The following is a 57,671-nucleotide window of genomic DNA, read 5'->3' as shown; positions in this document are numbered from 1 at the left end:
TTCGGGCTGGCCGGGGCGGTGCAGGCGACCGTCGCCGCGGCGCTGGCGTACTGGGTCTTCGACCTGGACACCGCGGGCGGCAGCCAGCTCGTGATCATGATCGCCGCGCTGAACGCGGTGCTCGCGGTCGCGCTCGGCCTGTTCTGCAGCGCCTTCGCCCGCACCGAGTTCCAGGCCGTACAGTTCATGCCGGTCGTGGTCGCCCCCCAACTGCTGCTCTGCGGGCTCTTCGTGCCCCGCGACGAGATGGCCGGATGGCTCCAGGCGGTCAGCGACGTACTGCCACTGTCGTACGCCGTCGAGGCGTTGCAGGAGGTCGGCGCGCACGCCGACCCGACCGGCACGATGTGGCGTGACCTGGCGGTGGTCGTCGGCGCGACGGTGCTCGCGCTGGCGCTCGCCGCGGCCACGCTGCGGCGGCGCAGCGGCTGACCGACCGGTCCCACTCGCCGGGCCGGGGGCCACGGTGGCCCGGCGGGTGGGGCGCAAGCGAGGAACGGAGTGAATGGCGGCGATGGCACGACGGACCGGCCGGCGGCCCGGCAACCCGGACACCCGGGAGGCGATCCTCTCCTCGGCGCGGTCCGCGTTCGCTGAGCGGGGCTTCGCCGCGGCCTCCATCCGGACCATCGCCGCCGCGGCCGGGGTGGACCCGGCGCTGGTCCACCACTACTTCGGCAGCAAGGACCAGCTCTTCCTGGCCGCGATGCAGGCGCCGGTCGACCCCCGCGAGCTGCTCCCGGGGGTGCTCGCCGGTGACCGCGACGGCATCGGCGAGCGTCTGGTGCGCACGTTCCTCGGCGTCTGGGACTCCCCGGCCGGCACCGCCGGAGTGGCGCTGATGCGCTCGGCGGTGAGCAACGAGTGGACGGCCCGCCTGCTGCGCGAGTTCGTCGTCACCCAGGTACTGCGCCGGGTGTTGGAGCACCTCGACATCGACCCGGCCGAGCTGCCGCTGCGCGGGTCGCTGGTCGCCACCCAGCTGGTCGGGCTGGCGATGATGCGGTACGTGATCCGGCTGGACCCGGTCGCCTCCGCCGACCCGGCGACCCTGGTCGCCGCCGTCGGCCCGACCGTCCAGCGCTACCTGGTCGGCGAGCTGACCACCGGGTAGGCCCCGCCGCGCCGACGGGTGCGCCGGTCGCCGGAGCGACGACCGGCGCACCGGAACGTCAGCCGGCCGAGTTGTAGGCCCGCGCCGAGACCTGCACGCGACCCCGCAGGTCCAGCCGCGCCGGCCAGGAGACCTCCACCCGGCGCGACTCACCCGGCAGGAGCCAGAAGTAGTTCTCGTCGTACCGGGCCGGCAGCACCCGATCGCCACGGGAGTCACGCACGCTCAGCCGGACCAGCGCGGCCACCGTGTCGCCCTCGTTGCGCACCGTCGTGGTGACCGTGACGCGCCCCCCGGTGGCGCGTACGCCGCCGGTCTCCGTCGACAGGCGTGTGCGCGCCAGGTCGTTGAGCGCGCGCATCTCCTCGGCCGCGCCGTAGCGCCAGTAGGTGTTCTCGGAGAGCAGCCGGCCGTGGCTGTCGCGCAGCTCCAGCCGCACGAGGTGCAGCCCGGCGCCGTCCGGCGCGGGCACCGTGAACGCCGCCGAGGTGGCGGAGGCGGCGACGTCCACCCGCTGACTCTGCGGCGTACCCAGTGACCGGCCCCGCAGGTCGTAGCGGCGGGCGGTGACGGTGGCGCCGGTGAGGGCCGTGGTGGTGTGGTTGACGGCCCGGACCCGCCAGGTGCCGGGGTCCGCCTGTACGTGCAGCGGCTCGCAGCCCTTCCGGGTGCCGAAGTAGGCACCGTTGACGTCCAGGTCGTAGTCGTACGTCTGCCAGACCGTGCTGTGCCAGGCCGGATGCGACATCCACAGCAGCAGTCCGGTGGCGTCCTGCCACAGGTTCGCGTTCCACGCCTCGAACATGGCGCGGTGGCTCTCGTAGTTGACGAACTGCGCCCGGGTGGCGAACTCCTCGATGGAGCCGGACTCGCCGAGCCGCGCGTCGATCGCGTCCTGGTACGTGCCGACGCGCTGATTGCCGACGGTCGACCAGTCGTGGTGGTTCCAGACCACGCTCGGCGGCCACTCCGGCTCGTCGCCGACGAGGTTGCGCATGCTCTCGACGACCGAGACCACCGGCATGCCGATCTCGGTGTGGAAGCCGAAGGAGTCAGCCTCGTAGATCTTGTTGTCGACGTACGTCGCCGGGTCGACCCAGTGGTACGGCCCCCGCCCACTGACGATGCCGCTCGCGGAGTTGGGGATGTAGAGGATCTCCGGGTGCTCGGCGGCGACCGCCTGCTTGAGTCCCGCGTCGACGATCGGCGGCGGGTCGCCCTCGTTGGCGCCGCACCAGACGACGATGCTCGGATGGTGGCGGTACCGCCGGATCGTGTCGGCGGCGATGTCGACGTAGCCGGGCGGGTTGGGCAGGAACTGGCCGGCCTGCCAGAAGTCGTTCCACACGAGGATGCCCTGCTCGTCGCAGGCCTGGTAGAGCTCCTCACGGTTGCTGCTGCCCAGCCAGTTGCGGATCATCGTGAAGTTCATGTCGCGGTGCATCTCGACGGTGTCGGCGAGCCGGTCGGGCAGCACCCGGCGCAGCAGCTCGTCCCAGCCCCAGTTACCACCGCGGGCGAAGATCGGCACGCCGTTCACACTGATCTTGAGTTCGGTGATCTTGTTGCTGACCGACTTGACGTCGGTCCACCGCTGCCCGTCGTCGGAGACCTGGATGACGAAGTCGCGGGCGTACGCCTGCTCCCAGACGATGGTCACCTGGTCGAAGGTGACCGGCTGAGCGAAGTCGACCTCGATCCACTGGCCGTCCTCCGCCTTCGACGCCCAGCGGGTACGCGGATTGCCGTCGACGGCCTGCTCGGGACCGGTGGAGTCGCTGTCGGCGGAGGAGGCCCGCACGGCGGCGTGCAGGGCGAGGTCGACGTCCGGTTCCGCCTGCCGCCGCACGGAGAGCGTCCACATCGACACGCCCCACGAGGTGGCCCGCGTACCCGCCTGAATGCGTAGGTGCCGGGCGGTTTGTTCGGGGAACGTCTCGACCTGGGTGGCCCGGCTGCCCAGCGGAGTCTCGTTGCTGACCGCCTTCACATCGGTGAAGGACTCCCCGTCGGCGGAGACCTGGACGCGGTAGTCGAGGGCGTACGCCTGTTCCCAGACGATCGTGACCCGGTCGAAGTCGACCGCCGCGCCGAGGTCGACCTGGATGTACTGGTCGTCCTCGTACGTCGAGGCCCAGCGGGTGCGGGGATCGCCGTCGACGGCGTTGCCGGGCACGTTGGTGTCGTTCTCCGAGCCGGAGGCGGTGGCGGCCTTTCCTCGGGCCAGGTCGGGGCCGTCGCCGTCGGCCACCGACAGCGACCACATCGAGACGCCCCACCCGGTGGCGCGCCGACCCGCCTGGATGCGGACGTGCCGGGCGTGCCGGCGGTCGAAGGTGACGGTCTGCGTCGCCGCTCCGTCGACGAAGTCCAGCGGGGGCGTGGCGGCGGGTGAGATCTGGATCGGCTGGTGCCAGTCGTAGCCGAACTCGCGGATACCGAAGCGGACGGCACGGCGGTCGCTGACCTTCCGAGCGACGGTGGCGGTGAGCTTCAGGTCGTAGAGGTGTGGCTCGCCGTAGCCGTTGGGCCACCAGAGCTGGGGGTTGCGCAGCCGCAGCGCGTGGAAGCGCTCCGGAGTGAACTCGACGGTGGTGTCCCCGCCGGCGGGTACGGTCACCGTGGTCTCGACCTTGACCTTGTCGAACTCCGCGCGGACGGTCACGGTGGTGGCCGTGGCGGCCGCGTTGCGTACCGGTACGGCGATGGTGACCTCGGCGGTGCCGGTACCCGGCAGGTCCGGCAGCGTGGTCTTGACGTACGGGTCGCCGAGGACGGCCGCCCCGGTGCTGCGCAGCCGGACGTGGTTCCAGATGCCGGTGACCCGGTCACGGACCGCGGGCATCCAGTCCCAGCCGGAGACGGCGAGGTAGGTGGGCGCGTCGAGGTAGTGGTGGGCCGACTGGAGGAAGGTCCGCCCGTCGGCGCCCTTGTCGCCCGGAGTTCCCGGGTGCGGCATCGGGGTCACCTGGACGGCGACGACGTGCTCGGTGTGACCGGCGAGGGCGTGGGTGACGTCGAGGGCCACCCGGGCGAACGGGTGCTTGACGTCGCCCACCCGCTTCCCGTTGACCCAGACGACGGCCTCGTGGTTGACGCCGTCGAACTCGAGCCACACGTGGCGGCCGGCCGAGGTGTCCAGCCCTCGGGGCAGCCGCAGCGCCCGGCGGTACCACCACGCGTGCCGGGAGAGCGCCTCGGGGATGCGCATGTTGTTGAAGCCGGAGACCGGGTCGGGCAGGTGTCCCCGCTCGACGAGGGTGCCCAGCACGGTGCCGGGCACGGTGGCGGGCAACCAGTCCCGCACGTCGACCCCACCGGTGGACAGTTCCGCGCCGTCGGTGGTGCCGGCGAAGTCGTCCATCGTCAGCGACCAGCCGGACTCCACCGGCACGGTGCCGTCGGCGGCGACCTTCAGCTCGGGCGCGGGCCGGGTGTTGCCCCCCGCCCAGTCGGTCCAGCCCTCGACGGGCGGGCGGGCGGCGAGGGCGGTGCCGTAGACCTGGAACCCGTTGAGACCGACCGGGTTGCCGTTCGACCGCTTCGTAGCGGTCATCCGGATCCATCGCGCGGTGGCCGGCTCCGGAAGCCGGATCGCCTGGACCCCGCCCTGTCCCTCGGTGGTCTCGTACACGGTCCGCCAGGTCTGCCCGTCGGAGGAGACCTCGAGCCGGTAGGCCACCGCGACGCTGGAGAGGATCTCGTCGCCGTCGGTGTCGGTGTAGTTGCCGTCGAACGGTCCGTCGGCGAGCGTGGCCTCGAAGACCAGCGTCACCGCTTCGATCCGGCAGGGCGCCTCGAGGTCGACGGAGATCCACTGTGGGTCACCGGCGGCGGCCCGCCAGCCGCTGCCGCGTACCCCGACCTGCGGTAGTCCGTCCACGGCGAACGAACCCGGCGTGGGCGCGTAGTCGGTCGACGAGACGCGCACCGGCCGGTACCGGGCCAGGTCGGTGGTCTCGGTTCCGTGCGGCGGCCCGGCGGGCGCGGCGGAGGCGGCCTCGGGCAGCACGACGGCCACGCCGACCGAGGCGAGCAGCGTGGCGCCGGTGGACAGGAAGGTTCGCCGCGACATGGACGCGGACTCGGACATGACGCCTCCCAGGCTGACAACGTTGTCAGATCTTCGCGGTGAAAGATCAAACGTGTCAAGGAGTTGTTCCAGGCTTGATCCATCCGTCGCCCGGGGGCGGTAAGGTCTCGCAGGTGACCAGCGCTCCCAGCCGTACGAAGCGACCCACCATGGTGGACGTGGCCGCCCTCGCCGGCGTGAGCGTGAAGACGGTCTCCCGGGTCGTCAACAACGCGCCCTACGTGCAGCCGGAGGTGGCGCAGCGGGTCCTCGCCGCGGTCGCCGAGCTCGGTTTCCGTCGTAACCACCTGGCCAGCTCGCTCCGCTCCGGCCAGGCCACGGCGACGATCGGGCTGCTCATCGAGGAGATCGCCAACCCGTTCTACGCCACCATCGCCGGCGCCGTGGCCGAGGTCGCCTCGGAGCACGACACGATGCTGCTCATCGCCAGCTCGGAGGAGAACCCGGCCCGGGAGCAGCAGTTGCTGCGCGATCTGTGCGCCCGCCAGGTGGACGGCCTGCTCGTCGTACCCGCCGGCGAGGACCACGCGTTCCTGCGCAGCGAGGTGGAACGCGGCACCCCGGCGGTGTTCCTCGACCGACCGGCCGGCGGGTTGCCGGCCGACACGGTGCTGATCGACAACCGGGGCGGGGCCCACGCCGGCGTCCGGCAACTGGTCGAGCTCGGCCACCGCCGGGTCGGCATCCTGCTCGACTCGACCGCCATCTACACCATGCGGGAACGGCTGGCCGGCGCGCGGGACGCGCTCGCCGCGGCCGGGTTGGCGGACGACCGCCTGATCCGCTACGGCATCCGGGACCCGGAGACGGCCGCCAGCGTCGTCGGTGACCTGCTCGACGAGCCCGACCCGCCGACCGCCTTCTTCGCCCTCAACAACCGCATCTCGCTCGGCGCGGTCGAGGAGCTGCACCGCCGAGGCAGCGACGCCGCCCTGCTCGGGTTCGACGACTTCGACCTGTCCCGGCTGCTGCCCTACCCGTTCACCGTGGTCGCCTACGACACCCGCACGCTCGCGCGGACGGCCGCCGAGTTGCTGTTCCGCCGGATCAAGGGCGACCGCTCCGCACCTCGCGACCTGCTGATCCCCACCGAGCTCGTCAACCGGGGCCTGCCCCGGCACTGAGCCCCACGGCGGTTCTCCTTCGCACCGGCGGCCGGTGCTCGGCCCGCGACGGTTCCCCTCGGCGGCTGCGGCTCGGCGCGCGGGGCCGTGGTTCAGCCGGCGGCGGCGCGCGGGCAGATCATCGGGTGCAGCAGCCGGACCAACTCGGCGTGATCGGCCACCGGAGCCGGGAAGGCCAGCCGCACCCGCCGCCGGGCCCCCGGCCCGCCGAGGACCACGACGAGGCCGTACCGGTCCATCCGCACCACCCGCGGCGCGTCGGCCGGGTCGTCGGCGGTCAGCCCGAACTGCCGACGCAGGTACGCGGTCACCTCGGCGCCGTGATGGTCGGTCAGGTCGGCCAGCAACTCGGCCTCGACCGGGTGCAGCGGGTCGGGCTCGGCCTCGGCGTACACCTCCGGGTCGATACGCCGGACGCTGTCGTCGCGTTCCCAGCGGACCTCGGCCACCTCGAAGCGGAACAACCGGAACCGCCGGCCGAGATCGAGCAGGTCACCTGTCGGCTCCACGGCGGCGAAGTCCTGCGCCGCGGCGCGGGCCTGCCCGCCGTCGAGTTCGACCGCCCAGCCGGAGACCCAGGCCCGGCCGAGCGAGGGTGCGCCCGCGGCGGGCGGCAGGTCGAGCACGTCGAGCACGATCGCCACGTCCTGGTCGCCCTCGGCCGGCCGCAGCGCCGCGGCGAGGTCGCTGACCACCGGCACCAACAGCAACACGCGCCCCTCCGGGTCCGTCACGTGCCGCACGTGGTGCGGGCCGGGCCGGTGCGCCAGGTGGACGAGGCCGGGGAGCCGGCCCGCGACGAGGGTGCGGACGATCTCCGCGGGGCTGGGTCCCATGGCGCGACCTCCTTAGTAGGTTAGCCTTACCTAACTAGCACCATAGAGCACCTGATCGGAGACGTCCACGTGAACCAAGCCCGGCCCAAGGCCCGGCTCTCCCGCGCCCTCGGCATCCCCCTCACCACCAAGTGCGTCCGCTACGTCGAACGCCGCCCCTACCCGCCCGGCGTACACGGGCGGCAGCGCCGCAAGACGTCGGACTACCAGGTACGGCTGCTGGAGAAGCAGCGCCTGCGCCACCAGTACAACGTCAGCGAGACTCAGCTGCGCCGCACCTTCGACGAGGCCGCCCGGGGCACGGGCAAGACCGGCGAACGCCTGGTCGCGCTCCTGGAGCGCCGCCTCGACGCCGTGGTCCACCGCGCCGGCCTGGCCCGCACCATCTACCAGGCACGCCAGCTGGTCGCCCACGGCCACATCACCGTCGACGGGCAGAAGGTCGACCGCCCCTCCTACCGCCTGCGCCCCGGGCAGGTGGTGGGGGTCCGGGAGCGCAGCCGGGAGCGGTTGCCGTTCCAGGCCGCCGCCACCGGCGCGAACCGCGGGGACGGCCCGGGCCAGCCGTACCTGGACGTGGACCTGGCCGGCCTGCGGGCGACCCTGCTGCGCGAACCGACCCGCAACGAGGTGCCGGTGATCTGCGACGAGCAACTCATCGTGGAGTACTACTCCCGCTGACCCCACCGTCCCGGCACGATCGGCACCCGTGCCGGGATCAGCGGGTCTGCTCCAGCCAGGAGGCGTAGAGCAGGCCGTAGGTCGACTCGGGGTCGCGGACCAACTCGTCGTGCGGGCCACGCTGCACGATCCGGCCCCGGTCGACCACGATCACCTCGTCCGCGGCCTGCGCGGTCGAGAGCCGGTGCGCGATGGCGAGCGTGGTCCGGCCCCGGGTCACCGCGTCCAGGGTGCGTTGCAGGCGTACCTCGGTGGCCGGGTCGACGGCGCTGGTCGCCTCGTCGAGCACCAGCAGGTCCGGATCGGCCACGTAGGCGCGGGCCAGCGCCACCAACTGCCGCTCCCCCACACTCAGTGCCTCGCCGCGCTCGCCGACCGGCGTGTCCAGCCCGGCGGGCAGCCCGTCCAGCCAGTCCGCCAGGCCCAGTTCGGTGAAGGCCGCCGCGAGCTGCTCGTCGGTGAGCTCCGGACGGGCGAACCGGACGTTCTCCCCCACCGTGGCGTCGAAGAGGAACCCGTCCTGCGGCACCATCACCACCCGGGCCCGCAGCGAGGCGAACCGCACCTCGTTCAGCGGCACCCCGGAGAGCAGCACCGCGCCGTCGGTCGGGTCCATCAGCCGGGTGAGCAGCTTGGCGAACGTGGTCTTGCCGCTGCCGGTCTCGCCGACCACCGCCACCCGGCTCTTCGCCGGGATCTCCACGTCGATGTCGTGCAGCACCCGCGCGCCGCCCGGGTACGCGAAGCCCACCTCGGCGAAGCGGATGTCCAGCGGGCCCGACGGCAGTTCCCGCCCCTGCTCACCGGGGTCGGCCACGTCCGGCGCCACGTCGAGGACGTTCAGCACCCGCCGCCAGCCGGCGATGGCGTTCTGCGCCTCGTTGAGCACCTCGGTGGCGATCTGCACCGGCTGGATGAAGAGGGTGACCAGGAAGAGGAACGCGGTCAGCTGGCCGATGCTGAGCGTGCCCCCGACGCCGAGGACCACCCCGAGCGCCACCACGCCGGCCAGCGCCAGCCCGGCCGCCAACTCCCCGACCGAGCTGCCCATGATGCTGATCCGGATGGCCCGCTGCTGTGCCCGGCGCTGGCCGTCGATCGCCTCGTCGAGACGACGCGCGGTACGTCCCGCGATGCCGTACGCGCGGATCACCGGCGCGCCGACCACGCTCTCCCCGATCGCGCCCAGCAGCGCCCCGGTGCGCTGCCGGACGATGCCGTACGCGGAGCCGAGGCGACGCTGCAACGACCGGATCACGAAGATCGCGGGCAGGAAGGCGGCGAAGACCATCAACGTCAGCTGCCAGGAGTACGCCAGCATCACGATCGTGGTCACCACCAGCTGACCAAGGTTGACCAGCAGGATCACCCCGCCCCACTGGAGGAACTGGGTGATCTGGTCGACGTCGCTGGTGACCCGCGAGACCAGCGAGCCACGCCGTTCGGACTGCTGGTGCAGCATCGACAGGTCGTGCACGTGCCGGAACGCCCGGATCCGGACGTTCGCCAGCGCGGTCTCGCTGACCGTGAACAGGCGGCGCATCATCAGGTAGCCGCAGAGCGTGGTCACCACCAGGATGGCGGCGGCGACCGCCACCACCGTCCAGACCACGTCCAGGTCGAGCCCGCCGACGATGCCGTTGTCGATGCCCTGCTGCACGGCCACCGGCACGGCGACGCGGCCGACCATGTAGACCAGGGCGAGGGCGAGCGTGCCGAGCAGCCCGGTACGCAGCTCCGGGGAGAGCGCCAGGCCGCGCCGCAGAGTCTGCCAGGTCGTCTCGGTCGGCTCGGGCGCCTCCGCCTCCCGCTGCGCTGCACTCCTCGCGCTCACCGGTCCACCTCGATTTCCAGGCCCGAGTGCAGCGGATCCGCCTCGGGGTCGTACGGCTGCTCCTGGGTGCGTTCCACCTCGGCCTGCTCGTACGCGGTGACCAGGTCCGTGTAGCCGGGCACGGTGGCGAGCAGCTCGGTGTGGCTGCCCCGCGCCACCACGCGGCCCTGCTCGACGTAGATCACCTCATCGGCCAGCGCGATGGTCGCCCGCCGGTACGCGACCACGAGGATCGAGGCGGGAGCGCCCCCGGCCCGGTCGGCGGACCGCAACCCGGCCAGGATGGCGGCCTCCACTCGCGGGTCGACCGCGCTGGTGGCGTCGTCGAGCACGAGCAGCCGCGGCCGGCCCGCGAGGGCACGCGCCAGGGTGAGCCGCTGCCGCTGCCCACCGGAGAGCGAGGTGCCCCGCTCCCCGACCATGGTGTCCAGCCCGTCGGGCAGCGCGGCCACGAAACCGTCCGCCTCCGCCAGCCGCAGCGCGGCCCACACGTCGTCGTCGCTGACGCCCGCCCGGTCCAGCGCGATGTTGGCCCGGACGGTGTCGTCGAAGATGAACGGCACCTGGGCGACCAGCGCCGCGGTGCGGGCCAACGACGCGCCGGTCAGTTCGCGTACGTCCACACCGTCCAGGGTGACCGTGCCGGAGCGCGGATCCACCAGCCGTACGGCCAGCGAGGCGATCGTCGACTTGCCGGCACCCGTCGGCCCGACCAGGGCCACGGTCTTTCCGGGCGGCACGGTGAAGGAGACCTCGCCGAGCACCTCGGCGCCGGGCAGGTGCGCCTCGGCCGGCTCGTACGCGAAGGACACGTCGCGGAAGCTGAGTGTGGCGGGCGCCGGGTCGGCCGGATCGAGTTCGCGGTCGCCGTACGGCATCTCGCCGGTCGCGTCGAGCACCCGGCGCAGCCGGTCCCAGCCTGCGACGCTGCGCGGCAGTTCGGCGAGCACCCAGCCGATCGCCCGCACCGGAAAGGCCAGCACGGTGAAGAGGAACGCCACGCTGACCAGGTCGGCGACACCGATCGCGCCCTGCCGGAGCCGGAACGTGCCGACCACCAGGACGGCGAGGGTGCCGAGGCTGGGCAGGGTCTCCAGCATCGGGTCGAAGACGCCGCGCAGCCGGCCCACCGAGATGAGCGAGTCCCGCAGCTCGCCGGCCCGGCCGGCGAATCGGCTGGTCTCCTGCGCCTCCCGCCCCATCGTCTTCACCACGAGCGCGCCGTCGAAGCTCTCGTGCGCGATCCCGCTGACCTCGGCCCGCAGCCGCTGGGCGCGCGCCTGCCGGGGTGCCATCCGGCGGGAGTAGACCACGTTCAGCACGAACAGCGCCGGGAACACGGCGAGCCCGACCAGGGCGAGCGCCCAGTCGGTGACGAAGAGCGAGGCGACCGCGCCGACCAGCATGACCAGCGTGCCCACCGCGAACGGCAGGGGCGCGATCGGGTACCAGGCGGCCTCGACGTCGGAGTTCGCGTTCGAGAGCAGTGTGCCGGTGGAGTTGCGGTGGTGCCAGGCCAGCGGCAGCTCCAGGTAACGGCGGGTGACCCGGCGGCGGTACGCGGCCTGGAGCCGGTACTGCATGTAGCCGGCGCCGAGCCGGCGTCCGAAGATGCCCACCACCCGCAGCACGCTGATCCCGAACAGCGCCACCGCGGCCAGCGCCAGGGTGCCCCCGGCGACCGAACCGCGTTCGATCGACGGTACGACCACGTCCCCGACCACCGCGCCGACCACGTACGCGCTGGCGATCACCATGGATCCGAAGAGCACGCTGCCGGCGACCGCGACCGTGAAGATCCGTGGCTGCTCCCGGATCGCCCGCCCGAGAACCGCCAATCCCCGACCGACCACGTCCCGACTCGTACTGCTCGCCACGTTCTCCCCCGCCGTGAGCCGCAATTATCTCCCCCATCCTTACCGGTCCGGAGGTGGCCCCGCCGTCCGCCCGGATATGTCGACGGTCACGTGACGACCTCGTATCGGATCGTGCCGGGTCCGGCACGGTGCGCGATCCCGGCCCTCTTCGCCGACGTGCGCAGCTGCCGGCGGCGGGCGCGCCGGAGGCCGCGCGGCGGCTTACCATCTGGTCATGCCCCGGTACGCCCGGGCCGAGCGCGACGCGCTGGCCGATCTCATGCTGACCCTGGGGCCGGACGCGCCCACCGTGAACGAGGGCTGGTCGACCCGCGATCTGGCCGCGCACCTGGTCGTGCGGGAACGCCGGCCGGACGCCGCCGGCGGCATCATGCTCCCGCCGCTGCGCGACTACGGTGAACGGGTCCGCCGACGCGTCGCCGCGCGCCCCTTCGCCGAGCTGGTGGCCCAGGTGCGCAGGCCGCCGATCTGGAGCCCGGTCAGCAACCCGCTCACCGACGAGCTGGCCAACACGATGGAGTTCTTCATCCACCACGAGGACGTGCGGCGGGGCGGAGCAGACTGGTCGCCTCGCGACCTCCCCGCCGGGTTGCGGTCCGCGCTGTGGCGGCGGGCCGGGCCGCTGGCCCGGCTGGCGCTGCGCCGGTTTCCGGCGGACGTCTACGTGCAGGCGCCCGGTCACGGGCAACTCTCGGTCGGCCGGGGCGGCGAGCAGCTGCGGCTGGTCGCGGCGCCCGGCGAACTCACGCTGTTCCTTTCCGGACGGCAGCGGGTGGCCCGGGTGCAGTTGGACGGCCCGAGAGAGTTGGTGCAGCGGCTTCGCGGCGCCGACCTGGGGATATGACTGACTGCACATAATCGGTCACTCACAGACCGTCCCGCGATGTGCACCCAACGAACCGAACCGATCTCTGCTCCCGTACGCTTTCCCGCGTCGTTCGCTCCGCAACAGCGCGACTGGGGGCACCATGCGGACCTTTGCAGTCTCGGCGCTGCGGGAACCCCCCTTTCCCGCACGGCGCCATGACGCCACCGATCGGCTGGCCGGGGAGAGCACGACCTGGGCGCTGAGCTTCGGGCTGATCGATTCCGGACACCGGATGAGCCGGCTGCGCCGGGCCGACGCTGCCGGGCTGGCCGGGCGGGCGGCCCCCGACGGGCCGGTCGACGAGGTCCGCCTGCTGACCGACCTGATCTCCTGGTTGTTCGTCATGGACGACGCCTGCGACGAGGACGGCCTCGGCGCCGCACCGACCCGGCTCGCGCCGGTCGTGGCGGACCTGCTCGATGTGCTCGACCGGCACGGCGACGGTCCGGGCACGCCGGACGACGGCCCGCTCGGCGGCGCGCTGCACGACCTCTGCCGCCGGGTACGCGCCCGCGGACGCTCGGCCCTGCTGCTGCGCTTCGTGAGCCGGGTACGGGACTACCTGCTCGCGCTGCTGTGGGAAGCGAGCAACCGGGAGCACGGGCGGGCTCCCGGGGTGGCCGAGTACGTGCAGATGCGCCGGCACACCGGCGGGGTGCACCCCAGCTTCGCGCTGACCGACCTCGCCCTGGCCGGCCTGCCCGGCGCCGCGACGAGAACCGAGCCGACGGTGCTCGCCGTCGACACCCTCGCGGCGGACCTGGTCTGCTGGTGCAACGACGTCTTCTCCTACTCGAAGGAACGCACCGACCCGGACGGGCACAACCTGGTGACGGTGATCGCCCGCGAGTCCGGCCACGACGAGGCCGCGGCGCTACGGGCGGCCGCGGAGCGGTTCAACGACACGCTGTCGGCGTACCTGACGGCGGAGGCGAAGCTCCTCGCGGAGGGCGACCCGACGGTCCACCCGGTGCTCGCCGCGCGGCGCAACTGGATCCGCGCCACCTACGACTGGTCGCTCGTCGCCGCCCGGTACGCCTGAACGGCCGCTCCGGCTGCCCTGTCGGACGATCACCGGGGGTAGCCCCGGCCGGGGTGCCACGCATACCCTTCGGTAACCACCATGACGTGACGCCCGTCACGCCACACCCCCGAAGGCGGCACAGCGATGGCTCTCGATGTACCGTACCGCTCCATCCCCGACATGTTCCTCAAGCGCGTGGCGGCGACCCCCGACCGCCAGGCTTTCGCCCACCCCGCGGCCGACGACTCCGGCCCCGTCTGGCTGACCTGGGCCCAGGTGGGGCGGCGCGCCAAGGCGATCGCCGCTGGGCTGCACGGCCTCGGCGTCGGCTTGGAGAACCCGGTGGCGATCCTGGCCAACACCCGGATCGAGTGGGTGCTGGCGGATTTCGGGATCATGTGCGCCGGCGGTGCGACGACGACTGTCTATCCCACCACCGAGCCGGCGGACGCGACCTACATCGTCGCCGACTCGGGCTCGCGGGTGCTCTTCGCGGAGAACCCGGCGCAGGCCGCCAAGATCGCCGGGGCCGACCTGCCCGCGCTGACCCACGTGGTGCTCTTCGACGGCACGCCGGACCCGGCCGCCGCCCTCCCTCAGCTCACCCTCGCCGATCTGGAGGAGCGCGGCGAGCGAGCCCTCGCCGCCGAGCCGGACCTGATCGACATGATCGTCGCCGGCATCGGCCCGGACCACCTGGCCACCCTCATCTACACCTCGGGCACCACCGGTCGGCCGAAGGGCGTCGAGCTGCTGCACGGCGGCTGGTGCTGGGAGGGCGTGGCGCAGGCCAACCTGGGGCTGCTGCGCGAGGACGACCTCCAGTACCTCTGGCTGCCGCTGTCGCACTCGTTCGGCAAGACCCTGCTCTGCGGCGCCACCCACGTCGGCCTGCCGACGTACGTGGACGGTCGGGTGGACAAGCTGGTCGACCTGCTCGGCGTGATCCGGCCGTCGCTCATGTGCGGCGCACCGCGCGTCTTCGAGAAGGTCTACAACAAGTCGGTGACCACCGCGCAGAGCGGCGGCGGCGCGAAGGCGAAGATCTTCGCCTGGGCGGTCGAGGTCGGCAAGCGCAAGGTCGCCCTGGAGCAGGCCGGCAGCCCGGTTCCGGCCGGGCTGAAGCTGCGTTACCGGGTGGCCGAGAAGCTGGTGTTCAGCAAGCTCCAGGCCCGACTCGGTGGGCGGATCCGCGTACTGGTCTCCGGCGCCGCGCCGCTCAGCCCGGAGATCGCCACGTTCTTCGCCGCCGCCAACCTGCCGATCTCCGAGGGCTACGGTCTGACCGAGACCAGCGCGGGCAACTTCGTCAACCCGCCGGACGGGCTGCGCATCGGTACCGTCGGCAAGGCGATGGGCGACCTGGAGTGCCGGATCGACACCGACGGGGAGATCCTGGTGCGCGGCCGGCCGGTGATGCGCGGCTACCACAACCTGCCCGAGGAGACCGCGGCGGCGTTCACCGAGGACGGCTTCTTCCGCACCGGTGACATCGGCACCCTGGACGCCCAGGGCTACCTGCGGATCACCGACCGGAAGAAGGACCTGGTCAAGACCTCCGGCGGGAAGTACATCGCCCCCTCACACATCGAGGGGATGTTCAAGGCGATCTGCCCGTACACCTCGCAGGCGGTCGTGATCGGCCAGGCCCGCAACTACTGCACCATGTTGGTCACGCTGGACGCCGACGCGATCAAGGGTTGGGCGGCCGGCACCGAGCTGGCGGGACGCGACTACGCAGAGATCGTGGCCGCACCGCAGGCGCAGGCGATGGTCGAGGAGTACGTGGCCCAGCTCAACAGCAGGCTCAACCGCTGGGAGACCATCAAGAAGGTCAGCATCCTGCCGCGGGACCTGACCATCGAGGACGGCGAGATCACCCCGTCGCTGAAGATCAAGCGTCGCGGCGTGGAGACGAACTTCGCCGCCGAGATCGACAAGATGTACGCGGGTACGCTCGCCGAGCTTTGAACCGATCGCCGCCGGCCCTCCTTCCCGCACCTGCGGCCGGGGGGCCCGCGGCGGTTCAGGCGATGACCGCCGGCTCCCGCCACTGTGGACGGGCGGCGCGATCCAGGTCGTAGCGGACGGCGGCGATCCGGCCGACCGCGTCGACGAGCTCGGCCGCCGGCAGGGTGAACGGAAGCCGGAGGAACCGCTCCAGGGTGCCGTCCAGACCGAACCGGGGACCCGGCGCCAGCCGTACGCCGACCTCCTCAGCGGCCCGGGCCAGGGCGCTGGAGATCGGCCCGTCGAGCTCCGCCCAGAGCGTCACCCCGCCGCGCGGCACGGTGACCCGCCAGTCCGGCAACCGCTCGGCGAGCACGCCGAGGAGGGCGTCACGCTGGACGGTGAGCTGCGCCCGGCGTTCCGCGACGATCGCCGGCGCCTCGGCCAGCAGGTGCACCGCCACCAGTTGGTCCAGCACCGGGCTGGCCATGTCCACGCCGACGCGTGCCGCGGCCAGACGCTGCACCTGCGGGGCGGAGGCGCGCACCCAGCCGATCCGCAGACCACCCCAGTACGGCTTGCTCATCCCGCCGATCGAGATCACCCGGGAGTGCCGGTCGAACGTCGCCACCGGAGGCGGCAGCGGCGTGCCGTCCAGCGGCAGGTCCACGAAGGACTCGTCGACCACCAGGTCGGTGCCGGCGGCATGGGCGGCGGCCACCACCCGCTCCCGCAGGTCGGCCGCCATCAGGTGGCCGGTCGGGTTCTGAAACTCCGGGATGAGGTACGCCAGCTTCGGCCGGCCCTGGCGGATGCTGCCGAGCAGCAGGTCCGCGTCCCAGCCGGCGCCGTCCGAGGCGAGCCCGTGGGTGGCGATCCGGGCCCGGCGGGCGGCGAGCGCGGCCAGCGCGTTCGGGTAGGTGGGCGACTCGACCAGCACGCCGGCGCCGGGCGAGACGGCGAGCCGCAGCACCAGATCGAGGGCGTGCTGGGTGCCGCTGGTGACCATGATCTGGTCGGCCGAGGTCGGCAGGCCCCGATCGGTGTAGCCGCGGGCGACCGCCTCGCGCAGCTCGACGATCCCCGTCGGGTGGTACCCGGCCCCACCGAGGTAGCGGGGCAGGTCCTCGGCGGCGGCCCGGGCGGCCGGCACCAGCTCCGCCGGCGCGGCCAGCGCGGCGACCCCGAGGTCGATCATGTCGACGTCGTCCTGCGGCGTCCACAACCCGGTGCTGGTCACCCGGTGGTTGCCGGGAAGCATGGTCCAGCTGCCCGCCCCCCGCCGGCTGGCCAGGTGCCCGCTCTCCCGCAACTGCCGGTAGGCGGCGGTGACGGTGGTCCGGCTGATCCTCAGCGCCTGGGCCAACTCCCGTTCGGCGGGCAGGCGTACGCCCAGCGGCAGTCGGCCGTCGGCGAGCAGTCCGCGGACCGCACCGGCGAGCGCGGCGTAGTCGGGGCTGCGGCGACGACCGGGCAGCGAATGCCACTGCCCGAGCAGTCGGGCCAATTGGACTCCTCGAACCTGACTCGTCATGGCCACCTCCCCGAGATTGGCTCTATCCCTCGACGAATTGGCCCCTAGGGTGGCATGCATGGCAGCGATTGGCAATCTGCGGCACCGGCCGGTCCGCCGACTGACCCAGCTCTTCGTGGGGCTGGCCCTGTACGGGATCAGCATGGCGCTGATGATCCGGTCCGGGCTGGGCCTCAACCCCTGGGACGTGTTCCACCAGGGGCTCTCCGAGCGCACCGGGCTCTCCTTCGGCACCGTGACCATCGCCGTCGGCGCGGTCGTCCTGCTGCTCTGGATCCCGCTGCGGCAGCGCCCCGGCCTCGGCACCGTCAGCAACGTGGTGGTCATCGGGCTGGTCGTGGACGCGACGCTCGCGCTGCTGCCGGCGGGCGGGCCGCTCTGGATCCGAATTGGACTGCTGATCACCGGGATCGTGGCCAACGGCGCGGCCACCGGCCTCTACCTCGGCGCCCGCCTCGGCGCCGGCCCGCGCGACGGCCTGATGACCGGCTACGTGGCCCGTCGGCCGAACCGCTCCATCCGGCTGGTGCGCACGGTGATCGAGATCACGGTCCTGGCCCTGGGGTTCCTGCTCGGTGGCACGGTCGGCCTCGGCACGGTGGCGTACGCGCTCGCCATCGGGCCGCTCGCCCAGCTCTTCGTACCGATGTTCGCCGTCGCGCAGCCCGGGGACGTCGGCGCCGGACGGGTGGCCGCGCAGCCGGCGGGCTGACCGCCACCGCCGGTCGACCACCTGCCGGCAGCACAGTGTTCGCCGGCGGGATGTGCGGCCGACGATCAAGTGTTTCCTTCCGCGATCCGGACCGGCATCATCTCTGCATGGGGGAGAACGGATGGCGCTGGAGCGATGCCTGGATCTTCGTGTCGTTGGTCATCGCGAGCGGCGCCGGTCGGCACCGCCGGTCCGCGTCCAGCCGGCGCCCCGAGGGCGTACGCCTGGCCGACGTGCTCTCCACCGCCGACCACCTGAACCGGGCGATCCCGCAACGGGTCGAGGTCGAGACGGCGGTGCGCCGGCTGCTGGGCGCCGGTCTGGTCAGCGTCAGCGACGGCTGGTTCCGGATCACCGCCGACGGTGAGCGGCTCTGGCGCAGCCGGCCCAGCGCCGGAGTGGCGACCACTGTAGACACCGTGCAGGGCGTGCTGGACCGGCGGCACACGCCGGGCAGCGCCGACTGGACGCTGGACGAGGCCGACCACGCGGCGGCCGTGCAGGAATACCTGGTGCGTTCGATCCCGAGCCCGCGCCGCTCGCCGGAGGGGCACCCGGACCGCCACTGAGCGTCCGGCCGGAGCGTCCCGGGCCGGAGGTCAGCGGACCGGTTGCCCGTCTCGGCGCAGCGCGTCCTTCACGTCGGCGACGGTCAGCTCACCGAAGTGGAAGACGCTCGCGGCGAGCACCGCGTCCGCGCCGGCGCCGATCGCCGGGGGAAAGTGCGCCGCCTGTCCGGCGCCACCGCTCGCCACCACCGGCACGTCCACCACGTGCCGGACCGCCCGGATCAGCTCCAGGTCGAACCCGGCCTTGGTGCCGTCGGCGTCCATCGAGTTGACCAGCAGCTCCCCGGCGCCCAGCTCGGCAGCCCGGCGGGCCCAGTCGACCGCGTCGATGCCGGTGCCCCGGCGGCCGCCGTGCGTGGTCACCTCGAACCCGCTGGCGGTGGCACCGCCCGGCGCGCGGCGTACGTCCAGCGAGAGCACCAGCACCTGCCGGCCGAACCGGTCGGCGATCTCGGCGATCAGCTCGGGCCGGGCGATCGCGGCGGTGTTGACTCCGACCTTGTCCGCGCCGGCGCGCAACAGGGTGTCCACGTCGGCGACGCTACGTACGCCGCCGCCGACGGTGAGCGGGATGAAGACGGATTCGGCGGTGCGCCGCACCACGTCGAGCATGGTGCCGCGATCGCTGCTCGACGCGGTGACGTCGAGGAAGGTCAGCTCGTCCGCGCCGGCCCGGTCGTACGCCGAGGCCAGTTCGACCGGGTCGCCGGCGTCCCGCAGGTCGACGAAGTTGACGCCCTTGACCACCCGCCCGGCGTCCACGTCCAGGCAGGGGATGACCCGTACCGCCACCGTCATGCCGCCGAGCCTATCCTTCCGCACCGGGCCGACCAGGCGCCGAGCGCGTCGCGGCGGCCACCAGCGGTGTGAACCCCACCACCGGCTGCGCCGGGAGGGGCCCCTTCGCCACCGGAAACAGCGGGAAGGGGCCCTTTCCTCACAGACGGACCAGCATCTTGCCGAGGTTCTCGCCGCGCAGCAGACCGAGGAACGCCGACGGGGCGTTCTCGATACCGTCCACGATCGTCTCGTCGTACGAGACGCGCCCCTCCCGCAGCCAGCCGGCCATCTCCTGGACGAACTGGTCGCGCAGGCCCTGATGGTCACCGGCCAGGAAGCCGCGCAGGGTGAGGCGCTTACCGATCACCTGCGCCAGGTTGCGTGGCGCGGCCGGCGGCGCCGTGTCGTTGTACTGGGAGATCATGCCGCAGACGGCCACTCGACCGTGCGGTCGCAGCGCCGAGATCGCGGCCTCCAGGTGGTCGCCGCCCACGTTGTCGAAGTAGACGTCGATTCCCTGCGGCGCGGCCGCCTTCAGCGACTCCCGGACCGGGCGGTCGTGGTAGTCGAACGCCGCATCGAAGCCGAGCGCGGTCAGCCGCTCGACCTTCGCGGGCGAGCCGGCGCTGCCGACGACCCGGGCGGCGCCGCGGAGCTTGGCGATCTGCCCGACCAGGCTGCCCACGGCGCCGGCCGCGGCGGAGACGAAGACCGTCTCTCCCGGCCGCATCCCGGCCACCTCCAGCAGCCCGGCGTACGCCGTCAGCCCCACCATGCCGAGCACACCGAGGTAGGCGCTCACCGGCGCCAGGTCCGGCTCGACCTTCCGGGCGGAGCGCGCGTCGACCAGCGCGTACTCGCGCCAGCCGAGCCCGTGCAGCACGGTGTCGCCGGGGGCGAAGCCGTCGGCCTCGCCGGCCACCACCTCACCGACCGCGCCGCCGTCCAGGGGCGCGTCGAGCGCGTACGGCGGCACGTACGACTTCGCGTCGTTCATCCGGCCGCGCATGTACGGGTCGACGGACATGTACCGGTTACGGACCAGGAGTTGCCCCGGCCCGGCCTTCGGCACCTCGGTCTCGACCAGCCGGAAGTTCTCCGCCGTCGGCCAGCCCTGCGGGCGGGACGCCAGGTGGATCTCCCGGTTCACCGTCGCGGTCACGCCGTGGCCCGGAGCCGGAGCGCGACCTCGACGTTGCCGCGGGTGGCGTTGGAGTAGGGGCAGACCTGGTGCGCCTGCGCCATCAGCTCCTCGGCGGCCACCCGCTCGACGGCGGGCAGGTCGACGACGAGCGCGACGGTCAGTCCGTAGCCGCCTGCGCCGTCCGGGCCGATGCCCACCTCGGCCTCGACGGCGGAGCCGGTCACGTCCACCTTCGTCCCGCGGGCCACGGCCCGCAGCGCGGAGTGGAAACAGGCCGCGTAGCCGGCGGCGAAGAGCTGCTCGGGGTTGGCTCCGCCACCGGCGCCGCCCATCTCCTTCGGGGGCACGAGGTCGAGGTCGAGGATGCCGTCGGCGGTCCGGACGTGTCCGCTGCGGCCGTCACCGGTGGAGGTGGCGGACGCGGTGTAGAGCACCTGCATGAGGGGTCACTGCTCCTTCTGTCGGTGGACGGTCTCGGTGACCCGGGTGAGGGTGTCGCGGAGGGCGACCAGCTCGGCCTCGGTGAGCCCGGTGGCCCGGGCGATCCGGAGCGGCACGTCCGCCACCCGTTGCCGAAGCGCCCGGCCGGCGTCGGTCAGCTCCACCTCGACCCGCCGCTCGTCGCGGGTCGACCGCCGCCGGACCACCAGGCCCGCCTCCTGCAGCCGCTTGAGCAGCGGGGAGAGGGTGCCGGAGTCGAGCCGCAGCTCGGCGCCGAGATCGGAGACGGTGCGGGGGTCGCCGTCGTGCTCCCAGAGCACCAGCAGTACGAGGTACTGCGGGTAGGTAAGCCCGACAGCGTCGAGGATGGGCCGGTAGACGTCGGTCACGGCCCGCGACGCCGCGTAGAGCGCGAAGCACACCTGGCGGCGCAACACCAGGTCATCGGTCACCCCAGAAAAGTAGCGCGCAACTAAATTGCGCGCAACCTTTCTGCTCGATCGGCGGCCACCGACCTGCCCCCGGCCGCGCCGTGGGTGGAACCGCCGCGCTCGACCTGTCCGTCCGCCAGGTTCAGATCCGGCCGGCCACCGTGCGCGCGATCCCCTCCAGCGGCTCGCGGTTCTCCTCCGGGTCGTTCAGCCGGACCAGACGCACCGCCACCCACAGCCCCGAACGGTTGACGAAGGCCGCCTCGAGGCTCACGTACGTCTCGTCACCGACGCCGGCCAACGGTCGCAGCTCGTGGCCGAGCTCCCGTTCGATGTCGAGGTACTTCTTCGCGCCGTCACCGACGAAGACCTCCACCTGGGCGGTCGGCCCGGTGACCGGGGCCGTGTAGGTGCACGACTCGCGCACCGGCACGGCGTCGTCCAGTTTGGTCCCGGCGAGTTCCTCCGCCTCCTTCTTGGTCACCAGGGTGCACGCGTCGACGGCGGCCGGCGCCTGCGTGGTGGGCGAGGGCTCGTCACTGCTGGCCGGCGCCTCGGGCAGCGGCGCCTCGACCGCCGCCGGTGGCACGTCGTCCCCGCCGGAACCGCAGCCGGCCACCGAGCCGACCAGCAGGGGCAGCAGACCGGCCAGCAGCAGGGCGGCCAGCCGTGGGCGGAGCTGTCTCATCAGGACCTCCAAGACGGTTCAGGCGGTGACGCGACATCAGCGGACCGGCCGGTCACGACGGGTCACCCGGCGCTGCCGTGCCCTCCGGCGCGACGATCCACTCGGCCGTGCCCAACCGGTCCACCCGCCACCCGGCGGCGGCGGCCACCGCGGCCACCGTCTCGGCGTCGGGCCCCTCGACCAGGGCGAGCACCACGTCGTCGGCCGGGATCCGCACGGCGCCCCGAAGCCGGGTCGTGCCGGTGGTCAGCGCACCGACCGGCTCGTCGGCGGACTCTCCCGGAACGCGGTCGTAGCGCTCGAGGACGAAGAGTCGAGTGGACATGCGTCGACGCTAGGCCCGCGTGCGGGCCGGGTAATCGGGCGTTTCCCTATCCTTCGACGGCCGACCCGCGGCAACACCCGCCGGCCGGAGCGAGCCGCCCGCCGCGGCACCGCGATCCGACGGTCGCGGCCACGCCGCTCACCCGTCGGTGCCGGTACCGCGGGCCATCGTGGCGCCCAACTCGGCGCGGCTGGTCACGCCGAGCTTCCGGTAGATCCGGGCCAGGTTGGCCTCGACCGTCTTCGGGCTGATGAAGAGCGTGTCGGCGATGACCCGGTTGGTCCGGCCGGCGGCCGCGAGGCGAGCCACCTCCAGCTCGGTGCCGGTGAGCTGGCGCGGCGCGACCCGCCCGCCGGTGCGCTCCGCCTCGGCGCGGGCACGGGCGGCCAACGCCGCCGCGCCGAGCGCGTCGAACTCGGCCGCGGCTCCGGTCAGCGCGTCGCGTGCCTCCCGCCGCCGGCGCATCCGCCGGTACGCGACGCCGGCCGCCAGCAGGCAGCGAGCCCGGTCCAGCGGGAGCACGTCGGCGGGTACGGCCGCGCGGGCGGCATCCAGCTCCACCAGCGCGTCGGACGGGTCACGCCCGAGCGCACCGTCGAGCAGCACCCGGCTGCGGGCCAGCCCCAGGGTGGTCCACGGCCGGGGCAGCCGCCGGTGCCGTACCGCCAGCCGCTCGAGGACCGCCTCGGCGGTGGCCAGGTCACCGGCCCCGACGCAGGCCTCCAACCAGTCCGGTTCGAAACGCTGGGCCAACGGCTCGACCAGCCCCAACTCGTCCACGGTGGCCGCCAGCAGGCCGAAGTGCCGGGCAGCCTCCGGCAGCCGCCCCCCGGTCAGCGCGGCGTAGCCGGCGAGCTGGGTGTGGATCCGGAGCCGCCACCGGTCGCCCAGCTCGTCGGCGCGGCCCAAGCCCTCCACGGCGATCCGGGTGGCCTCCTCCAGCCGTCCCCGGTATGCCAGCAACAGACCTTCCAGCCACTCCACCCCCGCCGAGTCGGCACCGTACTGCTCGCCCAGTTCGCGGGCCTCGGCGATGTGGGCGGCGGCGTCCGCCCAGCGGCCGGCGAGCAACTCGGTCTCGCCGAGGTGACACAGCAGCTCGTGCTGGGACGGCTCGTCGCCACGCCCGACCGCGCGGTTCAGCAACCGGTGCAGCCGTTCGCGGGCCCGGTCGTGCTCGTCCAGCCCTCTCCACCAGATCGCCGGCACGGTCCCGGCCAGCCAGGACGGCTCCTCGCCTTCCACCGCCAACGCCTGCTCCAGCAGCTCCGTCCGCGCGGTGAGACCCGCCCGTACCTCGTTGAAGAACAGGAGCATCAACGCCGCGGCGTACACCGGGCGATCGTCGGGGCTGCCCGCCAGCAGCGCGGCGGCGTGTTCCGCGTGCCGCCGAGCCGGGTCCGGCGCGTCCTCGAACATGCCGAGGTGTGCGTGGATGCGCCCGGCCAGCGCCGTGTCGGGCGGGGCGGCGGCCAACGCGCGTTCGGCGATCGCCATGATCTTCTCGGGCGATTCGTCCGCACTCCAGCCGATCACGGCCCGCAGCAGCAGCGCCTCACCCCGCGCCGGCCCGGTCAGCTCCTCGGCCGCCTGTTCGGCCGCGACGCGGGCCGCGACGTAGTCGCCACTGTCGTACCTGCACTGCGCGGCGGCCAGTCGCCACCGGGCGTGCTCCGCGACGGTCTCCGGCGGGCCGAGACGCGCTGCCGTGTCGTACAACCCCGCGGCGATCTCCGGGGCGCCCCGAGCCTGCTGGCGGGCGGCGGCGGCGGCGATCTCCGCCGCCGCCTCCGGAGCCGGCGCGCTCGTGCACCGCGCCAGTTGCCGGGCTCGCTCGTCCGGGTCCCGCGCGGTGTCGGCGAGCAGCCGGTGCAGGCGTCGACGCACCCCCGTGGGCACGTCGGCGCGGACCGCGGCGGCGTAGACCGGGTGCGCGAAGCTCACCTCCTCCCCGGCCACGGCCACCAGCCCCGCCTCCTCCGCGGGATCGAAATCGGCGGCGGCCACCCCGGCCCGGGCCAGCCCGTCCAGAGTCGGTACGCCGGAGAGCGCGGCGAGCCGGATCGCGTGCCGGGTCGGCGGCGGCAGGGCGGCCAGCCGGTCGGCGATCAGGTGCCGCAGCGACGGCGCGGCCGGTAGGTCCGCACCCGGGGCCGGCTGTTGTGGCAGCCGCAGCACCGCCCGGGCCAACTCGATGGCGAGCAGTGGATTGCCGCCGGACTCCTCGGCGATGCGGACCAGCAGCGGCCGGGGCATGGCGGTGCCGGTCGCCGCGCGCAGCACGTGGTGGAGCGCGCCCACGCCGAGCGGTCCGACGGTGACCCGGTCCAGCAACGAGCCGGTGGCGCCGTGATCGAGGCCGAGCGGCGCGGGCGTGACCTGCGGTCGATCTGATCGCGCGGTGACCAGCACGGCGATCCTCGGCACCACGCGGCGCAACGCGAACCGCAGCGCCCGCTCGCTCGGCGGGTCCAGCCACGGCGCGTCGTCCACCGCCACCAGCACGCGGGGCCGTTCCGGCCCGGCGGCCACCTCGAGCAACGCCCGGGTGGCCGCGGCCACCGCCCGCTCGTCCACCGGCTCGGTCACCTCGCCGGAGAGCAGCACCCCGGCCAGGGCCGTGCGTTGCGGCGGCGGCAACTCCGCCGCGCGGTCGGCGAGGGGTGCGAGCACGTCGGCCAGCGCGGCGAAGGGCAGCGCGCGCTCCGCCTCCGTCGGCGCACAGCACAACAGCAGCCAGCCGTCCCCGGCGGCGGCGTCGAGCAGCGACCGGTGCACCGCCGTCTTGCCGATGCCGGCCGGTCCCTCCAGGAGCACCGGCCGGCCGTCGTCCAGGGACCGCCGGGCCTGGCCCAGCACCCCGTCCCGGCCGATGATCACCCCACCCACCCGGTCAGTCTCCCAGCCGGTGGGCGGGCCGGTCGAGCACCGCGCGGGTCGTGCGGTGTCGTCCGCACGGCTGTGCCCGCAGCGGACGCCGCAGGGTTACCCGACGGTCTCTCCGGCGGCGGCCAGCGTCTCCAACGCCTGCGCCACGGTGAACGCGCCCGCGTAGAGCGCCTTGCCGGCGATCACGCCCTCCACCCCGATCGGCTCGAGCACCGCCAGCGCGCGCAGATCGTCCAGCGTGGAGACACCACCGGAGGCGATCACCGGCGCGTCGGTTCGGGCACAGACCTCCCGCAGCAGCTCCAGGTTCGGCCCGCGCATCGTGCCGTCCTTGGTGATGTCGGTGACCACGTACCGCGCGGCACCTGCCTTGTCGAGCCGCTCCAGCACCTCGAAGAGGTCGCCGCCGTCACGGGTCCAGCCACGGGCGGAGAGCGTACGACCACGAACGTCCAACCCGATCGCGACCCGGTCGCCGTACTCGCCGACGATCCGGTCGCACCAGGCCGGATCCTCCAACGCGGCGGTGCCGATGTTGACCCGGGCCGCTCCGGTGCCCAGCGCGGCGAGCAGCGACTCGTCGTCGCGGATGCCGCCGGAGAGCTCGACCTTGACGTCGAGCTGGCGGACCACCTCGGCGAGCAGGTGGGCATTGGACCCGCGGCCGAACGCGGCGTCGAGGTCGACCAGGTGGATCCACTCCGCACCGTCGCGTTGCCAGGCCAGCGCCGCCTCCAGCGGGTCGCCGTAGCTGGTCTCGCTGCCGGCGGCCCCCTGCACGAGGCGGACGGCCCGACCGTCGGCGACGTCCACGGCGGGCAACAGGGTGAGGCTCAACGTCTTCTCCTAGCGTCAGGTACGACGGTCCAGGGCGATCACCACGATCGCCGGCAGTACGAGCAGCAGCAGCACGACCAGCGCGATGCGCAGCGCCAGGTCGTCCACGAGGGCCCAGATCAGGATCAGCGACGCCAGGGTGAGCAGCACGATCCCGGCGCGCTCGGTACGGCTGTGCCGGGCCAGGCGGCCGGCGCTTCGCCGACGCAACTGCGGCGTGAGCCGGCGTACCAGCATGCGCCGACGTTCCCGGCGGGCCACCCGACGCCGGCGTACCGCCCGTTCCCGGGCCAGCTCGGCCTCGCGCGCCTCCCGGCGGCGGGCACGTTCCTTGCTCACCCCGCACCCCGCCCGGCCGCGGCGGACGTCGGCTCGACCGCGCTCACAGCGTGGCCAGCCAGTTGCGCAGCAGCACGGCCCCGGTGTCGGCCGACTTCTCCGGGTGGAACTGGGCGGCGGAGAGCGGGCCCCGCTCGACGGCCGCCACGAAGTCGGTGCCGTGGTGGGCGGTGGTGACCGTGGCGCCGGCCGAGGCCAGCGCGCCCGGCTCGGTGACCGCGTACGAGTGGACGAAGTAGAACCGGCTCTCCGGCGGCAGGCCGGTGAAGAGCGCCGACGACGCGGCCGGACGGACGGTGTTCCAGCCCATGTGCGGCAGCCGGGTCGCCGGAAGCTTCGTCACTGCGCCGGGCAGCAGCCCGAGCCCCTTGGTGACCACGCCGTGCTCCTCGCCGTGCTCGAAGAGCACCTGCATCCCGACGCAGATGCCGAGCACCGGGCGGCCGGCGGCCACCCGGTCGGCGATGACCGGGCCGGCGCCGAGCCCCTCGATACCGGCCATGCACGCCGCGAACGCGCCGACGCCGGGGACCACCAATCCGGCCGCGGCCGAGGCGGCCGACAGGTCGTCGGTCACCCGTACCGTCGCCCCGGCGGCGGCCAGGGCGCGTTCGGCCGACCGGAGGTTGCCCGACCCGTAGTCGAGCACCACCACGTCCGGGCCACTCACTGGCCCGCCCCCGGCAGCAACCACAACACTCCGCCCGCCGTGGCGAGCACCGCGAGCACGGCGGTCAGCAGCACCGCGCTCCGCGGCGCGCCCTGCCGGTGCAGCGACCAGACGCCGCCCACCAGCACGCCGGCCAGCACCAGCATCAGGATCGGCAGGACCGCGTTCACCGCAGCCACCCGCCCGTACGCCGCCGCGCCACGTTCCGCACGCTCATCAGAGCGCCCCCTTCGTGCTCGGTACCGCCCCGGCCGACCGGGGGTCGATGGCCGTGGCCTCGCGCAACGCCCGCGCCACCGCCTTGAACTGCGCCTCCACCACGTGGTGCGCGTCCGGGTGTCCGCCGGGCCGGGCCGCGCGCAACACGTCCACGTGCAGCGTGATCCGCGCCGCCTGGCCGAAGGACTCCCAGATGTGCCGGGTCATGCTGGTCGGGTAGACCGGACCGATGTAGGGCGCGAGCGCCGGCTCGTCGTGCAGCACGTACGGCCGGCCGGAGAGGTCGACCGCGGCCCGGACCAGCACCTCGTCCATCGGCACGGTGGCTGAGCCGTACCGCCGGATGCCGGCCTTGTCGCCCAGCGCCCGGTCGAGTGCCGCGCCGAGAGCGAGCGCGGTGTCCTCCATGGTGTGGTGCGCGTCGATCTCGAGGTCACCGACCGTGTGCACGGTCAGGTCGAAGCCCCCGTGCCGGGCGATCTGGTTGAGCATGTGGTCGTAGAAGCCGACGCCGGTCTCGATGTCGGCCTTGCCGGTGCCGTCGAGCTCGATCTCGACGAGGACCTTGGTCTCCTTGGTGATCCGCTCGACCCGTGCGGTGCGGCTCATTGCTCGCCTCTCGGTCGCGGGGCTGACGCGCCCACTACAGCTTGTCCATGGCGGTGAGGAAGGCATCGGTCTCGCCGGGCGTGCCCGCGGTGACCCGCAGCCATCCGGGCAGCCCGACGTCCCGGACCAGCACGCCCTGGTCCAGCAGCGCACGCCAGGCCACGGTCTGGTCGCCGCCGACGGCGAAGAGCACGAAGTTGGCGTCGCTGTCGGCGACCCGCAGGCCGCGGGCGCGCAACTCGGCGACGATCCGGTCGCGCTGCTCCTTGATGGCCGTCACCGTGCCGAGCAGGGCGTCGCGGTGGGCCAGCGCCGCGCGAGCCGCCGCCTGGGTGAGCGCCGAGAGGTGGTACGGCAGCCGGACCAGCTGCACCGCCTGTACCACCGCCGGATCGGCGGCGAGGTAACCCAGCCGGCCGCCGGCGAACCCGAACGCCTTGCTCATCGTCCGGGTCACCACCAACCGGGGGTGGTCGGGCAGCACCGCGAGGGCGCTCACCGTGCCGGGGCGGGCGAACTCGGCGTACGCCTCGTCGACGATCACCATCCCCGGCGCCGCGTCGAGCACCGCGCCGATCACCGCCGGGTCGAGCGCTGTGCCGGTGGGGTTGTTCGGGGAGCAGAGGAAGACCACGTCCGGGGCGTGCTCGCGGATCTGCGCCACCGCGTCCTCGGCGGTCAGCCCGAAATCGGCGCCGCGCCGCGCGGGCACCCAGCGGGTGCCGGTGCCGAGCGCGAGCAGCGGATGCATCGAGTACGCCGGAACGAAGCCGAGCGCGCTGCGCCCCGGCCCGCCGAACGCCTGGAGCAGCTGCTGCTGGACCTCGTTGGAGCCGTTGGCCGCCCAGACCTGTTCGACGGTGAGCCCGTGACCCAGGTAGCCCGCCAGGTCGGCGCGGAGCGCCACCGCGTCGCGGTCCGGGTAGCGGTTGAGGTCGCGCAGCTCGGCGGCGAGCGCCTTGCCGATCGCCTCGACCACCGGCTCGGGCACCGGGTAGGAGTTCTCGTTGGTGTTCAGCCGCACCGGCACGTCCAGCTGCGGCGCTCCGTACGGCGTGCGTCCGCGCAGGTCGTCGCGGATCGGCAGGTCGTCGAGGGTGGTCACGCCACCACCCCGCGCCGCACGGCGGTCCGCGGCGGGGCGGCCGGCCGGCCGGTCACGACAGCGCCCCGGGGAAGCGGGCGCGGACCGCCTGGCCGTGCGCCGGCAGGTCCTCCACCGTCGCCAGGGTGACCACGTGCGGGGCGACCTCACGCAACGCGTCCTGCGAATACTCGACCAGGTGGATGCCGCGCAGGAAGGACTGCACCGACAGGCCGGAGGAGTGCCGGGCGCAGCCACCCGTGGGGAGCACGTGGTTGGAGCCGGCGCAGTAGTCGCCGAGCGACACCGGCGACCACGAGCCCACGAAGATCGCGCCGGCGTTGCGTACCCGCAGCGCCCACTCGCGGGCGTCCCGAGTCTGGATCTCCAGGTGCTCGGCGGCGTACGCGTCGACCACCCGCAGCCCGGCGTCGAGGTCGTCGACGAGCACCACGCCGCTCTGCTCGCCGGTCAGCGCGGTGGTGACCCGCTCCGCGTGCTTGGTCGCCGGCACCTGCCGGGCCAGTTCCCGCTCGACCGCCTCGACCAGCCCGACCGACGGCGTGACCAGGACGCTGGCCGCGAGGGGATCGTGCTCGGCCTGACTGATCAGGTCGGCGGCCACGTGCGCCGGGTCGGCGCTGTCGTCGGCCAGGATGGCGATCTCGGTCGGACCCGCCTCGGCGTCGATGCCGACCACGCCGCGCAGCAGCCGCTTGGCGGCGGTGACCCAGATGTTGCCCGGACCGGTGATCATGTCGACCGGCTCGCAGCGTGCGCTCCCCCCGGCGTCCACGCTCGCCCCGTACGCGAGCATCGCCACCGCCTGGGCGCCGCCGACGGCGTAGACCTCGTCCACGCCGAGCAGCGCGCACGCGGCGAGCACCCGCGGATCGGGCAGGCCGGCGTTGTCCTTCTGCGGGGGGCTCACCACCACCAGCGAGCGGACCCCGGCCTCCTGGGCGGGCACCACGTTCATGACGACCGTCGACGGATACATCGCGAGGCCGCCGGGGACGTAGAGGCCGACCCGCTCGACCGGCACCCAGCGCTCGGTCACCGTGCCGCCCGGCACCACCTGGGTGGTGTGGTCGGTACGCCGCTGGTCGGCGTGCACCCGGCGGGCGCGGCGGATCGACTCCAGCAGCGCGGCGCGTACCTCCGGATCGAGGCTGCCCTCCGCCGCGGCGATCACCTCGGCGGGCACCCGCAGCACCTCGGGGCTGATCCCGTCGAAGCGTTCGCTCGCCTCCCGGATCGCCGCGTAGCCATGCTCCCGGACCGCCTCCACGACCGGCCGGATCCGCTCGACGGCGACCGACACGTCGAGTTGGGCACGGGGCAGGAGGCGGCGCGGATCAGGGACGCCGCCGCGCAGGTCGATCCGATTCAACACCCTTGCGAGTCTAGGCGGCCGGTCAGCGGGTCGACCGGCAGCGCCCGTACGGCGGGACGGTGAGCCGGGACACGCCGCCGACGGCGGATCGGGCTAGGCTCGACGGCGTGACTGCGCGGTTGCCGGTGTTCCCGTTGGGGACGGTGCTCTTCCCCGGTCTGGTTCTTCCGCTGCACATCTTCGAGGAGCGCTACCGCGCCCTGGTCCGGCATCTGGTGGAGCTGCCCGAGGGCGCTCCGCGCGAGTTCGGCGTGGTGGCGATCCAGGCCGGCTGGGAGGTCGCCGCGACCGCGCCCGACGGCCGGCCGCTGCCCGGCGGCGGCGAGGTGACCCTGCACGAGGTGGGCTGCACCGCCGAGCTGCGGCAGGTCACCGAACTCCCCGACGGCGGCTTCGACATCGTCACGGTCGGCCGGCGCCGCTTCCGGATCGCGGAGGTGGACCGGGGTGCGGCCCCCTACCTGACCGCCGAGGTGGAGTGGCTCCCCGAGCCGGGCGGCGCCGACGAGGCCGCCGAGCTGCTGGCCGCCCGGGTGATCTCCGTGTTCCGGCAGTACCTCGGGTTGATCCGCCCAGACCAGCAGGACCTCTCCGAGCAGCTCCCGGAGGATCCGACGGTGCTGTCCCACCTGGTCGCCGCCACGGCCGCGCTCACCGTCGAGGATCGGCAGCGGCTGCTCGCCATCGACGACACCGCGGCCCGGCTCCGCGCCGAGCTGCGGCTGCTCAACCGCGAGGCGGCTCTGCTGCGCCAGGTGCGGGCGGTTCCGGTGCCGTTGGGGGAGCTGGCGTCGCCGCCGACACCCAACTGAGCGCGGCCGGGTCGGGCTGCGGCTCGGGGCGCAGCGACGGCCAGCGGGACCAGCCGGCGAGCAGGGTGTACGTGACGGCCGCGCCGAACGCGGGCAGCAGCAGGTTGCCGTGCGGCACGGGCAGCACGCCGAAGAGCCAGTCGATCCCGCCGGCTCGCAGGTCGGCCGGTTTGCTGAAGGCCTGCCCCTCCGGTGCGGTGGCCAGCAGCCGGTCGAACTCGGCCAGCCCGAAGCGCCGTCCCACCTGCCAGGCCACCACCGCGGCGGCGAAGGCGCCGAGCACGGCGCTGGCCAGCCCGACCGGCCCGCGCCGCCGGCGCAGTACGAACCAGAGCGCCACTGCGGCGAGCACACCGAAGCCGAGCCCGAGCAGGCTGAACCAGCCGTCCGCCGCGATCGGCTGCTCCGGCTGCGGCTCGGCGTAGACGGCGCCCAGCGTTGCCTTGATCACCGGGGTGCCCGGGGCGACCGCCGCCCAGAGCAGCCCGAGCGGCGCGCCGAGCACCGCCAGCGCCAGTCCCGCGCCGACGGCGCCCGCCCAGGCCCGCCGCGGCGTGTCGGTCACCGCGGCCGGATCGGACCCGGCGGCCGGACGGGCCGACGTGCCGCCGGTCGCCGGCACCGCCTGCCCGGTACCGGGCTGGGGGCCGATCGGGTCGGCCCCGGGGGTCGGCCGAGCGGCGGTCGACGCCGGGCCGCCACCGGTGGTGGGGTTGACGGCCGGCGCCTGTCGGGGGGTCTGCGCGGCGTGCGGGTCCGCGCCCGCGGGGTCTCCGGGGCGCGGGTCGGCTCCGGTTACGGCCGGGTCGGCGTGCTCGGGCTCGTCGGGGTGGACGACGGGACGTTCGGGGTCGGGGGTGTCCGGACTCACCCGATGATCCTCTCAGGCGGGCGAACCGGTGGGGGCGCCGGTGGCGGCAGTCCCCCTCACCGGGCGAACGGCTCCAGCATGACCGCGGCGGCGCGCAGCCAGGCCTGACGGGTCTCCGGTTGGAGCTGGGCGTACTCGATCGAGGATCCGGTCTCCAGCGCCGGGTCGTACGGCACCACGGCGACGGCGCGGGTCCGGCTGGCGAAGTGGCGCTCCAGGTCGTCCTGCAGCTGGGAGCGACCCGGGGTCGGGCAGGAGATGAGGGTGACCGCGTTCTCGGCCAGTTCACCCATGCCGACCTCGTGCAGCAGGTCGAGCATCCAGTCCGCGCTGAACGCCGCGTCCTCCCGCGGCACGGTGGTGACCACGAGCTGGTCGGCCGCCTGCATCACGGTGCGCCAGTTGGGACTTTCCACGTTGTTGCCGGTGTCCACACAGACCACCTCGTGGGTACGCCGCAGCAGCTCCAGCACCCGCCGCACGGTGAACTGGTCGAGCCGCTGGGCGAATCGCGGGCTCTCCTCCCCCGCCAGCACGTCGTACGAGCCGTCGGAGGCGTGCCGCAGGAAGTCGTCGAGGCGGTCGAGCAGCGTGTCCCCCTCGAGGATCTCGATCTGCGCGAGTTCCGTGATCAGGTGTCGGATGGTCCGGGCGTGGCGGGCGCTGCCGGCTCGCAGTCCCAGCGTGCCGCGCAGCTCGTTGTCGTCCCAGGCCAGTACGCCCCGCCCCCGCACGCTGCCGACGGTGGCCGCGGCGAGCACGGTGGCTGTCGTCTTGTGCACCCCGCCCTTCGGGTTGGCGAAGGCGATGACCCGTGGCGAGCCGAACTCGCGGCGCAGTACCGCTCTGGCCCGTTCCACCTCCGGGTCGGGTGCCGGTGGCCGCCACTCGGCCCGCGCCGTGTAGGCCCGATCGGCGACCGCCGGTGGCGGCGCGAGCGCCGAAGACACGGGTGGGGGCGGGACGGGGGCCGGCGGGGCGGGGGCCGGTGGGGCGGGGGCCAGCGGGGTCGCGTAACCCGCCTCCGGGCGGTAGCCGTTCTCGAGCAGGGCGTAACGGGATTCCGCCGGCCGCGGCTCGGACCGGTAGCCGTTGTCGAGCAGCGAGTATCGCGACTCGGGCGGTTCCGGTCGCCGCTGCTCCGGCACCCGGTGCGCCGGCTCGCCCGGATGTCCGGCGTCCGGCCGGTACGCCGGCTCCCCCGGATGTCCGGGATCCGGGCGGTACGCCGGCTCCGCCCGGTACGACGGATCGACGCGGTAGGTCCCCTCCGCCCGGTAGCCGGGATCCGCGCCGTACGTCCGCTCACCGGACTGGCCGCCGTACGTCCGCTCGGGCTGGCCCCCGGCGGGCGCCCGCCCGGCGTAGCCGCTCTGGGCGGCTCGTCGCGGCAACGGCTCCGGCGGGCCGAGCGGATCCGGCGGCGTGAGCGGCCTGGGCGGCGGCAGTGGGTCCTCGACCCGCCGGTCGGGCTCGGGCTGTTCAGCCCCTCTGCCGGCCAGGCGGGCGCGGTCGAGCAGCGCCCGCCACCGCGGCGCTGGTTCGGCCGGCCGGCCCCAGCCGGTCTCGCTGCCCTCCACGGCTCGCCCTCCCCAGCGCGATCGATCTCCGCCCGACAGGCTACGAACCAAACCCTATTCGGAACACACCGCCCCGCGCACGTTCCCGCGGCATGATCATGATTCGATCGGCCGCACCGTCTGCGCACCGGACTCGTCGGGCTGCTCAGCGGAGCCGTCGAGCTGCTCACCGGAGCCGTCGGGCTGCTCACCGGAGCCCTCGGGCGAGGTGGTGACCGTCGGCGGCGGAGCCGAGGACCGCTTCTGCTCCGGCGTGGGTGACGGTTCGGTGACGGTGGGCGTCGGCTCCGACGACTCGCGCGCCGTCGGGCCGGGCGACACCGCCGACGGGCTTTGCGGGGACGGGGTGGTCTGCTCGGGCAGCGCGGCGTCGGCCGGCGGACGGACCACGTCGCGCTGTTCGGGCAGCGGCGGAGTGAACACCGTCCGGTCCAGCCGACGCACCTCCGGCGCCGGATCGACCGCCCGGACGGCGCGTCGGGACGCCACGGCACGGAGCGTCGCCGGCTGTGCCCGCACCACCGCCGCGTACACGCAGGCGCACCCGGCGCGGTAGGCGTTCGCCTCCGCGGCGGCCACCTCGGCGCCGCTGACGTACACCTGGCGCAACTCGGCGTCGTCGGTCGTCGCGGCGGCCCGCGCCCGGTAGTCGGCGGCCTCGCGCTCCTTGCGGTCAGCCAGCTCGGTCATCGCGGCGACCACGTCGTCGGGGACTCGTTGCGCCGGTATCCGGACGATCTCGGTCTGCCGGCCGGGCAGCGGCACCCGCCCGAACACCGCCGAGACCGACACGTCGCGGAACACCGCGTCCAGGCCCTGCGGGGCCAGGTAGTTGTCCAGGGAGACCAACGCGTACGTGCCGTCGGCGGGAGCCGCGGAGGGTGAGGGCAGCGCGGCCAGGTCGGCGGCCGCCGCCCGCAGGTAGCCCGGCACGGAGTCGCCGTCGACCACGCCGACCCGGGTCACCTCGCCGACGGTCGAATCCCCGACCGGGCCGTCGTCGGCGGCCCAGACGGCGGCGAGCAGCACCGCCGTCACCGACAGCAGCGCCGTGCCGGTGAGCACCCGTGACCGGGACGAGGTCTCGCCGAGCCGTGCCACCATCCGGCCCAGCAGCGGCAGGAGTCGCTGGTCGATCTGGCGCAGCAGGTCGCCGGCACGCACGGGCGGGTTCCCCTCGTCGATCGGTGTCGGGCGGACCGCCGCTCAGTCGCGCAGGATCCGGAGCGCGCGTTCCAGGTCGTCAGGGTAGTCGCTGACGAAGCGAACCTCTTCCCCCGTACGGGGGTGCAGGAAGCTCAGTTCGCGGGCGTGCAGCCACTGCCGGTCGAGCCGGAGCCGGGCGGACAGGGTCGGGTCCGCGCCGTAGGTGAGGTCGCCCACGCACGGGTGACGCAGGGTGGAGAAGTGCACCCGGATCTGATGGGTACGACCGGTCTCCAGCCGGACGTCGACCAGGCTGGCGGCCGGGAACGCCTCAAGGGTGTCGTAGTGGGTGATGCTCGGCTTGCCGCCCGAGACCACGGCCCACCGGTAGTCGTGGGTGGGGTGCCGGTCGATCGGGGCGTCGATCGTGCCGCGCAGCGGATCCAGGTGCCCCTGTACCACGGCGTGGTAGCGCTTCTCCACGTCGCGGTACTTGAACGCCCGCTTCAACGCGGTGTACGCCTGCTCGCTCTTGGCGACCACCATGACTCCCGTGGTGCCCACGTCCAGGCGGTGCACCACGCCCTGCCGTTCGGCCGCGCCGCTGGTGGAGATGCGGTGGCCGATCGCGGCCAGCGCGCCGATCACGGTGGGACCGGTCCAGCCGGGGCTCGGGTGGGCGGCGACACCCACCGGCTTGTCCACCACCACGATGTCGTCGTCGGCGTAGATCACCCGCAGGCCGGGCACCGCCTGTGGCACCACGGTCGGCGGCGCGGGCGGGGCGGGCAGGGTCACCTCCAGCCACGAGCCGGCCTTGACCTTGTGCGAGTTGGGGCGGGTCACGCCGTCGACGAGCGCGTCCCCGGCGTCCACCAGGGCCGCGGCGGCGGTACGGGACAGGCCGAAGAGCCGGGACACCGCCTGGTCCAGTCGCATGCCGTCGAGGCCGTCCGGCACCGGCAGCGAACGCTGGCCGCCGCCTCCCACGAATGCCGAGGTCATGCTCGCTCCCGCTGCTCGGTGACGGTCGCCGGATCCGCGCTCGGGCGGCCGCCACGGCCGACCCGGCCGCCGTCGCGCTGGCGGCCGGTCAGTTCCAACAGCACGGCGAGCACGACGCCGCAGACCAGCGAGCTGTCGGCCAGGTTGAACACCGGGAAGTACTCGCCGAACGGCCCGAAGACGCTGATCATGTCGACGACGTGGCCGACGAAGTGACCGGGGGCGCGGAAGATCCGGTCCATCAGGTTGCCGAGGGCTCCGCCCAGCACCAGACCGAGCGAGATCGCCCAGGGAACGGAACGCAGCCGCAGCGCCATCCAGACGATCCAGCCGACCACCGCGATGGTGATCAGCGGGAAGACCCAGGTGTGGTCGGAGCCGATGCTCCAGGCGGCTCCGCTGTTGCGGATCAGGTTGAGGTAGATGAACCCGCCCAGCAGCCGCAGCGGCTCCCGGTCGGTGAGGTGCATCAACGCGAGGTGTTTGGTGAGCAGGTCGATCAGTAGGGCGACCAGCGCCGTGCCGACGAGGATGGCGACCGCTCCCGGCCGGGCCCGGCGGTGGGCCGGTTCGTCGCTGCCGGATCCGGCGGACGGTGCTGCGCTCATCTGCTCCCCATCGACTCGGCGGTGATCGCTCACCGTCTTCTTCGCCGCCGGGGAGCGGACCTCAGCGCCGCTCCTCCAGCTGCTTGCAGGTCACGCAGAGGGTCGCCGACGGGAAGGCGGCGAGCCGCTCCACCGGGATCGGGTTGCCGCACCGCTCGCACCAGCCGTAGCTGCCCTCGTCGAGCCGCTCCAGCGCCCGTTCGACCTGCGTGATCCGTTCCAGGATGCTGTTGGCGAGAGAGATCTCCTGCTCCCGCTCGAACGTCTTGGTGCCGGTGTCGGCCTGGTCGTCCCCGGCCGAGTCGGTCAGCCGGTCGCGCTGCAGCTCGGTGATCTCGCTCAGCGTCTGATCGTACTCGGCGCGGAGCTCGTCCCGCCGCGCCGCCAGAGCCGCCCGGATCTTCTCGGTCTCCGCGGCACTGCGGGTGGGCTTCGCCACCGCCTTGCGGCCGGCGGTCCTGGTCTCGGCTGGCTTCGCCATGGTCGCTCCCTAGGCCGCGGAACCGCGGCGATCCGCGGCACCTGGACAGGGGGCACCGATCCGGCGACCCCCAGTACGAAAAGGGGCGCGCAGCCATGTCCGCCGCGCACTCCAGAGGTTGGCAAGAATACGGAACGTACAGGCGTCCGACAACGTGCCGCACCGACGTACCGCTATTCAGCCCCAAGCCCCACCTAATGGGGACAAAAGGAACGCTAGCAGATCAATCGTCGGGGTCGTCGCCGTACTCGCCAAACCACCGGGCCAGCCGACCCCGCCGATCGACCGCACGCAACCGCCGCTCCGCCTCGTCCCGCGCGGCCGCGGTAGCGACGATCAACAGGCTGTCGCCGGACTTGAGCCGGGTGCCCGGATCTGGCACGAAACCCACCCCGTCGCGCAGCACCAGGGTCACCGAGGCCCCCTGCGGCAACCGCAGCTCGTCGACGTGCACGCCAGCCAGCCGCGACCCCTCCGGCACCTCCAGCTGCAACAGATCGGCCCGCATCCGTTCCAGCGGCGCCGTCTCGACGTGCACCTCCGCCGCCTCGGCCGGCGCGGTCACCCCGAGGCGGCGGGCCACCGGCGCCAACGTCGTGGTCTGCAACACGGTGAAGATCACCACCAGTACGAAGACCGCGTCGAAGAGCCCCTCCGCGCCGGGCACCCGCTCGGAGAGCGGAATGGTGGCCAGCACGATCGGCACCGCACCGCGCAGCCCCGCCCAGGACAGGAAGGCCTGCTCACGCAGCCCCACCCGGAACGGCAGCGCGGACACCGCCACCGACAGCGGCCGCGCCACCAGCACCAGGGCCAGCCCGGTCACCACCGCGGGGAGCACCGCTCCGTCGAGCCGATCCGGTGACGCCAACAGCCCCAGCAGCACGAACAGACCGATCTGGGCCAGCCAGGCCAGCCCGTCGGCGAAACCGAGGATCGCCTGCCGGTGCGGCAGGCGGGCGTTGCCGAGCAGCACACCGGCGACGTAGACGGCGAGGAAGCCCGAGGCGTGCAGCATCGCCCCGGCCGCGTACGCCAGCACGGTGAAACCGACCACGGCGATCGGGTACAACCCGGCCGACGGCAGCGCCTCCCGGCGCAGCGTCCAACGCCCGGCCAGGCCCGCCGCGACGCCGACCGCGGCGCCCACGATCAGCTCGTAGCCCACCAAGCCGACCTCGTACCACCACGGGTGCCCGGCGCTCTCCACGGAGAGCAGCACCACGAGCAGCACCACCGGCGCGTCGTTCATGCCGGACTCGGCCTCCAGCGAGGCCACCAGCCGGGGCGGCAGGCGCAGCCGGCGCAGCGTGGCGAACACGGCGGCCGCGTCGGTGGAGGAGAGCACCGCCCCGTAGAGCAGCGACAACCGCCAGTCCAGCCCGAGCAGGAAGTGGACGGCGACCCCGACCACCACGATGCTGACGAGCACGCCGACCGTCGCGAGCACCGCGGACAGCGCGAGCACCGGCCGCAGCGTGCTCCACCGGGCGGTGAGCCCACCCTCGGCGATGATCACGATGAGCGCGCAGAAGCCGAGGGTACGGGTAAGGGTCGCGTCTTCGAACTGGATGCCCAGCCCGGCCTCACCGATCGCGACGCCCAGAGCCAGGTAGACCAGAAGGCTGGGTACGCCGAGCCGGGTGGAGAGCCGGACGGCGCCGACCGCCACCAGCAGCACGGCGGCGCCGACGAGCAGCGCGAGATCCAGCCCGGGCGTCACGGTCGCACAGCCCGGGCGTTCCTCACTCGCCGGATCCGTCGCGCAGCCGGCGCAGCATCTCGGGCAGCTCCGGACCGGGCCGTTCGATGAGGAAGAGCTTGTCGCGGCTGGCCGCGCCCGCGCGCAGCGACACCGCCGCCGGCCGGACGTCGAGCGCGCTGGCGAGCGCCCGCCGGGCCGCCTCGGTGGCCCGGCCGTCGACAGCCGGCGCGTTCACGGCGATGATCAGCGCAGGCCCGTGCGGACCGTCGAACCGGCCGCCGACCCGGGCTCGGGCGGAGCCGGGCTTGACCCGGACCGCCACGGTCAGCGTGTCTCGCGCAGGCACGGGCATCCTCGCTCAGCTCGGCCGGACGTCGGCGAGCAGCGCGGTGGCCGGCTCGCACCGGGCGCACGGCGTGAAGCCGAGTTCCACGGCCTCCGCCACCGGCAGTGGCTCACACACCCGTCCGACCAGGTGCGCACAGTCGGCCAGGTGGTAACGGGGCCGACCGTCCACCACCCGCACCTCGTCGGAGAGCCGGGCCATCTGCGACACCTCGGCCGGCGTCACGGGCTGGGCGTCGGGCTCGTCGTCGTGCGCCCCCACCTGCCCGGTGGTCGACGGGGGCGGCCGGTCGCCGGCCGGCGGGACGGGTGTTTGCCGCCACCCGCCACCGCTGCCGACTGTCGGAGGAACGTGCTGAACCGGAATCTCCGGCTCGATCGGGCCGTACGCGACGCCCTGCCCTGCCGGGTCAGCCGCCCGGGACACGCCCGGCTCCCGCTGACCCGTGCGGGCCGGATCCGCAGTCGCGCGGGCGGCGGCGGCCTGGCGGGCACCCACCACCAACGCGACGGCGGCCAGCAGACTGGCCGCGATGGAGATGATCAACAAAAGACTGGAGCCACCGGCCAGACCCAGCACCAGCAGCGCCACAGCGACAAGGATGAGCACGAGGCTTGCGACAATCACGGGTCACCCCCGCCGCGTCGTACCGTCCAGGTGGTCGGCGACCGTCGCGCTGACGGCCGCCGACCGTAAATCAGCGACCGGCCTCGAGAGCGCCGGAGCGACCGCCACCGTAGGAGCCGGCAAGGCCGGCGGTGGCCAGACCGTTACCGCCCGAGACCCGTCCGCCCTCCGAGCGCGTCATCTCGGCCTCCAGGCCCTGCCCGCGACCGTCGAGGTCGCGCAGCTGGCTCTCCAGGTAGGCCTTGAGGCGGGTGCGGTACTCACGCTCGAACTGCTTGAGCTCCTCGATGTGCTTCTGCAGCGCGGTGCGCTTGGCGTCCAGGCCGCCCATGGCCTCCTGGTGCCGCTGGCGGGCGTCCCGCTCGAGCGCGTCGGCCTTCGCACGCGCCTCCCGGGTCACCTCCTCGGCCTTCGACCGGGCCTCGGCGAGCAGCTGGTCGGCCTCGCGCCGGGCGTCCGTGACGTGGTCGTCGGCCGTCCGCTGGGCCATCATCAGCACTCGCAGCGCCTGCTGCTCGCCGTCGCCCACGGCGGCGGCAGCAGCGGCGGCGCCGCCGGCGGAACGCACCTGCTCCAGCTCGGCCTGCATCGCGCGGGCGGCCTGCTCGGCCGCGGCCTTGTCGCGCTGCACCCGGTCGAGCTGGGCCTTGACGTCGTTGAGCTCCGCCGCGAGGCGGGCGTCACCGCCGGGGCCGGCGGGGGCGCCGCCACGGCCGCCGCGCTCCACCTGGGCGCGCAGCTCGTTGTTCTCCTCGATGAGACGGGCGAGCTCGCGCTCGACCTCGTCAAGGAAGGCGTCGACCTCCTCCTCGTCATACCCCCGCTTGCCGATCGGCGGCTTTTTGAAGGCGACGTTGTGAACGTCGGCCGGGGTCAGCGGCATCGAAACTCCTCGGGTCAGTTGCGGCCGCGAAAGCGCGTCGGTCATCCGGCGGTTGCCAGGATCGACGGCCTCAACACGAACTCCATCAGCACGAACAGGATAACCAGGAGCACAAGGGAGGCCAGGTCGATGCTCACGGTACCAATTCGCAGCGGAGGGATCACACGCCTCAACGCGCTGAGAGGGGGATCAGTGACGCTCCACACGGATTCCAGTCCCGCCGATGCGCCGCGACCAGGTTGCCAGCGGCGTCCGTACTGCAGCACGGCGCTCAGGACGAACCGGGACAGGAGAAGCAACAGGAAGACATACAGGACCAGGTACAGAACCTGGAGCACGATCGACAACACGACAGGCGACGTCCCTCGGCTCGGGGCGGGGGTCAACTCAGACTGAAAAAGCCGCCCTCAGCGATCTTGGCCTTGTCCTCCGCGGTGACCTGGACGTTGGCCGGTGAGAGCAGGAACACCCGATTGGTCACGCGCTCGATCGTACCGCGCAGCCCGAACGCCAGCCCGGCGGCGAAGTCCACCAGACGGCGGGCGTCCGCCTCGTCCATCTCGGTGAGGTTGATGATCACCGGCACTCCGTCCCGGAAGTGCTCACCGATGGTCCGCGCCTCCCGGTAGGTGGTCGGGTGCAGGGTGGTGATCTGGTAGCGCTGCTCCTCGTCGGCGGCGACCGTACGCTCCCGCGGCGCGGCCTGCGGAGCGAGGGCGAGATTGTCGCGGGTGTGGTAGGTCAGCGCACTCGCGGTCTCCCCCGTCGACCGGGTGATCGACCGGACGCTGGACCGCTCCGCGCGCTCCGGGCGCTCCGGCTCGTCGCGCTCGGTCTCCGTCGAGCGGCTGCTCGCCCGCTCGCTGAGCCGGCCACGCTCCCCCAGGCGGGGACGCGGCGCCGGCGGCTCCTCGGCGTCGTCCTCGTCGTCGGCGAACTCCTCGGCGTACCGGCTCTGCCGGTAGCGCGAGTCGCGGTAGCCACCCTTGTCGTAGCCACCGTCCTCGTAGGCCCGCTCGTCGTCCTCTTCGACCAGACCGAGCCAGACCCCCGCCTTGCGCAGTGCACCCATCCCGCGCCCTTCCATCCGCCGTGCGGCACGCGCCCCCGTGCCGTGTCGCCTGTCGCGAGTGGACTTCTAACTGCCCACCGGACCGGAACAGCAATCCACTGGCGCGCGATTCGCGTCGCGTGCCACGACCCCCCGACGACGGGATGCCGTCCCTGAAACAACACCGATGTAATTTGCTTCTTTCGCGGTCAGGCTACCGCAGCGTGGGGCGCATTCCGAGCAACGCACTACCGACGCGGACATGTGTCGCGCCGTATCTGATCGCGATTTCCAGGTCGCCACTCATACCGGCGGAGAGCGCCGTCGCCTCCGGGTGGACCGCACGCATCCACTCGGCCACCTCGGCCAGCCGGGCGAAGGCCCGCTCCGGCTCCCAGCCCAGCGGCGCCACCGCCATCAACCCCGCCAGCCGCAACGCCGGCACCGACGCCACGGCCTCGGCCACCGCGCCCAGCCCGACGTCCGGATCGCCGGACTCCGGCAGCGCCCCGCCACGCGACGGGTCACCGTCGACACTCACCTGCACCAGGGCCGCCAGCGGCCGATCCCGGCCGCTCGCGGCGACGTCCAGCGCCCGGGCCAGCCGGACGCTGTCCACCGAGTGCACCGCGTCGGCGTAGCGGACCACCGAGCGGGCCTTGTTGCGCTGCAACCGTCCGATGAAGTGCCAACGCGGCGCCGCCCCGGCCGCCGCGACCTCGGCGGCCTTGCCGGCCGCCTCCTGGTCACGATTCTCACCGACGTCGGTCACACCGAGTTCGGCGAGCGCCAGCACGTCGGCGGCCGGGTAGGTCTTGGTCACCGCGATCATCGTGACCTCGGCGCGGTCCCGTCCGGCGGCCGCGCAGGCGTCCGCGATCCGGGACCGCACCGAGGCCAGCGCGGCCGCCAGTTCGGCACGGCGATCCGGCCGTACCCTGGTCGAGCTGTCGGTCATGGGTGGCGCTCAGGATCCGTTCTTGAGGAAGTCGGGCACGTCGACGTCGTCGAAGAGCACGCGGCGAGGCGACTGCTGCGGCGCCGGCATGGTCGGTGGCGGTGCCACCGGCGGGTTCTGCGGCGCCGGCTGGTTCTGGTTGGTCTTCCGCCCCGGCTCGGCCGCCTTGTACGCCGGCGCCCCACCGTCGAAGCCCGCCGCGATCACGGTCACCCGCACCTCGTCGCCGAGCGCGTCGTCGATGACCGCACCGAAGATGATGTTCGCGTCCGGGTGAGCGGCGTCGGTGACCAGTTGCGCCGCGTCGTTGATCTCGAACAGGCCGAGATCGGAGCCGCCGGCGATGGAGAGCAGCACGCCGCGCGCACCGTCCATGCTCTGCTCCAGCAGCGGGCTGGAGATCGCCGCCTCGGCGGCCTCCACCGCGCGGTTCTCGCCGCGGGCGCTGCCGATGCCCATCAGCGCGCTGCCCGCGCCGCTCATGACGCTCTTCACGTCGGCGAAGTCCAGGTTGATCAGACCCGGCGTGGTGATCAGGTCGGTGATGCCCTGGACGCCGGAGAGGAGCACCTGGTCCGCGGTGCGGAACGCGTCCATCATGCTGATGTTGCGGTCACCGAGCGCCAGCAGTCGGTCGTTCGGGATGACGATCAGCGTGTCGCACTGGTTGCGCAGCTCGTCGATGCCGGCCTCGGCCTGCACCTGGCGGCGCTTGCCCTCGAACGAGAACGGCCGGGTCACGACGCCGATGGTCAGGGCGCCGAGCTTACGGGCGATGTTCGCCACCACGGGCGCGCCGCCGGTACCGGTGCCACCACCCTCACCACAGGTCACGAAGACCATGTCGGCGCCCTTGAGCACCTCCTCGATCTCGTCACGGTGGTCCTCGGCGGCGTTCTTGCCGACGTCCGGGTTGGCACCCGCGCCGAGCCCACGGGTCAGCTCGCGGCCGACGTCGAGCTTCACGTCGGCGTCGCTCATCAGCAGCGCCTGCGCGTCGGTGTTGATCGCGATGAACTCGACGCCCTTGAGCCCAACCTCGATCATTCGGTTGACGGCGTTCACGCCGCCGCCACCGATGCCGACGACCTTGATGACCGCCAGGTAGTTGTGCGGAGGTGTCATCTGAAGGTCCTTTCCCCCTCGAGATTGGCATGGGCCGGCCCCACACGGCTTGGCCAGGCCAGCAGTCGACGTCGGCAGTTCCTCATGAGGACCAGGGTCGAACCCTCACCCTCTACTAGAGGCTTACAGTTATGTCAACCACTGATCCTCTTCGGGGCAACGTAAGCGCCGCCGCCCCGTGAACCAAGGACCTGACCGGCGTGTCGCCGCCCGGAGCGGGACGGCTCACGTCAGGCGACGTGCCGTCAGCGGAAGGTGACCACGTCCGGCGCGCTCACGTCGATCGTCTTCGCCCGCTGGTCCAGCAGCGCGGTGGCCACCCGCGCCTTGTCCTCGTTCCGGGACGCGTCGCCCCAGACCACCGTCCGGCCGCCGTCCAGACGGAGCTTGATCAGCGCGAGACTCTCCACGCTCACGTCCAGCAGGGAGCCACGTAGCTCCGGGGAGAGCGCGCCGAGCACCTGCACCGCGGCCCGGGTACCCGGATCGTCCGCCCCCGGCCGGGAGACCCGCACCAGCGGCACGTCGCCGGGTCGCTCGTCCAGGCTGCGGAAGACCGTGCCGGTGCGGTCGATCAGGACGAACCGCTCCCCCTGCGGCACCGCGGCCACCGCAGTGCGCTCCACCACGCGTACCACCAGCGCGCCCGGCCAGTCCCGGGTCACCGTGGCCCGTTCCACCGGTGCCAGCTCGCCGATCCGCCGGGCCGTTCCGGCCAGGTCCACCCTGGCCAGCGGGATCCCGTCCGGCACGCCGGCGGCCTCGCGCACCTGCACCGGCGTCACGAGCCCGGCACCCTCCACCCGCACCTCGCGCACTCCGAACAGGCCGGTGCCGAGGACGATCCAGGCGATCAGCCCCGCCAGCACGAGCACCGCCGCGGCTACCGCCCACGGCAGCGCGGCGCGCATCCGACGCTGCCGGGCCCGGCGCATGAAACGCCGGGCCGAGGGCGGCACCGCGTCGCTGCCCGCCCGGACCAGCTGCCAACGCCGCACGACCGGCCCACGCCGGCCGGACGCCTCACCGGTGGTCCGCCCGCGAGCGGGCCCGGGGCTCATCCGGCGGCGGGCGCCGCGCCGTCCGGGGTGACGGCGTCACCGGCTGTCGGACCGCCGCCGGCGGCCGGCACCCCCGGAACGGTGCCCCCGATGGCCACGCCGCCGGACGCACCGCCCGGCGCCTGCGCGCCGGTGCCGGCGGCTCCCGCCGTACGGGTGAGCAGGGCGTCCAACAGCTGGTCGCCCATCAGCGAGATCGGCGGAGCGCCCATGGTCACCACCACGTCGCCGGGACGGGCCCGGCGGGCCACCTCCACCGGCGCCGTCTCCCAGGAGTCGACGAAGACCTTCCGCTCGGCCGGCAGCTGCACCGCCTCGATCAGCGCGGCCGAGCCCTCCCCGGGCTGGCGCAACTCACCGGGCCCGAAGACCTCCAACAGCACCAACTCGTCGGCGATCGCCAGCGCCTGGGCGATCTCCGCCTGCAGGTCCCGGGTGCGGTAGAGCCGGTAGGGCTGGAAGACGACGATCAGGCGGCCGTCCCCCGCCACCTCGCGCAGCGTCTGCAACGCCAAGGTCATCGAGGTGGGGTGGTAGGCGTACTCGTCGTAGACCAGCACGTCGTCGGCGACGCCCTTGCGCTCGAAGCGCCGGCGAACACCGGGAAACGCCGCCAGCGCGGCCTCCGCCGCCTCCAGCGGCAGCTCCAGCAGGTACGCGGCGAGCACCGCCGAAGCGCTGTTGAGGCCCATGTGCCGCCCGGGCACCGGCAGCCGGAACTCGCCCAGCGACCGGCCGTCGATCGCGGCGAGGTAACGCACCCCCTGCGCCGAGGAGGCCATCGAGGTCAGCCGCAGGTCCGCGTCCGGCGACTCGCCGTACGTGTACACGCGGCGCCCCTCGGCCCGCAACGTCGCCGCCAGCCGCCGCCCGCCCGGGTCGTCCGCGCAGGTGATGACGAACCCCTCCGGATCGGTGAGCCGGGCGAACTCGGCGAAGGCGGCCTCCAGGTTCGCCAGGTCGCCGTACGTGTTCAGGTGGTCGGCCTCGATGTTGGTGATGATCGAGACGTACGGGCGGTAGATGAGGAAGGAGCGGTCGCTCTCGTCGGCCTCCACCACGAAGTACTCGCCCGTGCCGTGGTGCGCGCCCGAGCCGACCTCGGAGATCTCCCCGCCGATCACGAAGGACGGATCCGTGCCCGCCTGCTGGAGCACCATGGTGACCATCGAGGTCGTGGTGGTCTTGCCGTGCGTGCCGGCGACCGCGACCGCGCGACGGCCGGTCATGGCCGCGGCGAGCGCCTCCGAGCGGTGCAGCACCCGCAGGCCGCGACGGCGCGCCTCCACCAGCTCCAGGTGGTCCTGTGGGATCGCCGAGGAGTAGATGACGGTGTCCACGCCGTCGAGGTTGGTCGCCTCGTGGCTCATGTGGATCGTGCCGCCCAGCGCGCGCAGCCCGGCCAACGACGGCCACTCCCGCAGCTCGCTGCCGGAGACCGGCAGGCCCCGGGTGAGGAAGAGCCGGGCCAGCCCGCTCATCCCGACGCCGCCCACCCCGATGAGGTGGATGGCGCCGAGGTCCTCGGCGGTGAGCGTGCCGGCCGGAGTGAACTGCGCGGTCATCGGGCCACCGCCTCGTAGACGAAGTTCAGCAGGGCGACGTCGCCGTCGCGCCGCCCGTACGCCGCCGCGGCCGTCCCCATCGCGGCGAGCCGCTGCGGGTCGCGGACCAGCGGGATCACCGTCCGCTCCAGCCAGGCCGGAATCATCTCGGTGTCGTCGACGAGCAGCCCGCCGCCGGCCTCCACCACGGGCAGCGCGTTGCGCCTCTGCTCCTGGTTGCTGTGCGGGTACGGCACGAAGATCGTGGGCAGGCCGATGGCCGCCACCTCGGCGACGGTCATCGCCCCGCCGCGGGCGAGCATGAGGTCGGCGGCGGCGTAGCCCAGCTCCATCTCGGACAGGTAGGGCAGCGTCACGTACGGCACCGGCAGGTCGGTGGGGATCGGCACCGGCTCGTTGCGGGCGCCCATCACGTGCAACACCTGCACGCCGTTGCGGGCGAGTTCCTTGGCCGCGCCGGCGACGGCGAGGTTGATCGAGCGAGCGCCCGACGAGCCGCCGGCGACGAAGAGCACCGGCAGGTCCGGGCGGAGCCCGAAGCGGGCCCGGGCGGCGTCGCGCAGGGCGGCCCGGTCGAGCCCCGCGATGCTGCGGCGCAGCGGCACACCGACCACCCGGGCGTCCCGCAACGACTCGGCCTGCTGGGGCTGGTGCGGGAAACCGACCGCGACGTTCTTGGTGAACTTCATGCCCAGCCGGTTCGCCACGCCCGGCGGCACGTTCACCTCGTGGATGACGATGGGCATCTCGCGACGCCACGCGGCGAGGTAGGCCGGCACCGAGACGTACCCGCCGAAGCCGATCACCGCGTCGGCCTGGACCTCGTCGATCACCTTGCCCGCGGCGCGGGCCGCGGTCCACATCCGGCCCGGCGTGCGGACCAGGTTCATGTTGATCGACCGGGGCAGCTGGTACGCGGGGATCGGCCGCAGGTCGTAGCCCTGCGGCGGGATCAGGTCGTTCTCCATCCCCCGGGGTGTGCCCAGGCAGGTGATCCTGACGCCGGGGTCGTGTCGGCGCAGGCAGTCGGCGAAGGCGAGCAACGGGTAGACGTGCCCCCCGGTGCCACCTCCCGCGAGCACCACCGAACGCAGCGGACCCATCAGCGTCTCCTCTCGCTCGCCGTCCCGCTCCGCGCCCTGGTCTGTCGGGCACCGCGGGGTACGGCCTCTTCGTCGGACCGCCGCTGCCGTGCCCGAGGCACCGGCCCACGGGCAGCCGGGGGCGACGCCGTCCGGCGACGCCGTCCGGGAAGCGGCGGCAACGGGGCCCAGAGTAGTCGGACCCACCGGGCCGGCGGACGGGCATGGAGGGCTCTGGCCGCATCGGGTTCGGCCCGGGCGAAAGAGGCGAGCATGCCGATCGCCGCGAGCGTGACGACCAGGGCGCTTCCACCGTCGGAGATGAACGGCAGCGGCAGACCCGTGATCGGCATCAGGCCGACCACCCCACCAACATTGATCACGGCCTGGCTCACCAGCCACGTCGTCACCGCGGCCGCGGCGAGCCGACGGAACGGGTCGTCGACGCGCCGGGCGATCCGCAGCCCGGTGTAGGCGAGCACCGCGAAGAGGGTGAGGATCACCGCGCAGCCGACCACCCCCAGTTCCTCGGCCACGACGGCGAAGATGAAGTCGTTGTGCGCCTCCGGCAGCCAGTCCCACTTCAGGCTGCCCTTGCCGAGCCCGACCCCGAACCAGCCCCCGTGCTCGATCGCCAACCGCCCCTGGAAGAGCTGGTAGCAGTCGGTGAGCTTGCACTCCTCCGGGTCCGGTGGGTTGAAGAAGGACATCAACCGGGCGAGGCGGTAGTTCTCCGCGCCCCGCTCGCCGGAGCCGGCGCCGAGCGAGGCGACCGCGATCAGCAGGCCGACCCCGATCAGACCGGCGACCGAGAGCGCGCCGAACACCCGCAGCCGGACCCCGGCCGCCCAGAGCAGCCCGACGACCAGCGCCAGCAGGCAGATCATGGTGCCCAGGTCGTTGTAGCCGACCAGCACGAAGAGCAGGCCGACCATCGGGGCGAGCGGGGTGACCAGCTCGCGCCACCAGCCGAGCGCGGCGCCCTTGCGGGCGACCACGTGCGCGCCCCAGAGCACCAGTGCGAACTTGGCCAGCTCGGAGGGCTGCACCTGGACGCCGCCGATGAACAGCCAGTTCAGGTACGCCTCGATCGGGCCGATCGAGGCCGAGTCCGTATTGCTCAGGCGGGCCCAGGCGACCAGCAGGTTGAGCACCAGCAGCAGCCCGATCGCGGTGAACAGCAGCGGCCGGCCGAGCGCCCGGTACGTCGTCGCGGGCAGCCGCTGGCAGGCCCAGAACGCGACCACGCCGATCACCGCGAAGATGGCCTGCTTGACCACCGAGGTCGTGGCGCTGCCCTCCTCGGCGTAGTCCTTCACGCTGGTCGCGGAGAAGACCATGGTCAGACCGATCAGCAGCAGCAGGCCGGCGCTGGAGATCAACAGGTAGTAGGAGGCCATCGGGCGGTCCAGCAGGCCGCGCAGCGCGGCCAGTCCGCCGGCCGCGTCCAGCCCGCGCAGCGGGCCCGCCGGTGGCGTGCCTCCGTCCGGCCCGCGGGCCGTCGCGCCCGCCTCCGGTGTACGCCCGCCGCCCGGCTCCCGCCGGGGCCGGGCCTGGCTCGTGCCGCCGGTGCCTCGTCCCTCCCCCACCCGGACATCATGGCGGCTACGCCGCCCGGCTGCCCTCGCAACCGCCCCCTCGGCGTGTCGGGATGGACGTCGGGCCCCCTGCCGGCGTGTTCCGCACAGCAGGGGGCCCGTCAACGCGTCGGACGACCCGACCGGTCGGCTCAGGTGACGTTGGCCAGGTACTCGCTGTAGAAGAGGCCCAGCGCGATGGCCACGCAGATGCCCGCGATGATCCAGAACCGGACCACGATGTTGACCTCGCTCCACCCCGCCAGTTCGAAGTGGTGCTGCAGGGGCGACATCCGGAACACGCGCTTGCCCGTGGTCTTGAACGAGATGATCTGGATCACGACGGACATCGTGATGATCACGAAGAGGCCGCCGATGATCGGCAGCAGCATGATGGTCCGGGTGGACATCGCCATGCCGGCGATCAGACCGCCGAGGCCCAGCGCCCCCGTGTCGCCCATGAAGATCCGGGCCGGCGAGGTGTTCCACCACAGGAAGCCGACGCAGGCCCCGGCCGCCGCCCCGGCGATCAGCGCGATCTCCAGCGGGTCACGGACCGTGTAGCAGTAGTCCCGGGTGTAGCTCGGGTCGGCACACCAGTGGCGGTACTGCCAGAACGCGATCAGCGCGTACGCGGCGAGGACCATCACCGAGGCGCCGGTGGCGAGACCGTCCAGGCCGTCGGTGAGGTTGACCCCGTTGGTCGCCGCCATCACCACGAAGATGAAGAGGATCACGGCGCCGACCTTCGTGAGTTCCAGCGCCGGGATGTCCCGGATGAAGCTCAACGTCGTACTGCCGACCGTCTCGGTGTTGGTCGCGGTGCCCTTCGCGTCGGTCATGGTGCTCGGGAAGTAGAGCGCCACGACGCCGAAGACGGCGCCGACCAGGATCTGGCCCAGCAGCTTGCCGCGCTTGTTGAGGCCGCCGCTGTGCCGCTTGCGCACCTTGAGGAAGTCGTCGATGAAGCCGACCGCGCCGGAGAACACCATCAGCCCCAGCAGCACCAGCGCCGTGATGGTCGGCTCGACCTGGGCGATCTGCAGATCGGGCAGCGTGGTCAGGGCGAGGTGCCCCGCTACGTACGCGATGACCGTGGCCAGGATGAAGACCACGCCGCCCATCGTCGGCGTGCCCTTCTTGCCCTGGTGCATGGCCGGGCCCTCGGCCCGGATCGGCTGACCGGCCTTGAGCCGCGTGAAGACCTTGATCGCGATCGGGGTGCAGAAGAGCGAGATCAGGAACGCCACGCCGACGGCGACGATTACCGCCCTCATGCGGTGGTCTCCCCACTGGCCGGCGCGCGTAGCGCGTCGGCCACCTCCCAGGTGCGGTACCGGGAGCCCTTGACCAGGACGACGTCGCCCGGCCGTAGCTCCCCCCGCAGCACCTCGACGGCTGCCGCCTGATCGGTGAGCAGCACCGACTCTCCTCCCCAGTTGCCTACCGCTGTCGCGCCTTCGTGGATCGGCGCGGCCGACTCGCCCACCACGAGCAGCCGGTCGACGCCCAGCTCGGCCGCGAGCCGGCCGACCTCCGCGTGACCGTCGTACTCGTACGGGCCGAGCTCGGCCATGTATCCGAGCACCGCGACGGTACGCCGCCCGCCGCCCAGGGCGGCCAGCGCCTTGAGCGCCGCCGACATCGAGGCCGGATTGGCGTTGTACGAGTCGTCGATGACGGTCACCCCGTCGGGACGGTCGAAGACGTCCATCCGCCGGGTCGACATCAGCCCCAGCTCGCCCAGCGCCTGCGCCAGCTCGGTGAGCGGCATGCCCAGCTCCCGGGCCACCGCCGCGGCGGCGAGCGTGTTGGAGACCTGGTGGCGGCCGGTCAGGCCGAGCCGCACCGGCGCGCGCCCCTCCGGGGTGACCAGGGTGTACGACCCACGTCCCCGCTCGTCCAGCACGACGTCCTCGGCCCGCACGTCGGCGTCCGCCGCCTCACCGTAGAAGACCACCCGGGCGTCGGTGCGGGACGCCATCGCGGCCACCAGCGGGTCGTCGGCGTTGAGCACCGCCAGGCCGTCGGCCGGCAGCGCCTCGACCAGCTCCCCCTTGGCCAGGGCGATGTTCGCCTGCGAGCCGAACCCGCCGATGTGCGACGTCCCGACGTTGAGCACCACGGAGATCCGGGGCGGCACCAGCTCGCAGAGGTAACGCACGTGCCCGATCCCGCGGGCGCCCTTCTCCATCACCAGGTAACGGGTATCCGGCCCGGCCTTCAGCGCCGTGTACGGGTGCCCCAGCTCGTTGTTGAACGAGCCGGGAGGCGCGACCGTGGCACCGAGGCGGGCGGTGAGCTGGGCGATGAGGTCCTTGGTGGTGGTCTTGCCGGAGGAACCGGTCAGCCCGACCACTGTCAGTTGCGGCAGCCGGTCGACCACCGCGCGGGCCAGCCGGCCCATTGCGTCCCGCGCGTCGTCGACCAGCACCATCGGCACACCGGGCACCTCCCGGGTGCCGAGAACGGCCACCACGCCGGCCTCGACGGCCCCCTCGGCGAAGTCGTGCCCGTCGACCTTCTCACCGGGGAAGGCGACGAAGATCCCGCCGGCGTTCACCTTGCGCGAGTCGAACTCGACCGAGCCGGTGACCCGGACGTCCGGGTCGGCGCCGACGAGCCGGCCGTCGACCGCGGTGGCCACCTCGGCCAGCGTCAGCGGGATCACCGGTGACCCGCCACATCGCCGAAGCGGGCGCGCAGCGCGTCGGCCAGCTCCGTGTGGTCGACGAACGGCAACACCTCGCCGGCCACCTCCTGCCCGCGCTCGTGGCCCTTGCCGAGCAGCGCGATCACGTCGCCCGGGTCGGCCAGCCGTACCGCCTCGTCGATCGCCGCCCGGCGGCCGGCCACCTCGGCGATCCGGGCCGTGGTGCCGGCCTGCCGGGCACCGGCGAGGACCTCGGCGCGGATGGCGGCCGGATCCTCGGTCCTCGGGTTGTCATCGGTCACCAGCACCACGTCGGCCCCCTCCGCGGCGGCAGCGCCCATCACCGGCCGCTTGCCCCGATCCCGGTCCCCACCGGCGCCGATCACGCAGATCAGCCGACCGGTGCTCAGTTCACGCAGCGCGGCCAGAGCGGCCACGATCGCGTCCGGTTTGTGCGCGTAGTCGACCACCCCGCGGACGGGCGCGTCAGCGGGGGTGACCAGTTCCAGCCGGCCCGGTACGCCGCCGCACGCGGCCACCCCGGCGATCGCCGTGCCCGCTTCCACCCCGACCGCCGTCAGCGCGGCGATGGCGAGCAGAGCGTTGGCCACGTTGTGCCGGCCCGGCAGCGCCACGCTTCCGGGCAGGGTGAGCCCGTCCGGACCGTGCACGGTGAAACGCTGTGCGTAGCCCTCGCCACCGATCCCGTCGGCCCACCAGGTCGCGTCCCGGTCACCGGAGGCCGAGTAGCTGACCGTGGCGGGTTTGAACAGCGATCGCAGCGCCGGGTCGTCGTGGTTGAGCACCTCGACCCCGCAGCGTCCGTCGAACAGCTGCGCCTTGGCGGCGAAGTAGTCCGCCGAGTCGGCGTGGAAGTCGAGGTGGTCGGAGCCGAAGTTGGTGTAACCGCCGACGGCGAAGCTGACCCCACCGACGCGGCCCATGGCCAGCGCGTGGCTGGACACCTCCATCACCACGGCGGTCACCCCGCGCTCGCGCGCGGCGGCCAGCATGGCGTGCAGGTCCGTCGCCTCCGGGGTGGTCCGCACACTGTCGATCACCAGGTCGCCGAGGCGGGTCTCCACCGTCCCGATCAAGCCGGTGGTGTGCCCCGCGGCGCGTAGCCCGGACTCGATCAGGTAGGCCGTCGAGGTCTTGCCGGCGGTGCCGGTCACCCCGATCACGGCCAGCCCGGCGGTCGGGTCGCCGTAGACGGCGGCGGCGAGCGCGCCGAGCACCGCTCGGGGGTCGGGCACCACGAGGGCCGGCAGGCCGGCCGCCGCGACCGCGGCCGCACCGGCCGGGTCGGTCAGCGCGGCCACCGCGCCGGCGGCGGCCGCACCGGCGGCGAACTCGGCGCCGTGCCGGCGGGCGCCGGGCAGCGCCGCGTACAGGTCGCCGGGGCGGACCTCCTGGCTGGCGTGTGTGATGCCGGTCACCACCACGTCGGCGGTATCGGCCGGCGGCTCGACTGTGAGCCGGGCTGCGAGGTCGCCGAGCCGGGTGCCGGTGACCGTACGGGGGCGAGGATTGCCGGACACGGCGTCAGACCCTACCCGGTCGTCCGGCGCCGGCCGCACAGCCGCCCCGGTGGTTCGTCCCCACTCACCGATGATGTCCCGCCGTGCCTGCTCAGCGCGGATAGACCACGAACTCGGGCGACTTGCTCGTCGTCGAGGGTGGCACCTTGTAGTGACGGAGAGTGAACTGCATCATCTCCTTGAACGCCGGCCCGGCGATCGCGGCGCCCCCGCCGGCCGGGACGTACGCGAACACGGCGATCACGTAGCGGGGCTTCTCGGCCGGCGCCATGCCGATGAACGAGGAGACCTCGCCGGGCTGCTTCTTCCCGTCCACCAGCCGCCAGCCGGTGCCGGTCTTGCCGGCCACCCGGAATCCCGGCACCGCGGCCGCCAGGCCGGTCGCCCCGTCGACGGTGGTGACCGCCTCCAGCAGGGTGCGCAGCGCCTGAGCGTTCCGCGGGCTCAGCACCGGGCGGGTGACCGGCGCCTTGGCCGGCGTCCGCTGGCCGTCCGGCCCGATGACCTCCTTGATGAGGTGCGGCTGGATGTACGTGCCGTCGTTGGCGATGGCGGCGTACGCGGCGGCCATCTGCAACGGGGTGGCGTCCACGCTGTGCCCGATCGGCACCGAGCCGTACGACGACTCGCTCCACTCGTCCGCGGGCAGCAGCCGGCCGCTCGCCTCCCCCGGCATGCCCTCTCCGGTCGGCTGTCCCAGGCCGAACCGGCGTTGGTAGTCGATGAGCCGTTCCCGGCCCAGCTTGTCGGCGATCTTGATAGTGCCGACGTTCGACGAGTACGCGAGCATCCCGGCGAGGCTCATCCGCCGTCCGTTCGCCGGGTGGGTGTCGGAGAACGGGGTGTCGCCCTTCTCGATGCTGTTCTCGATCGGCAGCGTGGTGTCCGGGGTGATCACCCCCTCCTGGAGCGCCGCGCCGAAGGTGATCGCCTTGTGCACCGAGCCGGGTTCGACCACGAAGCTGCTCGCCACGTCCTCGCGGGCGACCGGGCTGCTCGCCCCCGGCTTGGCCGCGTTGTACGTGGGATCGCTCGCCTGGGCCAGCACGTCGCCGGTGGCCACGTCGATCACCACTGCCGCGCCGGTGGCGTTGCGCGCCTGCGCCATGTGCCGGCTGAGGATCACCTGCGTCATGTACTGCAGGTCGCGTTGGATGGTGAGTTGCAGAGAACTGCCCGGCTTGGGCGGAGTCGTCTCGCTGTACCCACCGGGGATCGGGGCGGCCAGGTCGCGGCGGCCGGCCTCGTAGACGCGCTTGCCGTCCTCGCCCCGCAGCAGGTCGTCGTAGCGGGCCTCCAGACCCTCGAGTCCGACCATGTCCTGGCTGGTGAAGCCGAGGAGGTTGGCGGCCAGGTCGCCGCCGGGCACCTCACGCCGCTCGTCACGGTGCACGCCGATACCGGGCAGCTCCAGCGCCTGCACCTGCTTGGCGACGCCGATCTCGACTCCCCGGGCCAGGTACTCGAAGCTCGAGTCGTTGCCGTTCTCCAGCTTGCGCGGCTGCATGAGTTCGGTCAGCTTGGAGACCGAGATGCCCAGCAGCGGTGAGAGGGCCTTCGCGGTGCCCGCCGGATCCTCGATCATCGTCGGGTCGGCGAACACGTACCGGGCCTCCACGCTGTGCGCGAGCATCGCGCCGTCGCGGTCGTAGATCGCCCCGCGCGGTGCCGGTAGGTCCACCGTCCGGGTCCGGTCCGCGACGCCGCCGCCGGCGTACGCGGGTGCGTCCACCGCCTGCAGGACGACCAGCCGGATTCCGATGACCACGAAGAGCGCCAGGGTGAGCACGGTGCCCAGGCGCAGTCGCAGCCGCGAATCGGCGAGCTTCGGCGGCCTCGGCGGCTTGCGCGACGGGCGGCGCCCGGCGGGCCGGTCCGGGCGGCGTTGCGGGCGGGGCGCGGTGCGGCGGCGGGGCGCCGACGGCTCGTGGGTCGGGTTGCCCGGAATGCGGGCCTGCACGGTGCGGACCACGCCGGAGCGACCGGCGGCCGCCGCGTCGCGCCGGGCCGCCCGGGCGGCTCCGGCGCGGCCGCCGTCGAGCACCTGCAGGGCCGGCCGGAACGGATCGCCCGACCGGGTGCCGCGCGGGGTGCGCCGCTGTTCCGCCCCGCCACCGCGCGGTGCCCGGTCGTGCTCCTCCCGGATGGTGCGCCCCCGAGGGGTGTACGCCCGAGCCCCGGAGATTCCTCCGCCCGGCTCACCGGCGCCCCGGCCCACGCCCTCCCGGGACGATCCGCGCCGGTCGTCGCGGCGCGGATCGTCCGACCTCGGCGGCACCGGTCAGCGCCCCGCGCCCTGCTGGCTGGTCACCGACGGCGAGCCGGTGGCCGGCTGCGGCACGCCGATGGTCCGGCCGTCCGGCAGGCGGATGTACGCCGGCTCGCCCGACTCGACCAGCCCGAGCCTGCGCGCCTGGGCGACCAGGTTGCCCGGCGCCTCGGCGTCGGCGATCTGCTTCTTGAGCTGCTCCTGCTCCAGGTCCAGCCGGGCCTGCTGCTGCTGCAGCTTCTCCAACTTGAACGCATTCTCATTGATCTTGGTGTTGACCAGCAGGATGCCGAGCACCCCACCGACCACCAGCACCACGATCAGCGCCGCGAACGGCGCCCGCGGCACCGACATCGGCGGTGGCGGCGCCACCCGCAGCCGCGGCGGGCGAGCGGCACTCGGGCCACTCCCCTGCTCCGGCCGCAGCGCGGCACTGCCCTGGGTCGGGAACTCGCGCGCCCCCCGCGCCCGAGACTCCCCCTGCCGGTTCACCCGGTCCGTGCGAGACGTACCGTTTCCGACGCGGCCGACCCGCTCCGCCGCGATCCGGCCCCCCGACCGCGGTGCGCGCTGTCCGACGCCGGTGAAGTCCCGGCGCTCGCGCCCGTCAACGTTCATGTCCCCTCCCCCTCTACGTCCGTCCCTGTCCCGTCCCCCGGCGCCCGCCGGCGATCCCCCACGGATCGCACGGACCCCGTTCCCGGTTGGTTCATCGCCTTGACGCGCCGGCGGGACCGTTCGCGGTCGGTCCGCTCCTGCTGCTGCGCGTCCGGGTCGATGCGCTCCGCGGCCCGCAGCCGCACCGAGGCGGCGCGCGGGTTCGCGGCGACCTCGAGCTCCCCGGGCAGCTCGGCGCCCCGGCTCAGCAGCCGGAACGTCGGGCCGGTCCCCGGCAGCTCGACCGGGAGGTCGATCGGGCCCGTGCTGCGGACCCGATCGGCGAGCGCCGCCTTGGTGAGCCGGTCCTCCAGCGAGTGGTAGGACAGGACCACCATGCGACCGCCCACGTTGAGCGCGTCGAGTGCGGCCGGCAGCGCCGTCTCCAGCGCCGCCAGCTCCCTGTTTACCTCGATCCTCAAAGCCTGAAACGTTCTCTTTGCCGGGTGTCCACCGGTTCGTCGGGCTGGTGCCGGAATGGCATCCCGGATCAGCTCCGCGAGCCGGGCCGACGAGGTGATCCGTGCGCGTTCCCGTTCCCGGATGATCGCCGAGGCGATCCGCCCGGCGAACTTCTCCTCGCCGTACACCCGCAGCACCCGTGCCAGCTCGGGGTGGCCGTACGTGTTGACCACCTCTTCGGCGGTCACCCCCCGGGTCTGGTCCATCCGCATGTCCAGCGGCGCGTCCTGCGCGTACGCGAACCCGCGGTCGGGCGCGTCCAGTTGCAGCGACGAGACCCCCAGGTCGAACAGGACCCCGTCGACCCCCGGGTAACCCAACCGGTCGAGCACATCGGGCAACTCGTCGTAGACCGCGTGCTCGAGGTGGATCCGGTCGGCGAAGCGCGCCAGCCGTACGCGTGCGTGAGCCAGCGCCTCGGTGTCCCGGTCCAGTCCGATCAGAATCGTCTGCGGATGCGCCTCGAGCACCGCCTCGGCGTGCCCGCCCAGCCCCAGAGTGGCGTCGACGTGGACCGTCCGGTCACCCCGACCCAGCGCGGGGGCCAGCAGCTCGAGACACCTCTCGAGCAGCACCGGCACGTGCGTGCCGCGTAGCTCCCCCATGTTGACCCCCACCGCTGGTTACCGTGCTTTCTTCTCGCGCCCGCGTCGGCCGGCGCCTTGCCGTCGTACCGCCAGATCCCCATCCGCTCCCCCGCCCGTCGCGAGGCCGCGGGCCCCCCGAGAGATCGTGCGCCTGGCACCGGGGAAGGGGTGCCAGGAACTCGAAAGCGGCTGGAGATCTCGCAGTACGCCGGGCGCCGTCCGCCCTACAGACCGCCGGGCAGCACCCCCTCCTCGATGTCGGCGAACTCGTCTTCGCTCTCAGCGAGGTAGCTCTCCCAGGCGGCCTTGTCCCAGATCTCCACCCGGGTGCTCGCGCCGATCACGACCAGGTCCCGGTCGAGCGCCGCGTATTCCCGTAGGTGGGACGGGATGGTCACCCGGCCCTGCTTGTCCGGAACCTCGTCGTGCGCGCTGGCGAAGAAGACCCGGCTGTAGGCCCGGGCCGCCTTGCTCGTCATCGGTTGAGCGCGCAACTGCTCCGCGATCCGCTGGAACTCGGGCATCGGGAACACGTAGAGGCAGCGCTCCTGCCCTTTTGTGATCACGACACCCCCCGCCAGCTCATCCCGGAACTTCGCCGGAAGGATCAACCGGCCTTTGTCGTCCAGGCGCGGAGTGTGGGTGCCGAGAAACACGGCCCAACCCCCTCGCCCCTGAGCGGCGTTCGCGGCGCCGCTGACCCCCCGGGCCGGTGGGCCCTCCCGGCCTCACCATTGGGCCCCACTCTACTCCACTTCCCTCCACCTGCAACCAGAATCGCCCGCGTGGCGCGGCCGATCCACGCCTAAAACCGCACGTCACAACGGGTGGGGCGGAGTGGAGGGCCGGAGCGGCCCACCGGCCGCGTCCGCTTTCCGACATTGATCGACTCCGTCCGGCGGAGGCAGAATCATCCGGCCGCGACAGCTCCCCGGCCGAACGGTTCGCCCT

At 73.3% G+C, this 57,671-nt stretch carries 54 protein-coding genes (1 of these 54 running past the window's edge); 10 read left to right on the top strand and 44 right to left on the bottom strand.

The genetic code is table 11. The features are described from left to right. Positions 1-432 carry the 3' portion of an ABC transporter permease gene (locus AB0F98_RS14265; protein WP_357734094.1) on the top strand. 324 nt of this gene lie to the left of the window's left edge, so 432 of the gene's 756 nt are visible here — the last part of the coding sequence; its start codon lies beyond the left edge, outside the window; its stop codon occupies positions 430-432. A gap of 82 nt (positions 433-514) precedes the next feature. Then, positions 515-1,114 carry a TetR family transcriptional regulator gene (locus AB0F98_RS14260; RefSeq protein WP_357734091.1) on the top strand — a complete coding sequence of 200 codons (600 nt, stop codon included), beginning with the start codon at positions 515-517 and terminating at the stop codon, positions 1,112-1,114. A 58-nt stretch (positions 1,115-1,172) separates the two neighbouring features. On the opposite strand, the gene AB0F98_RS14255 is transcribed toward AB0F98_RS14260, so the two are convergent. Beyond that, entirely contained in the window at positions 1,173-5,207 is a 4,035-nt protein-coding gene (locus AB0F98_RS14255) for a discoidin domain-containing protein (protein ID WP_357734087.1), read from the bottom strand. Between the two features lie 149 nt (positions 5,208-5,356). Between AB0F98_RS14255 and AB0F98_RS14250 the strand changes: the two genes are divergently transcribed. After that, positions 5,357-6,331, top strand: a complete 975-nt coding sequence (locus AB0F98_RS14250; protein WP_357734720.1) for a LacI family DNA-binding transcriptional regulator — start codon at positions 5,357-5,359, stop codon at positions 6,329-6,331. Between the two features lie 92 nt (positions 6,332-6,423). Here the strand turns inward: AB0F98_RS14250 and AB0F98_RS14245 are convergent, their stop codons facing one another. Next, positions 6,424-7,167 carry a DUF2470 domain-containing protein gene (locus tag AB0F98_RS14245; protein WP_357734084.1) on the bottom strand — a complete coding sequence of 248 codons (744 nt, stop codon included), beginning with the start codon at positions 7,165-7,167 and terminating at the stop codon, positions 6,424-6,426. 69 nt (positions 7,168-7,236) lie between these two features. On the opposite strand from AB0F98_RS14245, the gene rpsD reads away from it, so the two are divergent. After that, a complete protein-coding gene (gene rpsD, locus AB0F98_RS14240) occupies positions 7,237-7,848 on the top strand; it encodes a 30S ribosomal protein S4 (RefSeq protein ID WP_357734081.1) in 612 nt (203 codons plus the stop codon). Between the two features lie 37 nt (positions 7,849-7,885). On the opposite strand, the gene AB0F98_RS14235 is transcribed toward rpsD, so the two are convergent. Next, positions 7,886-9,682 (bottom strand): ABC transporter ATP-binding protein, encoded by a 1,797-nt coding sequence (locus AB0F98_RS14235; protein ID WP_357734078.1) that lies wholly within the window; start codon positions 9,680-9,682, stop codon positions 7,886-7,888. After that, positions 9,679-11,559, bottom strand: a complete 1,881-nt coding sequence (locus tag AB0F98_RS14230) for an ABC transporter ATP-binding protein (protein ID WP_357734717.1) — start codon at positions 11,557-11,559, stop codon at positions 9,679-9,681. The genes AB0F98_RS14235 and AB0F98_RS14230 overlap by 4 nt, the downstream gene beginning before the upstream one ends. A 214-nt stretch (positions 11,560-11,773) precedes the next feature. On the opposite strand from AB0F98_RS14230, the gene AB0F98_RS14225 reads away from it, so the two are divergent. The 3 genes from AB0F98_RS14225 to AB0F98_RS14215 all read left to right on the top strand — a co-directional run bounded on the left by AB0F98_RS14225 (position 11,774) and on the right by AB0F98_RS14215 (position 15,422). Continuing rightward, positions 11,774-12,403, top strand: coding sequence for a TIGR03085 family metal-binding protein (locus tag AB0F98_RS14225; protein WP_357734075.1), 630 nt, complete (start codon positions 11,774-11,776; stop codon positions 12,401-12,403). Positions 12,404-12,527: 124 nt separating this feature from the next. Beyond that, positions 12,528-13,469: a terpene synthase gene (locus tag AB0F98_RS14220; RefSeq protein WP_357734072.1), complete on the top strand. Its 942-nt coding sequence runs from the start codon at positions 12,528-12,530 to the stop codon at positions 13,467-13,469. A 126-nt stretch (positions 13,470-13,595) separates the two neighbouring features. Continuing rightward, complete coding sequence (locus tag AB0F98_RS14215; protein WP_357734069.1) at positions 13,596-15,422, top strand: long-chain fatty acid--CoA ligase; 1,827 nt, start codon at positions 13,596-13,598, stop codon at positions 15,420-15,422. 55 nt (positions 15,423-15,477) lie between these two features. Here AB0F98_RS14215 and AB0F98_RS14210 read toward each other — a convergent pair whose 3' ends face one another. Further along, positions 15,478-16,935 (bottom strand): PLP-dependent aminotransferase family protein, encoded by a 1,458-nt coding sequence (locus AB0F98_RS14210; RefSeq protein WP_357734067.1) that lies wholly within the window; start codon positions 16,933-16,935, stop codon positions 15,478-15,480. 58 nt (positions 16,936-16,993) lie between these two features. Between AB0F98_RS14210 and AB0F98_RS14205 the strand changes: the two genes are divergently transcribed. Together AB0F98_RS14205 and AB0F98_RS14200 are read left to right on the top strand one after the other, a co-directional pair. After that, positions 16,994-17,647, top strand: coding sequence for a hypothetical protein (locus tag AB0F98_RS14205; RefSeq protein WP_357734064.1), 654 nt, complete (start codon positions 16,994-16,996; stop codon positions 17,645-17,647). A 107-nt stretch (positions 17,648-17,754) separates the two neighbouring features. Continuing rightward, on the top strand, positions 17,755-18,216 hold the full coding sequence (locus AB0F98_RS14200) for a hypothetical protein (RefSeq protein WP_357734061.1): 462 nt from the start codon (positions 17,755-17,757) through the stop codon (positions 18,214-18,216). 30 nt (positions 18,217-18,246) lie between these two features. On the opposite strand, the gene hisF is transcribed toward AB0F98_RS14200, so the two are convergent. From hisF to hisD, 14 genes are all read right to left on the bottom strand, one after another. Then, on the bottom strand, positions 18,247-19,014 hold the full coding sequence (gene hisF, locus AB0F98_RS14195) for an imidazole glycerol phosphate synthase subunit HisF (RefSeq protein ID WP_357734058.1): 768 nt from the start codon (positions 19,012-19,014) through the stop codon (positions 18,247-18,249). Positions 19,015-19,153: 139 nt separating this feature from the next. Then, positions 19,154-20,158 carry an NADP-dependent oxidoreductase gene (locus tag AB0F98_RS14190; protein WP_357734055.1) on the bottom strand — a complete coding sequence of 335 codons (1,005 nt, stop codon included), beginning with the start codon at positions 20,156-20,158 and terminating at the stop codon, positions 19,154-19,156. Next, positions 20,155-20,580: an organic hydroperoxide resistance protein gene (locus AB0F98_RS14185; RefSeq protein ID WP_357734052.1), complete on the bottom strand. Its 426-nt coding sequence runs from the start codon at positions 20,578-20,580 to the stop codon at positions 20,155-20,157. Before AB0F98_RS14185 ends, AB0F98_RS14190 begins: the two co-directional genes overlap by 4 nt. 6 nt (positions 20,581-20,586) lie before the next feature. Then, positions 20,587-21,033, bottom strand: a complete 447-nt coding sequence (locus tag AB0F98_RS14180; protein ID WP_357734048.1) for a MarR family transcriptional regulator — start codon at positions 21,031-21,033, stop codon at positions 20,587-20,589. A 121-nt stretch (positions 21,034-21,154) separates the two neighbouring features. After that, positions 21,155-21,700, bottom strand: coding sequence for a hypothetical protein (locus tag AB0F98_RS14175; protein WP_357734044.1), 546 nt, complete (start codon positions 21,698-21,700; stop codon positions 21,155-21,157). Positions 21,701-21,752: 52 nt separating this feature from the next. Further along, on the bottom strand, positions 21,753-22,025 hold the full coding sequence (locus AB0F98_RS14170) for a hypothetical protein (RefSeq protein ID WP_357734041.1): 273 nt from the start codon (positions 22,023-22,025) through the stop codon (positions 21,753-21,755). Between the two features lie 138 nt (positions 22,026-22,163). Continuing rightward, positions 22,164-24,914, bottom strand: coding sequence for a LuxR C-terminal-related transcriptional regulator (locus tag AB0F98_RS14165; RefSeq protein ID WP_357734038.1), 2,751 nt, complete (start codon positions 24,912-24,914; stop codon positions 22,164-22,166). A 96-nt stretch (positions 24,915-25,010) separates the two neighbouring features. Further along, complete coding sequence (gene priA, locus AB0F98_RS14160) at positions 25,011-25,751, bottom strand: bifunctional 1-(5-phosphoribosyl)-5-((5-phosphoribosylamino)methylideneamino)imidazole-4-carboxamide isomerase/phosphoribosylanthranilate isomerase PriA (protein ID WP_357734035.1); 741 nt, start codon at positions 25,749-25,751, stop codon at positions 25,011-25,013. A gap of 15 nt (positions 25,752-25,766) precedes the next feature. Continuing rightward, the gene (locus tag AB0F98_RS14155) at positions 25,767-26,090 is read right to left on the bottom strand and encodes a hypothetical protein (RefSeq protein ID WP_357734032.1); all 324 of its coding nucleotides are present in this window, start codon (positions 26,088-26,090) and stop codon (positions 25,767-25,769) included. Between the two features lie 43 nt (positions 26,091-26,133). Beyond that, positions 26,134-26,760, bottom strand: a complete 627-nt coding sequence (gene hisH / locus AB0F98_RS14150; protein WP_357734029.1) for an imidazole glycerol phosphate synthase subunit HisH — start codon at positions 26,758-26,760, stop codon at positions 26,134-26,136. After that, positions 26,757-26,930 carry a hypothetical protein gene (locus AB0F98_RS14145; protein ID WP_357734026.1) on the bottom strand — a complete coding sequence of 58 codons (174 nt, stop codon included), beginning with the start codon at positions 26,928-26,930 and terminating at the stop codon, positions 26,757-26,759. The genes hisH and AB0F98_RS14145 overlap by 4 nt, the downstream gene beginning before the upstream one ends. Positions 26,931-26,976: 46 nt before the next feature. Beyond that, on the bottom strand, positions 26,977-27,588 hold the full coding sequence (gene hisB, locus AB0F98_RS14140) for an imidazoleglycerol-phosphate dehydratase HisB (RefSeq protein ID WP_350790621.1): 612 nt from the start codon (positions 27,586-27,588) through the stop codon (positions 26,977-26,979). Positions 27,589-27,622: 34 nt separating this feature from the next. After that, positions 27,623-28,693 carry a histidinol-phosphate transaminase gene (locus tag AB0F98_RS14135; protein WP_357734022.1) on the bottom strand — a complete coding sequence of 357 codons (1,071 nt, stop codon included), beginning with the start codon at positions 28,691-28,693 and terminating at the stop codon, positions 27,623-27,625. 52 nt (positions 28,694-28,745) lie between these two features. After that, complete coding sequence (gene hisD / locus AB0F98_RS14130) at positions 28,746-30,068, bottom strand: histidinol dehydrogenase (RefSeq protein WP_357734019.1); 1,323 nt, start codon at positions 30,066-30,068, stop codon at positions 28,746-28,748. 107 nt (positions 30,069-30,175) lie between these two features. Here hisD and AB0F98_RS14125 point away from each other — a divergent pair, with 107 nt between their 5' ends. Further along, entirely contained in the window at positions 30,176-30,880 is a 705-nt protein-coding gene (locus AB0F98_RS14125; RefSeq protein WP_357734016.1) for an LON peptidase substrate-binding domain-containing protein, read from the top strand. Here the strand turns inward: AB0F98_RS14125 and AB0F98_RS14120 are convergent. The 25 genes from AB0F98_RS14120 to mraZ all read right to left on the bottom strand — a co-directional run bounded on the left by AB0F98_RS14120 (position 30,795) and on the right by mraZ (position 57,376). After that, positions 30,795-31,751 (bottom strand): DUF2567 domain-containing protein, encoded by a 957-nt coding sequence (locus AB0F98_RS14120; protein WP_357734013.1) that lies wholly within the window; start codon positions 31,749-31,751, stop codon positions 30,795-30,797. The two genes, AB0F98_RS14125 and AB0F98_RS14120, sit on opposite strands and share 86 nt — an antisense overlap. 56 nt (positions 31,752-31,807) lie before the next feature. After that, positions 31,808-33,331, bottom strand: a complete 1,524-nt coding sequence (locus tag AB0F98_RS14115) for an AAA family ATPase (RefSeq protein WP_357734010.1) — start codon at positions 33,329-33,331, stop codon at positions 31,808-31,810. Between the two features lie 96 nt (positions 33,332-33,427). After that, entirely contained in the window at positions 33,428-34,495 is a 1,068-nt protein-coding gene (locus AB0F98_RS14110) for a hypothetical protein (protein WP_357734007.1), read from the bottom strand. A 42-nt stretch (positions 34,496-34,537) separates the two neighbouring features. Further along, positions 34,538-35,482: an RluA family pseudouridine synthase gene (locus tag AB0F98_RS14105; protein WP_357734004.1), complete on the bottom strand. Its 945-nt coding sequence runs from the start codon at positions 35,480-35,482 to the stop codon at positions 34,538-34,540. After that, entirely contained in the window at positions 35,479-36,090 is a 612-nt protein-coding gene (gene lspA / locus AB0F98_RS14100) for a signal peptidase II (protein ID WP_357734001.1), read from the bottom strand. The genes AB0F98_RS14105 and lspA overlap by 4 nt, the downstream gene beginning before the upstream one ends. A gap of 61 nt (positions 36,091-36,151) precedes the next feature. Then, entirely contained in the window at positions 36,152-36,571 is a 420-nt protein-coding gene (locus tag AB0F98_RS14095; RefSeq protein ID WP_357733997.1) for a TraR/DksA C4-type zinc finger protein, read from the bottom strand. A 223-nt stretch (positions 36,572-36,794) separates the two neighbouring features. Then, positions 36,795-38,294 (bottom strand): potassium/proton antiporter, encoded by a 1,500-nt coding sequence (locus tag AB0F98_RS14090; protein ID WP_357733994.1) that lies wholly within the window; start codon positions 38,292-38,294, stop codon positions 36,795-36,797. Between the two features lie 22 nt (positions 38,295-38,316). Continuing rightward, positions 38,317-38,628: a DUF167 domain-containing protein gene (locus AB0F98_RS14085; protein ID WP_357733990.1), complete on the bottom strand. Its 312-nt coding sequence runs from the start codon at positions 38,626-38,628 to the stop codon at positions 38,317-38,319. A gap of 6 nt (positions 38,629-38,634) precedes the next feature. Further along, complete coding sequence (locus AB0F98_RS14080) at positions 38,635-39,249, bottom strand: hypothetical protein (RefSeq protein WP_357733987.1); 615 nt, start codon at positions 39,247-39,249, stop codon at positions 38,635-38,637. A gap of 70 nt (positions 39,250-39,319) precedes the next feature. After that, on the bottom strand, positions 39,320-40,132 hold the full coding sequence (locus AB0F98_RS14075; RefSeq protein ID WP_357733984.1) for a DivIVA domain-containing protein: 813 nt from the start codon (positions 40,130-40,132) through the stop codon (positions 39,320-39,322). 41 nt (positions 40,133-40,173) lie between these two features. Beyond that, positions 40,174-40,482 (bottom strand): YggT family protein, encoded by a 309-nt coding sequence (locus AB0F98_RS14070; protein WP_357733981.1) that lies wholly within the window; start codon positions 40,480-40,482, stop codon positions 40,174-40,176. Between the two features lie 32 nt (positions 40,483-40,514). Further along, positions 40,515-41,204, bottom strand: a complete 690-nt coding sequence (locus tag AB0F98_RS14065) for a cell division protein SepF (protein ID WP_357733977.1) — start codon at positions 41,202-41,204, stop codon at positions 40,515-40,517. A 193-nt stretch (positions 41,205-41,397) separates the two neighbouring features. Next, positions 41,398-42,141 carry a YggS family pyridoxal phosphate-dependent enzyme gene (locus AB0F98_RS14060; RefSeq protein WP_357733974.1) on the bottom strand — a complete coding sequence of 248 codons (744 nt, stop codon included), beginning with the start codon at positions 42,139-42,141 and terminating at the stop codon, positions 41,398-41,400. Between the two features lie 9 nt (positions 42,142-42,150). Beyond that, positions 42,151-43,266 (bottom strand): cell division protein FtsZ, encoded by a 1,116-nt coding sequence (gene ftsZ, locus AB0F98_RS14055; protein ID WP_355145772.1) that lies wholly within the window; start codon positions 43,264-43,266, stop codon positions 42,151-42,153. Between the two features lie 245 nt (positions 43,267-43,511). After that, entirely contained in the window at positions 43,512-44,327 is an 816-nt protein-coding gene (locus tag AB0F98_RS14050) for an FtsQ-type POTRA domain-containing protein (protein WP_357733969.1), read from the bottom strand. Then, the gene (murC, locus tag AB0F98_RS14045) at positions 44,324-45,892 is read right to left on the bottom strand and encodes a UDP-N-acetylmuramate--L-alanine ligase (RefSeq protein WP_357733966.1); all 1,569 of its coding nucleotides are present in this window, start codon (positions 45,890-45,892) and stop codon (positions 44,324-44,326) included. Before murC ends, AB0F98_RS14050 begins: the two co-directional genes overlap by 4 nt. Further along, positions 45,889-46,995 (bottom strand): undecaprenyldiphospho-muramoylpentapeptide beta-N-acetylglucosaminyltransferase, encoded by a 1,107-nt coding sequence (murG, locus tag AB0F98_RS14040; protein WP_357733963.1) that lies wholly within the window; start codon positions 46,993-46,995, stop codon positions 45,889-45,891. The genes murC and murG overlap by 4 nt, the downstream gene beginning before the upstream one ends. Then, on the bottom strand, positions 46,995-48,407 hold the full coding sequence (locus tag AB0F98_RS14035) for a putative peptidoglycan glycosyltransferase FtsW (protein WP_357734714.1): 1,413 nt from the start codon (positions 48,405-48,407) through the stop codon (positions 46,995-46,997). The genes murG and AB0F98_RS14035 overlap by 1 nt, the downstream gene beginning before the upstream one ends. 296 nt (positions 48,408-48,703) lie before the next feature. Beyond that, positions 48,704-49,828, bottom strand: coding sequence for a phospho-N-acetylmuramoyl-pentapeptide-transferase (gene mraY / locus AB0F98_RS14030; RefSeq protein WP_076467874.1), 1,125 nt, complete (start codon positions 49,826-49,828; stop codon positions 48,704-48,706). Next, positions 49,825-51,222 (bottom strand): UDP-N-acetylmuramoyl-tripeptide--D-alanyl-D-alanine ligase, encoded by a 1,398-nt coding sequence (murF, locus tag AB0F98_RS14025; protein ID WP_357733959.1) that lies wholly within the window; start codon positions 51,220-51,222, stop codon positions 49,825-49,827. The genes mraY and murF overlap by 4 nt, the downstream gene beginning before the upstream one ends. Continuing rightward, complete coding sequence (locus AB0F98_RS14020) at positions 51,219-52,745, bottom strand: UDP-N-acetylmuramoyl-L-alanyl-D-glutamate--2,6-diaminopimelate ligase (protein WP_357733956.1); 1,527 nt, start codon at positions 52,743-52,745, stop codon at positions 51,219-51,221. Before AB0F98_RS14020 ends, murF begins: the two co-directional genes overlap by 4 nt. A 91-nt stretch (positions 52,746-52,836) precedes the next feature. Then, a complete protein-coding gene (locus AB0F98_RS14015; RefSeq protein WP_357733953.1) occupies positions 52,837-55,023 on the bottom strand; it encodes a penicillin-binding protein 2 in 2,187 nt (728 codons plus the stop codon). 3 nt (positions 55,024-55,026) lie between these two features. Beyond that, entirely contained in the window at positions 55,027-55,632 is a 606-nt protein-coding gene (locus tag AB0F98_RS14010) for a septum formation initiator family protein (protein WP_357733950.1), read from the bottom strand. After that, positions 55,629-56,738, bottom strand: a complete 1,110-nt coding sequence (gene rsmH, locus AB0F98_RS14005; protein ID WP_357734711.1) for a 16S rRNA (cytosine(1402)-N(4))-methyltransferase RsmH — start codon at positions 56,736-56,738, stop codon at positions 55,629-55,631. Before rsmH ends, AB0F98_RS14010 begins: the two co-directional genes overlap by 4 nt. Before the next feature lie 206 nt (positions 56,739-56,944). Beyond that, positions 56,945-57,376, bottom strand: coding sequence for a division/cell wall cluster transcriptional repressor MraZ (gene mraZ / locus AB0F98_RS14000; protein WP_076467884.1), 432 nt, complete (start codon positions 57,374-57,376; stop codon positions 56,945-56,947). Positions 57,377-57,671 lie beyond the last annotated feature (295 nt).

The organism is Micromonospora sp. NPDC023737 (genome assembly GCF_040639715.1).
In the GTDB taxonomy this organism is placed as follows: Bacteria; Actinomycetota; Actinomycetes; order Mycobacteriales; family Micromonosporaceae; genus Micromonospora.
This window is presented reverse-complemented; position numbering and strand designations above follow the sequence as displayed.

Coding starts and splice junctions, on each gene's coding strand:
- AB0F98_RS14095 (WP_357733997.1), bottom strand. CDS start 36,571: ATGGCGAAGCCAGCCGAGACCAGGACCGCCGGCCGCAAGGCGGTGGCG.
- hisF (WP_357734058.1), bottom strand. CDS start 19,014: ATGACGGTGGCGGTACGGGTCATCCCCTGCCTGGACGTGGACGCCGGG.
- AB0F98_RS14085 (WP_357733990.1), bottom strand. CDS start 38,628: ATGCCCGTGCCTGCGCGAGACACGCTGACCGTGGCGGTCCGGGTCAAG.
- AB0F98_RS14170 (WP_357734041.1), bottom strand. CDS start 22,025: ATGTCCACTCGACTCTTCGTCCTCGAGCGCTACGACCGCGTTCCGGGA.
- AB0F98_RS14185 (WP_357734052.1), bottom strand. CDS start 20,580: ATGCAGGTGCTCTACACCGCGTCCGCCACCTCCACCGGTGACGGCCGC.
- murC (WP_357733966.1), bottom strand. CDS start 45,892: ATGACCGCGCAGTTCACTCCGGCCGGCACGCTCACCGCCGAGGACCTC.
- AB0F98_RS14225 (WP_357734075.1), top strand. CDS start 11,774: ATGCCCCGGTACGCCCGGGCCGAGCGCGACGCGCTGGCCGATCTCATG.
- AB0F98_RS14205 (WP_357734064.1), top strand. CDS start 16,994: ATGGCAGCGATTGGCAATCTGCGGCACCGGCCGGTCCGCCGACTGACC.
- AB0F98_RS14260 (WP_357734091.1), top strand. CDS start 515: ATGGCACGACGGACCGGCCGGCGGCCCGGCAACCCGGACACCCGGGAG.
- AB0F98_RS14065 (WP_357733977.1), bottom strand. CDS start 41,204: ATGGGTGCACTGCGCAAGGCGGGGGTCTGGCTCGGTCTGGTCGAAGAG.
- AB0F98_RS14200 (WP_357734061.1), top strand. CDS start 17,755: ATGGGGGAGAACGGATGGCGCTGGAGCGATGCCTGGATCTTCGTGTCG.
- AB0F98_RS14060 (WP_357733974.1), bottom strand. CDS start 42,141: ATGACCGACAGCTCGACCAGGGTACGGCCGGATCGCCGTGCCGAACTG.
- AB0F98_RS14010 (WP_357733950.1), bottom strand. CDS start 55,632: ATGAACGTTGACGGGCGCGAGCGCCGGGACTTCACCGGCGTCGGACAG.
- AB0F98_RS14245 (WP_357734084.1), bottom strand. CDS start 7,167: ATGGGACCCAGCCCCGCGGAGATCGTCCGCACCCTCGTCGCGGGCCGG.
- rsmH (WP_357734711.1), bottom strand. CDS start 56,738: ATGGGGGAGCTACGCGGCACGCACGTGCCGGTGCTGCTCGAGAGGTGT.
- AB0F98_RS14210 (WP_357734067.1), bottom strand. CDS start 16,935: ATGACGAGTCAGGTTCGAGGAGTCCAATTGGCCCGACTGCTCGGGCAG.
- AB0F98_RS14075 (WP_357733984.1), bottom strand. CDS start 40,132: ATGCCGCTGACCCCGGCCGACGTTCACAACGTCGCCTTCAAAAAGCCG.
- lspA (WP_357734001.1), bottom strand. CDS start 36,090: ATGAGCGCAGCACCGTCCGCCGGATCCGGCAGCGACGAACCGGCCCAC.
- AB0F98_RS14050 (WP_357733969.1), bottom strand. CDS start 44,327: ATGAGCCCCGGGCCCGCTCGCGGGCGGACCACCGGTGAGGCGTCCGGC.
- murG (WP_357733963.1), bottom strand. CDS start 46,995: ATGGGTCCGCTGCGTTCGGTGGTGCTCGCGGGAGGTGGCACCGGGGGG.
- AB0F98_RS14220 (WP_357734072.1), top strand. CDS start 12,528: ATGCGGACCTTTGCAGTCTCGGCGCTGCGGGAACCCCCCTTTCCCGCA.
- ftsZ (WP_355145772.1), bottom strand. CDS start 43,266: ATGACACCTCCGCACAACTACCTGGCGGTCATCAAGGTCGTCGGCATC.
- hisB (WP_350790621.1), bottom strand. CDS start 27,588: ATGAGCCGCACCGCACGGGTCGAGCGGATCACCAAGGAGACCAAGGTC.
- AB0F98_RS14255 (WP_357734087.1), bottom strand. CDS start 5,207: ATGTCCGAGTCCGCGTCCATGTCGCGGCGAACCTTCCTGTCCACCGGC.
- AB0F98_RS14175 (WP_357734044.1), bottom strand. CDS start 21,700: ATGAGACAGCTCCGCCCACGGCTGGCCGCCCTGCTGCTGGCCGGTCTG.
- mraY (WP_076467874.1), bottom strand. CDS start 49,828: ATGAGGGCGGTAATCGTCGCCGTCGGCGTGGCGTTCCTGATCTCGCTC.
- AB0F98_RS14250 (WP_357734720.1), top strand. CDS start 5,357: ATGGTGGACGTGGCCGCCCTCGCCGGCGTGAGCGTGAAGACGGTCTCC.
- AB0F98_RS14105 (WP_357734004.1), bottom strand. CDS start 35,482: ATGACCTCGGCATTCGTGGGAGGCGGCGGCCAGCGTTCGCTGCCGGTG.
- AB0F98_RS14215 (WP_357734069.1), top strand. CDS start 13,596: ATGGCTCTCGATGTACCGTACCGCTCCATCCCCGACATGTTCCTCAAG.